The organism is Micromonospora sp. WMMD956 (genome assembly GCF_029626125.1).
GTDB lineage: Bacteria > Actinomycetota > Actinomycetes > Mycobacteriales > Micromonosporaceae > Micromonospora > Micromonospora carbonacea.
This window is the reverse complement of sequence record NZ_JARUBI010000005.1, coordinates 4,991,007-5,048,080: the sequence shown is the minus strand read 5'-3', so window position 1 is coordinate 5,048,080 and position 57,074 is coordinate 4,991,007. Positions and strand designations below refer to the sequence as shown.

At 71.8% G+C, this 57,074-nt stretch carries 50 protein-coding genes and 1 pseudogene (2 of these 51 cut by a window edge); 14 read left to right on the top strand and 37 right to left on the bottom strand.

Translation table 11 applies throughout. The features are described from left to right. Positions 1-16 carry the end of a class I mannose-6-phosphate isomerase gene (locus tag O7628_RS22825; protein WP_278133502.1) on the top strand. Its footprint begins 938 nt before the window's first position, so only the last 16 of its 954 coding nucleotides appear in the window; its start codon lies off the left edge, out of view; it ends in the stop codon at positions 14-16. A gap of 42 nt (positions 17-58) precedes the next feature. Here O7628_RS22825 and O7628_RS22820 read toward each other — a convergent pair whose 3' ends face one another. Together O7628_RS22820 and O7628_RS22815 are read right to left on the bottom strand one after the other, a co-directional pair. Further along, a complete protein-coding gene (locus O7628_RS22820; protein WP_077936960.1) occupies positions 59-313 on the bottom strand; it encodes a Txe/YoeB family addiction module toxin in 255 nt (84 codons plus the stop codon). After that, positions 310-594 (bottom strand): type II toxin-antitoxin system prevent-host-death family antitoxin, encoded by a 285-nt coding sequence (locus tag O7628_RS22815; protein ID WP_278133500.1) that lies wholly within the window; start codon positions 592-594, stop codon positions 310-312. The genes O7628_RS22820 and O7628_RS22815 overlap by 4 nt, the downstream gene beginning before the upstream one ends. A gap of 445 nt (positions 595-1,039) precedes the next feature. Between O7628_RS22815 and O7628_RS22810 the strand changes: the two genes are divergently transcribed. Continuing rightward, complete coding sequence (locus O7628_RS22810) at positions 1,040-2,590, top strand: TROVE domain-containing protein (protein WP_278133498.1); 1,551 nt, start codon at positions 1,040-1,042, stop codon at positions 2,588-2,590. A gap of 71 nt (positions 2,591-2,661) precedes the next feature. On the opposite strand, the gene katG is transcribed toward O7628_RS22810, so the two are convergent. The 12 genes from katG to O7628_RS22750 form a co-directional block, all read right to left on the bottom strand. Beyond that, positions 2,662-4,938, bottom strand: coding sequence for a catalase/peroxidase HPI (gene katG, locus O7628_RS22805; protein ID WP_278133496.1), 2,277 nt, complete (start codon positions 4,936-4,938; stop codon positions 2,662-2,664). Between the two features lie 23 nt (positions 4,939-4,961). Then, positions 4,962-5,411, bottom strand: coding sequence for a Fur family transcriptional regulator (locus O7628_RS22800; RefSeq protein ID WP_043962656.1), 450 nt, complete (start codon positions 5,409-5,411; stop codon positions 4,962-4,964). A 169-nt stretch (positions 5,412-5,580) separates the two neighbouring features. After that, positions 5,581-8,970, bottom strand: a complete 3,390-nt coding sequence (locus O7628_RS22795) for a CHAT domain-containing protein (RefSeq protein ID WP_278133493.1) — start codon at positions 8,968-8,970, stop codon at positions 5,581-5,583. Next, a complete protein-coding gene (locus O7628_RS22790) occupies positions 8,967-9,119 on the bottom strand; it encodes a hypothetical protein (protein ID WP_278133490.1) in 153 nt (50 codons plus the stop codon). Before O7628_RS22790 ends, O7628_RS22795 begins: the two co-directional genes overlap by 4 nt. Before the next feature lie 66 nt (positions 9,120-9,185). Beyond that, complete coding sequence (locus O7628_RS22785) at positions 9,186-10,814, bottom strand: hypothetical protein (protein WP_278133488.1); 1,629 nt, start codon at positions 10,812-10,814, stop codon at positions 9,186-9,188. A gap of 3 nt (positions 10,815-10,817) precedes the next feature. Then, entirely contained in the window at positions 10,818-13,262 is a 2,445-nt protein-coding gene (locus O7628_RS22780; RefSeq protein ID WP_278133487.1) for a GTPase-associated protein 1-related protein, read from the bottom strand. Further along, the gene (locus O7628_RS22775; RefSeq protein ID WP_278133485.1) at positions 13,259-14,473 is read right to left on the bottom strand and encodes a hypothetical protein; all 1,215 of its coding nucleotides are present in this window, start codon (positions 14,471-14,473) and stop codon (positions 13,259-13,261) included. The genes O7628_RS22780 and O7628_RS22775 overlap by 4 nt, the downstream gene beginning before the upstream one ends. Positions 14,474-14,477: 4 nt before the next feature. Continuing rightward, on the bottom strand, positions 14,478-17,174 hold the full coding sequence (locus O7628_RS22770) for a hypothetical protein (protein ID WP_278133483.1): 2,697 nt from the start codon (positions 17,172-17,174) through the stop codon (positions 14,478-14,480). 4 nt (positions 17,175-17,178) lie between these two features. Further along, on the bottom strand, positions 17,179-18,852 hold the full coding sequence (locus tag O7628_RS22765; RefSeq protein WP_278133480.1) for an Hsp70 family protein: 1,674 nt from the start codon (positions 18,850-18,852) through the stop codon (positions 17,179-17,181). 52 nt (positions 18,853-18,904) lie between these two features. Continuing rightward, on the bottom strand, positions 18,905-19,615 hold the full coding sequence (gene grpE, locus O7628_RS22760) for a nucleotide exchange factor GrpE (RefSeq protein ID WP_278133478.1): 711 nt from the start codon (positions 19,613-19,615) through the stop codon (positions 18,905-18,907). 62 nt (positions 19,616-19,677) lie between these two features. Further along, positions 19,678-21,255 carry a CATRA conflict system CASPASE/TPR repeat-associated protein gene (locus O7628_RS22755; protein ID WP_278133476.1) on the bottom strand — a complete coding sequence of 526 codons (1,578 nt, stop codon included), beginning with the start codon at positions 21,253-21,255 and terminating at the stop codon, positions 19,678-19,680. Continuing rightward, on the bottom strand, positions 21,233-21,583 hold the full coding sequence (locus O7628_RS22750) for a CATRA system-associated protein (RefSeq protein WP_278133475.1): 351 nt from the start codon (positions 21,581-21,583) through the stop codon (positions 21,233-21,235). Before O7628_RS22750 ends, O7628_RS22755 begins: the two co-directional genes overlap by 23 nt. Positions 21,584-21,766: 183 nt before the next feature. Here O7628_RS22750 and O7628_RS22745 point away from each other — a divergent pair, with 183 nt between their 5' ends. Next, positions 21,767-23,077 (top strand): macro domain-containing protein, encoded by a 1,311-nt coding sequence (locus tag O7628_RS22745; protein WP_278133473.1) that lies wholly within the window; start codon positions 21,767-21,769, stop codon positions 23,075-23,077. Between the two features lie 85 nt (positions 23,078-23,162). On the opposite strand, the gene O7628_RS22740 is transcribed toward O7628_RS22745, so the two are convergent. The 5 genes from O7628_RS22740 to O7628_RS22720 all read right to left on the bottom strand — a co-directional run bounded on the left by O7628_RS22740 (position 23,163) and on the right by O7628_RS22720 (position 29,136). Continuing rightward, complete coding sequence (locus O7628_RS22740) at positions 23,163-25,019, bottom strand: CATRA conflict system CASPASE/TPR repeat-associated protein (RefSeq protein WP_278133472.1); 1,857 nt, start codon at positions 25,017-25,019, stop codon at positions 23,163-23,165. Next, positions 24,997-25,362, bottom strand: a complete 366-nt coding sequence (locus tag O7628_RS22735) for a CATRA system-associated protein (RefSeq protein ID WP_278133470.1) — start codon at positions 25,360-25,362, stop codon at positions 24,997-24,999. The genes O7628_RS22740 and O7628_RS22735 overlap by 23 nt, the downstream gene beginning before the upstream one ends. A 193-nt stretch (positions 25,363-25,555) precedes the next feature. Next, the gene (locus tag O7628_RS22730; protein ID WP_178064037.1) at positions 25,556-26,671 is read right to left on the bottom strand and encodes a ricin-type beta-trefoil lectin domain protein; all 1,116 of its coding nucleotides are present in this window, start codon (positions 26,669-26,671) and stop codon (positions 25,556-25,558) included. Between the two features lie 58 nt (positions 26,672-26,729). Next, on the bottom strand, positions 26,730-27,944 hold the full coding sequence (locus tag O7628_RS22725) for a cellulose binding domain-containing protein (protein WP_278136387.1): 1,215 nt from the start codon (positions 27,942-27,944) through the stop codon (positions 26,730-26,732). Between the two features lie 325 nt (positions 27,945-28,269). After that, positions 28,270-29,136: a helix-turn-helix transcriptional regulator gene (locus O7628_RS22720; protein ID WP_278133468.1), complete on the bottom strand. Its 867-nt coding sequence runs from the start codon at positions 29,134-29,136 to the stop codon at positions 28,270-28,272. Positions 29,137-29,260: 124 nt separating this feature from the next. Here O7628_RS22720 and O7628_RS22715 point away from each other — a divergent pair, with 124 nt between their 5' ends. Next, the gene (locus O7628_RS22715) at positions 29,261-30,172 is read left to right on the top strand and encodes an oxidoreductase (RefSeq protein ID WP_278133466.1); all 912 of its coding nucleotides are present in this window, start codon (positions 29,261-29,263) and stop codon (positions 30,170-30,172) included. Here O7628_RS22715 and O7628_RS22710 read toward each other — a convergent pair. Beyond that, entirely contained in the window at positions 30,153-30,854 is a 702-nt protein-coding gene (locus O7628_RS22710; RefSeq protein WP_278133464.1) for a TetR/AcrR family transcriptional regulator C-terminal domain-containing protein, read from the bottom strand. The genes O7628_RS22715 and O7628_RS22710 overlap by 20 nt on opposite strands. A gap of 51 nt (positions 30,855-30,905) precedes the next feature. Here O7628_RS22710 and O7628_RS22705 point away from each other — a divergent pair, with 51 nt between their 5' ends. Beyond that, positions 30,906-32,030, top strand: a complete 1,125-nt coding sequence (locus O7628_RS22705; protein WP_278133462.1) for an NAD(P)/FAD-dependent oxidoreductase — start codon at positions 30,906-30,908, stop codon at positions 32,028-32,030. Between the two features lie 33 nt (positions 32,031-32,063). Here the strand turns inward: O7628_RS22705 and O7628_RS22700 are convergent, their stop codons facing one another. Next, a complete protein-coding gene (locus O7628_RS22700) occupies positions 32,064-33,224 on the bottom strand; it encodes a pyridoxamine 5'-phosphate oxidase family protein (protein WP_278133460.1) in 1,161 nt (386 codons plus the stop codon). A 184-nt stretch (positions 33,225-33,408) separates the two neighbouring features. Here O7628_RS22700 and O7628_RS22695 point away from each other — a divergent pair, with 184 nt between their 5' ends. Next, positions 33,409-34,035, top strand: a complete 627-nt coding sequence (locus tag O7628_RS22695; RefSeq protein WP_278133458.1) for a TetR/AcrR family transcriptional regulator — start codon at positions 33,409-33,411, stop codon at positions 34,033-34,035. A 44-nt stretch (positions 34,036-34,079) separates the two neighbouring features. Here the strand turns inward: O7628_RS22695 and O7628_RS22690 are convergent, their stop codons facing one another. After that, positions 34,080-34,949 carry an NAD(P)H-binding protein gene (locus tag O7628_RS22690; RefSeq protein ID WP_278133457.1) on the bottom strand — a complete coding sequence of 290 codons (870 nt, stop codon included), beginning with the start codon at positions 34,947-34,949 and terminating at the stop codon, positions 34,080-34,082. An 80-nt stretch (positions 34,950-35,029) separates the two neighbouring features. On the opposite strand from O7628_RS22690, the gene O7628_RS22685 reads away from it, so the two are divergent. Beyond that, a complete protein-coding gene (locus O7628_RS22685; protein WP_278133455.1) occupies positions 35,030-35,644 on the top strand; it encodes a TetR family transcriptional regulator in 615 nt (204 codons plus the stop codon). A 121-nt stretch (positions 35,645-35,765) separates the two neighbouring features. Here the strand turns inward: O7628_RS22685 and O7628_RS22680 are convergent, their stop codons facing one another. Then, the gene (locus tag O7628_RS22680) at positions 35,766-35,957 is read right to left on the bottom strand and encodes a hypothetical protein (RefSeq protein WP_278133452.1); all 192 of its coding nucleotides are present in this window, start codon (positions 35,955-35,957) and stop codon (positions 35,766-35,768) included. A gap of 179 nt (positions 35,958-36,136) precedes the next feature. Next, positions 36,137-36,514 (bottom strand): VOC family protein, encoded by a 378-nt coding sequence (locus O7628_RS22675; RefSeq protein ID WP_278133451.1) that lies wholly within the window; start codon positions 36,512-36,514, stop codon positions 36,137-36,139. A gap of 106 nt (positions 36,515-36,620) precedes the next feature. On the opposite strand from O7628_RS22675, the gene O7628_RS22670 reads away from it, so the two are divergent. Beyond that, positions 36,621-37,214 carry a TetR/AcrR family transcriptional regulator gene (locus tag O7628_RS22670; RefSeq protein ID WP_278133448.1) on the top strand — a complete coding sequence of 198 codons (594 nt, stop codon included), beginning with the start codon at positions 36,621-36,623 and terminating at the stop codon, positions 37,212-37,214. A gap of 25 nt (positions 37,215-37,239) precedes the next feature. On the opposite strand, the gene O7628_RS22665 is transcribed toward O7628_RS22670, so the two are convergent. From O7628_RS22665 to O7628_RS22620, 10 genes are all read right to left on the bottom strand, one after another. Continuing rightward, positions 37,240-37,488 (bottom strand): hypothetical protein, encoded by a 249-nt coding sequence (locus O7628_RS22665; RefSeq protein ID WP_278133446.1) that lies wholly within the window; start codon positions 37,486-37,488, stop codon positions 37,240-37,242. A gap of 2 nt (positions 37,489-37,490) precedes the next feature. Beyond that, on the bottom strand, positions 37,491-38,693 hold the full coding sequence (locus O7628_RS22660; RefSeq protein WP_278133444.1) for a helix-turn-helix domain-containing protein: 1,203 nt from the start codon (positions 38,691-38,693) through the stop codon (positions 37,491-37,493). Beyond that, positions 38,680-38,850: a hypothetical protein gene (locus tag O7628_RS22655; protein ID WP_278133442.1), complete on the bottom strand. Its 171-nt coding sequence runs from the start codon at positions 38,848-38,850 to the stop codon at positions 38,680-38,682. Before O7628_RS22655 ends, O7628_RS22660 begins: the two co-directional genes overlap by 14 nt. A 195-nt stretch (positions 38,851-39,045) precedes the next feature. Beyond that, positions 39,046-40,284, bottom strand: a complete 1,239-nt coding sequence (locus tag O7628_RS22650) for a helix-turn-helix transcriptional regulator (protein ID WP_278133440.1) — start codon at positions 40,282-40,284, stop codon at positions 39,046-39,048. Between the two features lie 288 nt (positions 40,285-40,572). After that, complete coding sequence (locus O7628_RS22645; RefSeq protein WP_278133439.1) at positions 40,573-41,223, bottom strand: class I SAM-dependent methyltransferase; 651 nt, start codon at positions 41,221-41,223, stop codon at positions 40,573-40,575. Between the two features lie 516 nt (positions 41,224-41,739). Continuing rightward, on the bottom strand, positions 41,740-42,822 hold the full coding sequence (locus tag O7628_RS22640) for a Gfo/Idh/MocA family oxidoreductase (RefSeq protein ID WP_278133437.1): 1,083 nt from the start codon (positions 42,820-42,822) through the stop codon (positions 41,740-41,742). Then, positions 42,819-44,000, bottom strand: a complete 1,182-nt coding sequence (locus O7628_RS22635) for a Gfo/Idh/MocA family oxidoreductase (protein WP_278133435.1) — start codon at positions 43,998-44,000, stop codon at positions 42,819-42,821. The genes O7628_RS22640 and O7628_RS22635 overlap by 4 nt, the downstream gene beginning before the upstream one ends. Before the next feature lie 60 nt (positions 44,001-44,060). Next, on the bottom strand, positions 44,061-45,365 hold the full coding sequence (locus tag O7628_RS22630) for an extracellular solute-binding protein (RefSeq protein WP_278133434.1): 1,305 nt from the start codon (positions 45,363-45,365) through the stop codon (positions 44,061-44,063). 66 nt (positions 45,366-45,431) lie between these two features. Then, complete coding sequence (locus O7628_RS22625; RefSeq protein WP_278133432.1) at positions 45,432-46,283, bottom strand: carbohydrate ABC transporter permease; 852 nt, start codon at positions 46,281-46,283, stop codon at positions 45,432-45,434. Beyond that, on the bottom strand, positions 46,276-47,214 hold the full coding sequence (locus O7628_RS22620; protein WP_278133430.1) for a sugar ABC transporter permease: 939 nt from the start codon (positions 47,212-47,214) through the stop codon (positions 46,276-46,278). Before O7628_RS22620 ends, O7628_RS22625 begins: the two co-directional genes overlap by 8 nt. A 317-nt stretch (positions 47,215-47,531) precedes the next feature. Here O7628_RS22620 and O7628_RS22615 point away from each other — a divergent pair, with 317 nt between their 5' ends. Beyond that, positions 47,532-48,527, top strand: a complete 996-nt coding sequence (locus O7628_RS22615) for a LacI family DNA-binding transcriptional regulator (RefSeq protein ID WP_278133428.1) — start codon at positions 47,532-47,534, stop codon at positions 48,525-48,527. A gap of 26 nt (positions 48,528-48,553) precedes the next feature. Next, positions 48,554-48,799 (top strand): annotated as a pseudogene (locus O7628_RS22610) (site-specific integrase); the annotation flags it as partial. Positions 48,800-49,215: 416 nt separating this feature from the next. Here the strand turns inward: O7628_RS22610 and O7628_RS22605 are convergent. Continuing rightward, the gene (locus O7628_RS22605) at positions 49,216-49,590 is read right to left on the bottom strand and encodes a hypothetical protein (RefSeq protein WP_278133426.1); all 375 of its coding nucleotides are present in this window, start codon (positions 49,588-49,590) and stop codon (positions 49,216-49,218) included. A 114-nt stretch (positions 49,591-49,704) separates the two neighbouring features. Between O7628_RS22605 and O7628_RS22600 the strand changes: the two genes are divergently transcribed. Next, the gene (locus tag O7628_RS22600; RefSeq protein ID WP_347405245.1) at positions 49,705-51,123 is read left to right on the top strand and encodes a helix-turn-helix domain-containing protein; all 1,419 of its coding nucleotides are present in this window, start codon (positions 49,705-49,707) and stop codon (positions 51,121-51,123) included. 3 nt (positions 51,124-51,126) lie between these two features. On the opposite strand, the gene O7628_RS22595 is transcribed toward O7628_RS22600, so the two are convergent. Together O7628_RS22595 and O7628_RS22590 are read right to left on the bottom strand one after the other, a co-directional pair. Next, a complete protein-coding gene (locus tag O7628_RS22595) occupies positions 51,127-51,693 on the bottom strand; it encodes an NUDIX hydrolase (RefSeq protein ID WP_278133424.1) in 567 nt (188 codons plus the stop codon). 428 nt (positions 51,694-52,121) lie between these two features. Then, positions 52,122-53,153 carry a hypothetical protein gene (locus O7628_RS22590; protein WP_278133422.1) on the bottom strand — a complete coding sequence of 344 codons (1,032 nt, stop codon included), beginning with the start codon at positions 53,151-53,153 and terminating at the stop codon, positions 52,122-52,124. Between the two features lie 1,131 nt (positions 53,154-54,284). Between O7628_RS22590 and O7628_RS22585 the strand changes: the two genes are divergently transcribed. The 3 genes in view from O7628_RS22585 to O7628_RS22575 are tightly spaced (each overlapping or abutting the next) and all read left to right on the top strand, a layout consistent with a single transcriptional unit that may run on beyond the window. Continuing rightward, positions 54,285-55,811: a replication initiator gene (locus tag O7628_RS22585; RefSeq protein WP_278133420.1), complete on the top strand. Its 1,527-nt coding sequence runs from the start codon at positions 54,285-54,287 to the stop codon at positions 55,809-55,811. Continuing rightward, entirely contained in the window at positions 55,808-56,005 is a 198-nt protein-coding gene (locus tag O7628_RS22580) for an excisionase family DNA-binding protein (protein ID WP_278133419.1), read from the top strand. The genes O7628_RS22585 and O7628_RS22580 overlap by 4 nt, the downstream gene beginning before the upstream one ends. Next, positions 56,005-57,074, top strand: the 5' portion of a protein-coding gene (locus O7628_RS22575; RefSeq protein WP_278133417.1) for a site-specific integrase. Its footprint extends 151 nt past the window's final position; the window shows 1,070 of its 1,221 coding nt (coding positions 1-1,070); it begins with the start codon at positions 56,005-56,007; its stop codon lies off the right edge, out of view. Before O7628_RS22580 ends, O7628_RS22575 begins: the two co-directional genes overlap by 1 nt.

Genomic DNA, 57,074 nt, shown 5'->3' with positions numbered 1-57,074 from the left:
GGCACCCGCCGCCTGAGCCGCGGCGCAGCAACGGCGATCTCGTCGACGACCGGCTGTTTCACTCGTAGTGGTAGCGGCACTGCGCGATCTGCACGGTGTCGTCGACGATCCGATACACCAGGCGGTGTTCCTGGTCGATGCGTCTCGACCAGAATCCCGACCAGTTGCCCCGGAGTTGCTCCGGCTTCCCGATGCCCTGGTGGCCGTTGCGCCGGATGTCCTCGATCAGGGTGTTCACCCGCTTGAGCATCGGGCGGTCCCGCTGCCAGGCCTGGTAGTCCTCCCACCCTCGGCTGGCGAACTGGACCTTCACGCTGCCGACGCCTCACCTGCACTGCCGTCGGGGTCGATCAGGTCGTGCATCTCCCCGCCCCCGTTGCGCAGCTCTTCGACGGCCTCGTTCAGGCGGCGCGCGTTGGCGGGGCTGGCCATCAGGTACGCCGTCTCCTTCAGCGACTCGTACTCACGCAGCGAGATGATGACGGCGGCCTCACGACCCGACCGGGTGACGACCACCTCCTCGGCGTCGTCCACCACATGGTCGAGCAGCTTGGCGAGGTTCTGCCGGACCTCCGAGTAGGGGACCATACGCATGATGCCTCCCTGGCGTGATGTACAAGAAATTGTACAACGAGGCGACGAGATCCAAACCGTTTGCCGGCCCCACCGGGCTCCCCTACTCTTTCCTCCGGCACCTCCCGGTGCGCAGGCAACGGCTACTTCCGCTTCCAACGGGGAGACGCGGGTTCGAATCCCGCCACCGCCTCTCGGCGGTGTCGACCAGCGGCCCAGGTCACCTTGGCCCGCGAGGGCCAGTCGCCGTCGCCGATTTGATCTCGGGAGGCGTCGGCACGCCGCACACCCGGTGCGCAGGCAACGGTTACTTCTCGGATCCGCGGGTTGGGGGTTCGAGTCCCCCGCACGCCCCGGCGTGCTAGCTCAACCGGACAGAGCAGCGGACACAAGTCCGTCGCCGACTTCGATCTCGGGTGTGCGGTGTGCCGGCGTCTCCCCGCCTTCGACCGACACGGGGGACGTGATGGCCAGGTTCAACCTCAAGCTGCGCCGGCACCGGCCCGGGGCCGACCGCCCGGCCACCGAGGCCATGACCGCCGAGGGCGCGCCGGGTTTCCTGCGCGGGCAGCGGGCCGAGCTGTTCCTGCTCGCGGTGTCCAACATGGTCGGCGCCGACACCTTCTACGAGGCCGCCGCCGACCGGGACGCCCGGTTCCGTGAGCTGGTCGCCGCCGTCGCGGTCGCCGACCCCGACTGGTTCGCGCGGTTCGTGCCGTGGCTGCGCACCGGCGCGCTGCTGCGCTCGGCGTCCGTGGTGGCCGCGCTGGAGGGCGCCCGGGCGCAGGTCGCGGCCGGGGTGCCCGGCTCCCGGGCGGTCGTGGGGGCGGCGTTGCAGCGCGCCGACGAGCCGGGCGAGGCGCTGGCGTACTGGCTGGGCCGCTACGGCCGGGCCCTGCCGAAGCCCGTCAAGCGGGGCGTCGCCGACGCCGTCGTGCGGCTCTACCACGAGCGCAGCCTGCTCAGGTACGACTCCGAGGGCGACGCCGTGCGGTTCGGCGACGTCATCGAGCTGACCCACCCGGTCGCGCGGGACGCCCGGCAGGGCGACCTGTTCCGGCACGCCATCGACCGGCGGCACAAGCGCGACAACCCGCTGCCGGAGTCGCTGACCGTGCTCGCGGCCCGGGCCGAGCTGATGGCCCTGCCCGTGCAGCGGCGACAGGAGGTCACCGACCCGGCGGTGCTCGGCGCGGCCGGCATGAGCTGGGAGGCGCTCGCCGGCTGGCGGCAGGCCCCCATGGACGCCGCCGCCTGGGAGGCCATCATCCCGACCATGGGCTACCTGGCGCTGCTGCGCAACCTGCGCAACTTCGACCAGGCCGGCGTCGGCGACGCGGCCGCCGAGGCGGTGGCGGCGAAGCTGACCGACCCGGGCGAGGTCGCGCGCTCGCGCGTGCTGCCGATGCGCTTCCTGTCGGCCTACAACGCCGCGCCGAGCCTGCGGTGGGCGTACCCGCTGGAGCGGGCGTTGCAGCAGGCGCTGGCGAACGTGCCCGCCCTGGACGGCCGCACCCTGATCCTGATCGACACGTCGGGGTCGATGAACAGCACGTTCAGCCGGGACGGCACGCTGCGCTGCTGGGACGCGGCGACCGTGTTCGGGCTCGCGCTGGCCGCCCGCGCCCGGGACGCGACGGTGGTGTCGTTCTCCCACGCCAGCCGGGTGTTCCCGGCCGTGGCGGGCGAGTCGGTGCTGGCGGCGGTGCGCCGGTTCCGCGAGGGCGGCTACTTCTACGGCGGCGGCACCCAGACCGAGCAGGCGATCCGGCGGCACTACGCCGGGCACGACCGGGTGGTCGTCCTCACCGACGAGCAGGCGCACTGGCACGGCGCGCCCGACGTCACGGGCGCGGTGCCGGCGCACGTGCCGACGTACACCTGGAATTTGGTCGGCTACCGGGTCGGGCACGCGCCGACGGGCGGCAACCGGCACACGTTCGGCGGCCTGTCCGACGCCGCGTTCGCGATGATCCCCCTCGTCGAGGCCGGGTCCCGCGACCGGTGGCCGTTCTGACGGCCCCGGCGACGGGCGGGCCCCGGTCGATCGTCAGCGATCGGCCGGGGCCCGTCGGTTGAAGCGGCGGATCAGGCCAGGTCGAACCGGTCGAGCTCCATGACCTTGGTCCAGGCCGCGACGAAGTCGGCGACGAACTTCTCGCGGGCGTCGTCGCTGGCGTAGACCTCGGCGAGGGCGCGGAGCTGGGAGTTGGAGCCGAAGATGAGGTCGACCGCCGTCGCGGTCCACTTCACCTGGTCGGTGGCCAGGTCCCGGATCTCGTAGACGTGCTCCTCGGACTCCGACGCCTTCCACCGGGTGCCCGGGGAGAGCAGGTTGGTGAAGAAGTCGTTGGTGAGCACGCCCGGCCGGTCGGTGAGCACGCCGTGCGCGGTGCCGCCGACGTTGTTGCCGAGGGCGCGCAGGCCGCCGACGAGGACGGTCATCTCCGGCGCGGTCAGGTCGAGCATGTAGGCGCGGTCGACGAGCAGCACCTCCGGCTGGGTCTTCTCGCCCGGGCGCAGGTAGTTGCGGAAGCCGTCGGCGCGCGGCTCCATGACCCGGAACGACTCGACGTCGGTCTGCTCCTGCGAGGCGTCGGTGCGGCCCGGCCGGAACGGCACGGTCACCTCGACCCCGGCGTCGCGCGCCGCCTTCTCGACGGCGGCCGAGCCGGCCAGCACGATCAGGTCGGCCAGCGAGATTTTCGCGCCGCCGGCCGAGTTGAACTCCTGCTGGATGCCCTCCAGGGTCGCCAGGACCGTCGCGAGCTGCTCGGGCTGGTTGACCTCCCAGCCGCGCTGCGGCTCCAGGCGGATCCGCGCGCCGTTCGCGCCGCCGCGCTTGTCGGTGGAGCGGAAGCTCGCGGCCGACGCCCAGGCGGTGGAGACGAGCTGGGCGGTGGTGAGGCCGGAGGCCAGGACCTTGGCCTTGAGGGCGGCCACGTCGGCGTCACCCACGAGGTCGTGGTCGACGGCCGGCACCGGGTCCTGCCAGAGCTGGGCCTCGGGCACCCACGGGCCGAGGAAGCGGCTGACCGGGCCCATGTCGCGGTGGAGCAGCTTGTACCACGCCTTGGCGAAGGCCAGCGCGAACTCGTCGGGGTGCTCCAGGAAGCGGCGCGAGATCTTCTCGTACGCCGGGTCGACGCGCAGCGACAGGTCGGTCGTCAGCATCGTCGGCTTGTGCTTCTTCGCCGGGTCGTGGGCGTCCGGGATGATCGCCTCGGCGTCCTTCGCGACCCACTGCTTCGCCCCGCCGGGGCTGGTGGTCAGCTCCCACTCGTAGCCGAAGAGGATCTCGAAGAACCGGTTGCTCCACTGCGTCGGCTTGTCGGTCCACGTCACCTCGAGGCCGCTGGTGATCGTGTCGCCACCCTTGCCGCTGCCGTGGGTGCTCAGCCAGCCCAGGCCCTGCGCCTCCAGCGGGGCGCCCTCGGGCTCGGGGCCCACGTGGTCGTCGGCGACGCCCGCGCCGTGCGTCTTGCCGAAGGTGTGGCCACCGGCGATGAGGGCGACGGTCTCCTCGTCGTCCATCGCCATCCGGCGGAACGTCTCGCGGATGAAGTGCGCCGCCGCGGCCGGGTCGGCGTTGCCGCGCGGGCCCTCCGGGTTGACGTAGATGAGGCCCATCTCGGTCGCGCCGACGCCGGGCGTCATCTCCTTCTCGGAGGCGTAGCGCTCGTCGCCGAGCCAGGTGTCCTCCGGGCCCCAGAAGATCTCCTCGGGCTCCCAGACGTCCTCGCGGCCGAAGCCGAAGCCGAAGGTCTTGAAGCCCATCGACTCCAGGGCCACGTTGCCGGCGAGCACGAGCAGGTCGGCCCACGAGATCTTCTGGCCGTACTTCTGCTTGACCGGCCAGAGCAGCCGGCGGGCCTTGTCGAGGTTGGCGTTGTCCGGCCAACTGTTGAGCGGGGCGAACCGCTGGCCGCCGTCGCCGGCGCCGCCGCGGCCGTCCTCGATGCGGTAGGTGCCCGCCGCGTGCCAGCTCATCCGGATCATCAGGCCGCCGTAGTGGCCGAAGTCGGCCGGCCACCAGTCCTGCGACGTGGTGAGAACGTCGACGATGTCCCGCTTGAGCGCCTCGACGTCGAGCTTGGCGAACTCCTGGGCGTAGCTGAAGTCGGCCCCCAGCGGGTTGCCCTTGGGCGACTGGGCGTGCAGGACCGACAGGTCGAGCTGGTTGGGCCACCAGTCCCGGTTGGTGCGGGGACGCCCGCCCGTCTTCGGCGTCGGCGAGTCGATCGCCGGGTTCTCGCTCTCGCTGCCCTGCGCGGTGACGGAGTCGTGCGCGACCGGGCAGCCGGCCGCCTCCTTCTTGTCCACGCCCTGGGCGCTGACGGGCGCGTTGTCCTGGGTGTCGCTCATCGGTTTCCTTCCGGACTGGCTGGTCACTGGGCGGTGCGTTGGGTTGGCTGGGCGGTGCGTGCGGTCGCGCAACCGGGGCAGGTGCCCCAGTAGACGACCTCTGCCTCGTCGACGTCGAAACCGTGATCGTCGGAGGCGGTGAGGCAGGGTGCATGGCCGACGGCGCAGTCGACGTCGGCGATCGCGCCGCAGGAGCGGCACACGACGTGGTGGTGGTTGTCCCCCACCCGGCACTCGTAGCGGGCGGTCGCCCCGGCGGGCTGGATGCGCCGCACCAGGCCGGCGTCGGTGAGCGCCCGGAGCACGTCGTAGACCGCCTGGTGGGAGACCGTGGGCTGGTCGGCCCGGACCAGGGCGATCACCGTGTCGGTGTCGACGTGCGGGTGGTCGCGCAGCGCGGCGAGCACCGCCAACCGGGGCCGGGTCACGCGCAACGAGACCGCCCGGAGCTGGGTCTCGAAGTCGGGCGTCACCCCCCGAACCTAGCCCACTGTTCTGGAATCAATCAAGTTTTCTGCCGACCCAACCCGCGTATTTCGCCGCAGATCCATCCGCTGGCCACCCATCCCGCCTCGACGCCCCGCAGCGTCGCCGCCACGGGAGCCACCGCCCCCGGCCGCCACCGGGTCCGGTGCTGCCGGCTCAGCCCGACGTCGCCCCCAGGTGGATGAAGCCCGACCAGGCGAACGGCTTGGCCCAGCGCGGTCGCATGCTCAGCTCGCGCAGCTTCGGGGGCATGGTGCTGGGGGCGAGACGGTCAGGGTCCAGCATCCACAGCTGGGTGGCCCGCAGCGCGGCGGCCGGGGGCAGCCCCCGGTCGCGGAGAAAGTGATGGATCATGAACATGGCGAGCGAGGTGGCGTCGTCGTAGACGGCCCAGAGGCTACCGACCACCGACCGCGCGCCGGCCACCAGGAAGGCGGTGGCCAGGCTGAACACCTCGTCGTAGTCGGCGCCGGTGAGGCCGGTCTCGCAGGCGGCGAGCAGCACCAGGTCGACCAGCGCCGCCCGGTCCCGGCCCAGATCGAGCAGTTGCCCCGCGGTGAGGTGCTCGCCACCGGCCAGCTGGAGCCGCGACTCCCACGGCCGTTCCACCTCGACCGTGCCGTGACAGCCCAGGTGCAGCAGACGGAGCCGCCCGCCCGCCGGTTGGACCAGCCAGTCCCGCAGGCGGGCGACGGAGGCGTCCGGCCCCACGTTCAGCGGCAGACCCGGGTAGAAGGCGTCCCGGACCGCCCTCGCCTCCCGGCCGACACGTTCGTCCCCACCCGGTTCCCCGATCATCAGGGCATCGGTGACCCTACGGTGGTGACCACCGGCGACCGGCTCCGCGCCCTGACACAGCAGGCGGGCCGACGGGACGTAGGAGATCTCCAGATCCTGCACCGCGTAGCGGGGCACGCCCCGTTCGAAGCAGCGGGCGGCGTGCCAGGGCACCACCCCGAGCGGGCCCATCGGCACCAGACCGATCCGGGGCACCGGTCCGCCCCGCTGCCGGCGCAGGTGTCGCATCAGTGGGTCCATGGCGACCCGCCACGCCCAGTCGCAGAGCGAATCCAGATGGTCCCGCCAACGGACGGCCGCCTCGGCGCTTCGCTCCTCCGGCGCGCTCTGACGTTCCCGGAGCGCCCGCAGATAGTCCCGCAGTTCCCCGGCCCCGCTGCGCAGTTCCGCGCTGCGCAGCACCGCAACCGCACCCTCGGCCGGCACCAGCACCAGCAGCCCGCCCTGCCGGCCCGGTCCGGGGACGAGGTAGGCCAGCAGGTCGAGCCGCTGCGCACGCAGCGCGGTGCGGATCTCCGCCACGGACGGCGGATCGAGCAGGGCCACGGCGGCACCGGTCGGGACACCCGGCCGGCGGGACCTGGCCACGGCCTCACTCCCCGCCGGCTGCCGATCCGGCTCGATCCCGGTCAACGCCCGCAGCACCTGGTGCCGCAGGGCGTCCGGAACGATCCCCGCGTCCGGCGCGTCCGCACCCACGACAGCGGCCGCCGCGTCGGCCGCCCGGTCCGCCTCGCCCCATCGCCGGGCCAGGTCGCTCCGGCCGGCCGCCCGCAGCATCGCCGGCACCGACCGCGCGGCGGTGCTGGCGTAGAGCACCAGACCCCGCCCGGCGTCCAGGGCCCGGACCGCGTCGTCGAGGGCGCCGTCGTGGACGCACTGCACCGCCGTGTACACCGCCTCCGCGGCGGCCCGCGCCGCTGCGGTGACGGCGTGCTCGGTACGCGACTGCAACAGGGTCTGCCAGGCGTACCCGCGCAGCACGGCCAGTCCCAGCTCCCGGGACCGACGGTGGTCCGCGCCGAGACCCCCGGAACGCAGGCGCAGCGCCTCGGCCAGCCGCCGGACGGCACCGGGCCATCGGGCGGCGTAGGGCCCGCCGACGACGGCGAGCGCCCGCTCGCCCTGGCGCACCGCCTCGGCGGCGTCGGCGCGGCGTCGGGTGAGCCGGGCGAGGTCCAGCCGTATCTCGGCGAGCAGCTCCACGGCCGGCTCGATCACCAGGGTGCCGGCGGCGGGATCGTCGAGCAGCCGCTCCACCTCGACGGCCGCCTGCCGCAACACGGCGGGATCGCCCCGGTTGGCCCGCCAGCGGCCGGCCACCGATGACAGGACCATCATCTGGCCGAGAGCCGGCACGTCGAGCGTCGGGCCCGGGCCGGTGGCCGCCGCAGGTCCGGCCGGCCGGGTCGCGCCGCGATGGGCCGCCGGCCCGCCCGGTCCCGGCGCGGGGCGGGCCGGCGCGCCCCGGACCCCGAGGAACGACTCCATCATGTCAACCAGCAGCCGGCTCTGCTCGTCGCCGGGATCCTGCTCGGCCATCCGCCGGGCTTCGTCCAGGAGCCGGCGTTCCAGTTCGGGGCTCTGGCCGGCCCGGCGCAGGTCCGTCATCATGGCGCCGAGTCGACCGACGAACGGGTCGGCGCTGGCGGCCAGCGCCGCCTCGGCCCGGTGCAGGGCCGCCAGGTCACCGGAGCGGTGGGCGTCCAGCAGGACCAGAACCGGCAGCAGCTTCCCGGCCAGGCGGGAGACGTCCCGACCGAGTTCGCCGGATTCGTCGGTGACGCCCGCCTTAAGCAGCCGGTCCAGATCGTCCGCGCCGGCGTACGGGTCAGGCTCGCCCGGGACGACGCCCGAAGCGTCGAGCAACCGCTGCACCACCGCCAGGCCGAGCCGGACGGTCGCCGGCAGGTCCTTCGCCCGCCGGCCATGCTCGTGCAGCTGCCGCCACACCGACGGCGGGAACAGTGGACGCCGCTGCAACCAGAACGGGAGGGCCGCCAGCGCCAGCACGGCGGCCAGCCAGTCGCGCGGATCGGACGACTCGGCCGCCCGCCACGCCTGGTACGCCTCGGTGACCGCGGCCGGCCGGGACCCCACCACCGTCTGCCAGTCGGGGCCCGAGAGCATCAGAGTCAACCGCCGGAAGTGCAGCTCCAGGCCGACCTGCGGGTCGGCCCCGGCGGCCTCGGCCAGCCCGGCGTCGGCCAGCCGGATGCCGGCCTCCCGCAGCTCCGGCCGGCCAGCCTTGCTGTACAGCTCGCCGCAGAGCCGGGCCAGTGCCCCGGCGAACCACGACCGTTCGGCCGGCTCGATCAGCGTCATCGCCCGGTCGACCGCGGCCACCAGCGTGGGGCCCTGCGGCGGAGCGCCGGTCAGCACCAGCGCCCAGGCCAGCCGCGCGGCGCCGAGGGCGACCACCGGCTCCGGGGGCAGGGACCAGACCGGGCCGGCCAGCAGCTCCACCGCCGAGCGCAGGTCCTCCGGCTGGTCACCGTCGGCCAGGACGAGCCCGAGGTGGAGGGCGACCATGTCCCGCTCGGGTCCGGCGGGCAGCGCGGCGCAGGCGCTGCGGTGCCCGAGCAGCTCCGCGCGGAGTTCTGCGGCCTCGGCGTCGTCGTCGGCCAGGGCGACGTAGCGGTGGAACAGCTCGACCACGTCGGCCAGGAGAGTGGGCCCGGCCTGGGCCGGGCCGGTCGCGCCCGGCCCGGTGGTGCCCAGCGGGACGCCGGGGTCGTATCCGGTCACGGCGTGCCGGCCGACGTGTCGGCGGACTGCACCACCTCGGCGGCGAGCCAGACCGTGAGCGCCACCAGGGCGAGCAGGGTGAGGATCTGGACGACGATGAGCACGGCCCGGCCGCCGCGGTAGCCGGGTGGGATCGGTTCGGTGGACATGTCAGCTCCTTCAGTCGGTGCGGGCCGGGCCCTTGGTCGACGGGGGCCGGCCCGCGAGGGTCTCCGTCAGGTCAGCGCGATCCGTTCCCGGCGCAGCAGCCAGCCGATCGGGGCCAGGGCTCCCTGCCGGCCGGTGTCCTTCGCGTTGATGCAGAAGTAGCGGACCTCGGCGAAGTCGCGTTCGGCGGTGAGCAGCAGGTTCTCCATCTGCCGGTCGACCAGCCAGCAGCGCACCGCGGCCGGGTCGTCGTGGCCCGGCTCGATGCCGACGCCGACCGGCAGCTTGGCCAACAGGTCGCCCTTGGTCAGCACGAACGCGATCCGCTGCCGCTCGGTAGCCACCCCGTAACGACGCAGCCGGTTGACCGTGCCGTTGTAGGAGTCCTCGGCGTCGTGCCGGGACGCGTTGGCCTGCCGCTCGATCTCCGGGAACGAGGACAGCTGCTCGCCGACCTCCGGGATGGCGAACGGGTCGAGGACGAAGACCAGCGTGCGGGCGAAGTCCAGGTATCCGTACCCGGCGTTCTTGTTCGGGTCGGTCAGGTTCTCGCCCGCCGCGTCGAAGAGGTGCAGCAGAGCATCGCGTCCCCGGTGCCGCAGGAGCAGGGTGGTGGCGAAGGGCACCCAGTCGGTGCTGGTCTTGTGCACTGCGGCGGTCCCGTCGACGATCTGGACGCTCTGCCGGTAGGTCCGCTCGCTGTCGCGGTCGGCCAGTTCGACCACGGTGTCCCGGGTGCCGGAGAGCGCGGTGAGCCCGACCAGGGCGCTCGTCAACAGTTGGGTCTTGCCCGAGGAGGTCGCGCCGAAGACCGGGATCCGGACGTCGGTGATCGCCGCCGCCCCCCGGTGCAGCGGATGGCCGCAGAGCTGGCACAGGGCCGTCAACTGCTGGCTGGCCCGTCCCCGGGTGACCGGCAGCGCGGTGCCGCAGGCGCAGGTGCGCCGGAGCAGGCCGAGCCGGCCGGGGCGCAGCGCCCGGTGCAGGTCGCCGCCCTGCGGGTGCGTGCCGGGGCAGCGGTAGGCCGGCAGCCGGGAGACGTGGTAGCAGGCCGGGCAACTGGCGGCGGCGCGCAGCCGAAGCTGCCGGAGCCGCTCGTAGAGCCGCAGCAGCCCGGTGGTCACCACGCCGAGCAGCAGCATCACCATGGTGGCGAGCAGGTTGGCCGCCACGGCCAGCACGACTCCGAGCGTCATGCCGACCCCGATCCCGATCGCGCCGAAGATGGCGAAGAGGGGCCAGAGCAGCAGCAGCTTCTTGCGGTTGCTGACGTCGAGGCGTCGCCCGGTGAAGCGCATCAGCGGCAGCAGGTCCCGCACGACCCAGCGGACCGCCTCCCACTGGTCGATGAACACCTGGCCGACCCAGTAGCTGGGCCAGGCCGGGTCGACGGTGAGGTAGGGCCTGCGCTGCCGACGCCGGGCGGAGCGGGCCGCCTCCCGGTCCGGGGTGAACAGCGGCACCGGGCGTCGTCCCGCGAGCAACATGATCGTGCGTATGATCGCCCAGCCGGCCCCGCCGGCCATCAGCACGGGCACGGCCACGGCGGTGAACTGGAACAGCGCGAGGAAGAGCAACGGGAGGCAGAAGAACAGGTAGACGCCGACCGCCGCGAGGACCAGCAGCCACTTGACGGTCTCCCCGTCGAGAAGCGGACGGCGGTAGAAGGGGTCGTAGGGGTCGTAGTAGTAGCCCATCGGTCACCCTTTCCGATGCCAGAGTCGAGACAGCAAACCCGGTTTGCGGGCGTCGACGACCAGCTGCTGCCACCAGGTGGTCAGCCGTTGGCGGCGCAGCCCCGTCACGAGTTCCTCGGCGGCAGCTACCGGTCGCTCCTCCGCCCTGCTCAGCCAGCGCCGGACGCCCTGGGCCAACTGACGCCGGAGGTCGGCCTCCAGCTCCGGCGGCGCGCTGGGGTCGGCAGCCAGGGCGAAGGCGACCGCCACGTGCCACGGCTCCCCGGGCCGGCGGACCAGGACGAGCAGGCGCTGCGCGTAGGCCGCCGCCAGCTCCGGCAGCGCCGTCAGGTGCTCCAGCACCCCGGCCGGGTGGCGGTTCACCAGCAGCGCGGAGAGCAGCTCGGTGTCGTGGGTGCGGACCACGGCGCGGGGCAACGCGGTCAGCCGGGAGCGCAACCGCGCGTCGGCTCCCCGTGCCCGGGTCAGGGCGGCCGCCAGTTCCTCGACGGCCTGGTCGGCCTTCAGCAGCCCGACCAGCTCCGGATCCGGCGGCAACAGCCGCTGGCGCAGCAGCCGCTGCCCCAGCGTCAGGTCCTCGGTCGGCAGCCGTTGGGCGGTCAGCAGGCTCTCGCGCAGCCCGGCGACCGCCTCGGTCGGCAGCACGGTGCCCGGCGGCGCCTTCCGGGCCAGCAGCCCCAGCTCGTGCGGGTCCGCCGTCGCTCGCCGGAACAGGATCCGGGCCAGCCGTTCGACGGTCTCCGGCCGCCCCCGCTGCGCCGCGCCGACGAGGAAGTGGTCGACCAGCTCGTGCCGCTGCGTAACCGGAAGGTGCCGGACGGCGGCGGCCACCACCGCCTCGTCCAGCCGGCTGTCGATCGCCGTCAGCCCGGGCTCCAGCACCCGCCACCAGGCGTCGGCGATCGCGTCGGCCTGGTCCGGGTCGCGCCGCACCCGCTCGCGCAACACGTCGTTGCGGAGGTCGACCAGGGCCTCCCCGTCCGGCCAGCCGCCCGGGTCGTACCCGTGTTCGGGGTGCTCGGCCCAGTCGACGGCGAAGGCGTGGGCCGCCAGGCGTACGGCCGGCAGGGGCACCGTGAGGCCGCAGCGGCGGGCGGCGCGCAACAGCGCCTCGAAGGCCGCCGGCTCGGCCCGGCCCAGCTCCTCGGTCAGCAGTCGCTGCGCCGTGTGCTGGTGCGCGCCGGTCCAGATCCGCGGCGGCAGCGGGTCGAGCTGGGCGCTGGGCACCTGCCCGGTGTCGACGGCCCGGCGCAGCTCGGCGGCGATCAGGGCCTGCCGGACGGCGGCGACCCGGTCGGCGGCCCACAACGGGCTGCCCGGGTCGGCCCGGTTGCCGGTGTGGGCGATCTCGTCGAGCAGGGCCAGCGCCTCCGCCGGCCAGCGGGTCACCTCGGCGACGAGGGTGTCCAGCACCGGGCCGCCGTAGTCGCGTACCTGCCGGGTCGGGCCGCCGCGCAGCCAGCGGACCAGCGCTTCGGCCTCCTGCGGGGTCGGCGGCTGTCCCAGCACCGCCACGGCGGCCACCGCGACGGCCTGCTCGGACGGCAGCCCGGAGTCGGCGGCGACCTCGACGGCGTCGACCACGTCGTACGGGTCCGCGGTGAGGAAGAGGTCGGCCCAGCGGCGGGCCGTCGGCGTCGCCTCGACCGGGGTACGGATGTCGCGGGTCAGGTCCACCACCACGAAGCCTTGGTCGTTGTCGACGGCGGGGTGGGGGGTCTCCCACTCCGGATGCACGGCGAGCACCGATTGGTTGGCGTGCATCGGCCGGGTGGTGAAGACCTTGAAGCCGATCGTCAGCGCCACCCGCTGCGGCAGCAGCAGGGTGGCGGCCGTGATCCAGCCCAGCACCAGCGCCGGGTCGGGGCAGACGAAGAGCACCCGGGCGGCGTCGGGTCGGTCGAGCCGGCTCAGCACGGTGACCAGGTCGGCGAGCAGGTCGCGCCCACCCGGGGTGGTGCGGACCAGGTCCCGGGCCCGGGCGACGTCCAGCGGCCCCGGCTCCCAGTCCTCGCCGGGCGGCGGGCAGCTCGTGGTGGGGGCCGGCTGCCGGGTCCAGCAGGAGGCGCCGAACAGTTGGGCGGGACGCACCGGCCCGTAGGCGTCCGGGTCGGTGGTGAGCAGGGCGTGGGTGAGCTGGTTGCCCTCCCGGTTCCCGTTGGCCTCCCGGCCGAGATAACACCCGGCCGCCGTGGCGTAACGGTGGCCGTCGTGCACGTGGGCCAGGGACGGCGGGTAGCGGTCGGCGGGGCGGCGCTCCCCCATCCAGTTCGTCGGGGCCTCGTAGAGCAGGTTCCGCTCGACCAGGGCCATGTCCTGCTGGTCGGCCCCGGGGGAGCGGGCCTGGAACTGGAATCCGGCGGTGCCCTGCAAGCCTTGGTCGGGACGGCAGTCGGTGTAGACGAGGGCCTCGAAGCCGCTCGCCGGCGGCGGTGGGTCGGGGGTCATCGACGCCTCGCCTCACCACGCACCACGCCGAAGCGGCTCAGCAGCCACAGCAGCGGCTCGGCCGCCCGGAAGGGGCGTACCCCGCCCGGGTCCACCTTCTGGTTGACGTAGTCCGGCGGGGCGCCCAGCGCCGAGACCACGAAGTAGCGGAAGTTGGTGTAGTTGGTGCTCAGGTGGCTGTCGATCTCGTCCCCGCCGAACTCGTGCAGCAGCGCCCGGACCTGTTCGTGCGTGTCCCGGCCGGCGGTCTCGTCGTAGTGGGCGGTGGACTCGTCCGGCGTCTCGAAGAGCGGGTTGTCGCTGCCGAGCGCGTCGAAGAACGCATCGATCTTGGCGAACGCCACCGCCACCGGCAGGCGGATCGGCTTGTCGCCGGGGATGCTCCGGCTCTCCCGCAGCGTGTCGGTCACGTTACCGAGCACGGTGATGGCCGGTTCCCGTGTCCCTTCTCCCTTGGGAACGGTGATCCGGTCTGCCGCCTGCGACAGGGTGAACGGGTCCAGGAGCACGATCAGCGCGTCGGCGGCGTCGAGGTACCTCAGGGTCCGGGAGCGGCCCTGGCTGCTGAGGTCCTCGCCGGCGGTGTCGTAGAAGGAGAGGTAGGTGGTGCGGAAGCGCAGCCCGGTCAGGGTCCGCCGGCCGGCCTGCCGCCACTCGAAGACCAACGCCTCCTGCCGGCCGGCGTCGCCCGCCGCGGCGGTCCCCCCGAACAACTTTCTCCGCTGATAGACCTGATTGATGTTCCGCTCCAGCCATTGCAACGGCGACCCGGCACCGCCCTGGGCGTCACCGGTGAACCGCACGTCGGCGTGGAAGCGACGGCGCAGCGTGGTGCGTAGCTCGTTGGCGAGCACGGTCAGGTACACCGTCTTTCCGGTGTTCTTCGCGCCGATCATGGCGATCAGCGGGCTGCGGGACCGGTCGAAGCCGACCGGGAGGGGGGTGTGGCAGCGGGGGCAGACCCGGATGCCGGTCAGCGATCCGCAATCCGGACAACCAGCCCGGCGGGGAAAGGCCGGCAGCACCCGGTACCAGCCGGGGCGGAAGGAGGGCCGGACGGTGCCCTTGAACCCGGTCCCGGTCTTCCGCGCTTCGTCAACGATGGGCCGACATCCGGTGCGGTTCACCGAGCCACGGCCGTTGCACTGGTACCAGAGCCGTTTGGCGGGGATCCGGTGGTAGCAGTAGGGGCAGGAGGTCTTCCGACGCATCACGTCACACCTTCAACTGGTCGACCGGCGGATCCCGCAGGACCGCGCCGGAGGGGGGATCGACGAAACACCTGATCCAGTACGGCCGGGGCAGCTCCCCGGGCAGGTCGAACTCGAACCGCCGGGTCTGCCCGGCCCCGAACTCCACGTCGGAGACGCGCAGCAGCTCGCGGCCCTGGTCGGGCCGCACCGGCAGCACCGGCCCGGCCCGCGCCACCACGACCAGGTGCGCGACGGCGCAGTCCCGCTCGGCGGTGACCGCGAGCGCCCGGCGCGGGGAGAACCGGTTGCGCAGCCCCGCGAGCCGCTCGACGGTGTACGCGAGGCGGCCGGGGCGGCCCGGCACGTCGCAGCAGACCGCCGGGGACCGGGCCCGGCCCGCCGGTCCGATCGCGATGCCGACCACGCTGACCCGCGCGGGCCGGTCGTCGGCGGTCAGCCGGCAACCCTTCTCGTGCAGGTAGCGGCTCCTGCTGACCTGGAAGACCTCGTCCGGGCAGCCGTCGCGGGCGTGGGTCACCTCGGCGAGGCTCACCGTGTCCGGCCACACCCAGGAGATGTCCACCTGGTCGCCGGCGCGCCGCGCGCGCAGCCGCTCCACCGGCGCGGCCGTGCCCTGGGTGACCGGCCGCCCGACGATCGTCCCCTCGCCGCCGACGGCAAGCGGCAGGTAGACGTGGAAGCCCTGGGGCACGTCGGCTTCGAGCACGCGCCGGCCGTCGGCGTCGGCGGGAGCCCCGGTGACCTCGACGCCGTATCCGTCGAGCGCCGGCTCGTGGATCGTGGCACCGACCGGCCACGGCGGTGGGGCGTCGGCCCGGCGGATGCGGACCCGGACGCCGGGCTGGGGCAGCCAGGAGAGCCGGACCCGGACCTGGTTCCCCACCGCCCGGACCGGTTCGACGGTGAGCGACTCCACCGGGCGGGCCGGGGGCCGGGGCGCGGCGGTGACCACCACCATCGCCGAGGTGACCTCCCGGCCGGCCGGGTCCCGGTAGACCGCGACCAGGCTGTAGTGGTAGTCGCGTCCCTGCTGGACCGTGGTGTCGGTCAGCCCGGTCGGCTCGGCGCGCAGCGGCACGCCGTCGTCGGGGGAGCCGGGCCGTCGGGACTCGGTCCGGCGCACCCGCACCGCGACCGTCGCCGGGTGGGGACGCCAGGCGAGGGTGACCTCGTGCGGGGTCGCCAGCACCGTCACCTCACCCACCGGCGGGGTGAGCAGGGCGGTCGCGGTCGCCGCCCGGGACCAGGCACCCGACTCGCCCGCGGCGAAGACCGCGTAGCCGCAGCGGGCGCCGACCGGCGGCTCCGGGTCCGCCGCCGTCGGCTCGGTGGTCTCGGCGACCAGCGTCCCCGCCTGCGGGGTGGCGGGCGGGTCCCCGTCGCCGCGGACCACCCGGTAGCGCAGGTCGGTGCGTTCGGTGGCCGGCCGCGCCCAGCTCAGCACCGTCGGCGCGCCGGGATGCACCCGCAGGTCCTGCGGCGGCGGGGGGCGCAGCCGGCGCAGCCGGGCGGCGAGGGCGTCGTCGTCGGCGGCGACGGCCAGCGCCTGCCGCAGGAGCTGCTCCGCCGCCTCCTCCCGGTCGGCGGCCAGCGCCTGGTCGACCTGGTCCAGCAGTGCGACGACCCGCTGCTCGGCGGCGGCGATCTCCCGCCGCAGCGTCTCCCGGTCGGCGTGCTCGGCCGGCACGGCGGCCAGCCGCTGCGCGGCGGTGCGCAGCTCGCCCTGGCCGAGCAGCTCCCGTACCTGGTCGGCCGGGCTGACCGTGGCGGATACGGTGACCGGCATGCTGAGCACCAGCAGCTCGGCGTCCTCCGGGGTCAGGCCGAGATCGACGGCGGTGCGGACCAGCAGCCGGTCCGCCAGCCCGGCGGCCCGGCCCTGCCGCACCTGCTCGGCCACCTGGAACAGCGCGATGCCGGCCAGCGCGACGCCACGGTCGGCGGCGGTACGCAGCGCGACCAGCGCCGCCTTGCGGGCCCGCACCGCGGGCGAGTCGGCGGCGGCGTTCTCGGCGGCGCTGCGCGCCCGCACCACCTCGGCGGTCAGCGTCAGTTCGGGTCGGCCGGGCACGGCGAAGCCGGCGCAGAGCCGGAACGGTTCCCGCAGGTCGGGATGGAGCAGGTGCACGATGGTCGACGCCCCGGCGATGCCCAGGTTCTCGGTGAGGGTGCGGTACGCGGTCCGCTCCATCCCGCTGTCGGCGGGCAGCTCCACCGGCTCGACCACGACCAGCTTGGCCTGGCGGACCGCCTGGTCGAGCTGGTCGTGGTCGAAGGTGGCCTGATGGTGGGCGACGATGGCGGCGAGCTGCCCCGGGGTGACCCGGCCCGAGCCGCCGTAGGAGTCGCGCAGGTCACGGACCAGCCCGTCGAGGGCGCCCCGGGCACGCTGGCGGTACGCCGTCGCCTGCTGTTCCCACCAGGCCGGGTCGAGCATGGCGCTGCCGGCGGTGCGCTTGAGCTCCTCGTCGGCGGCGAGCAGCCGCTTGCACACCCCGGTCGCCGCCTGCGCGGCCGGCCCGCTGGCCTTCTGGTTCCAGTAGGTACGCACCTTCCGCAGCCGCTGTTCGAGGGCCGCCCGGTCCATCCCGGGCTCGACGGCGTAGCGCACCCGGAGGTCACCGTCGGGCAGCCGGCCCCGCCGCCCGCGCAACGGGCCGATCACCTCCCGGTCGTACCGGGCCGGGTCGAATTTCATCGGCTCAGGACCTCACCGAGATCGCCGACACCTTCGCCCGCAGTTGGGGGATCTCCTCCTCGGACAGGACGCTGACCCGGACGGCGATGGTCAGGTCCTTGCCGGAGGTGGGTTCGACGGCGTGCACGGTGAGCAGGCCGTTGTCGTCCACGGTCATGCTGATGTTGATCGGGGAGCCCTGCGGCAACGGCGGCAACCCGGTGATGGTGCCCGCGCCACGGTCGACCGCCTTGTTGGCGAACAGCTCGGCGCTCTCCACCGTGCCGGCCTGTTCGTAGACCTCGATCCTCAGTTCCTGCTGGTTGTCCACCACGGTGCCGCCCACCAGGGGGTGCGGCCCGGAGGGCAGCGGGTCGTCGGCGTGCACCAGGTGCGCGACGTAGGAGGCGGCTTCGGTGTCCTCCGCCCAGCCGGGCTTGTCGGTGTCGACCAGCTTCACCCCGAACGCCTTGGGCAGCACGGTGGTGATCCGCTTGTGGGAGACCGCCGCGATGGACTCGGCGCTGAGCCCGGTCAGGTTGGCCAGTTCGTTGACCCGCTCGGCCCGCTCCTCGGCGGTCGGGGCGGACTCGGCCGTCGGGTCGGCCGCCTGCCAGACCGCCCGGCTGAGCGCGTAGCGGGCCGCGCCCTTGGCCACCGCCAGGTCCGGGTCGTGCAGTTGCGGACGCCAGCCGTACGCCTCGGCGAGCCGGGCCGTCACGGCGGGCATCTTGGTCGAGCCGCCGACCAGCAGCACCTCGTCGACGAGCTGTCGCGGATCGCCGCCGAGCTTGTCGCGGAGCTTGTCCAGCGTGCGGTCGGTGATGGCGATGGTGTTGTCCAGCAGGTCCCGGGTGATCTCCTCGAAGGTCTCCCGGGTGATGGTGATCATCGCCGAGGCGCCGGCGAAGCGCAGCGGGACGGTGCGCGAGGTGGCCTGGGAGAGCTGCCGCTTGACCTGCTCGGCGGTGAGATAGAGGTCCTGCATGAACTGGGCGTCCTCGGCCGGTTCCTCGGCCGGCGCGGCCGCGGCGACGAACTCCTGGAGCAGGTGCTGGGCCAGCCGGTCGTCCCAGTCGGCGCCGCCGAGCTCCTGGTCGCCGTCGGTGCAGATCACCTCCACGGCGTCCGGGCCGACCCGGATCACGGTGGTGTCGAAGGTGCCGCCGCCCAGGTCGTAGACGAGCACGGTCCGCTCGGCGGCCCCGTCCATCAGGTCGTACTGCAACGCGGCGGCCACCGGTTCCGGCACGATGCCGAGGACGTCCAGCCCGGCCAGGATCCCGGCGTTGCGGGTGGCGTCGCGTTCCAGCATCCCGAAGTACGCCGGCACGGTGATCACCACCTGCCGCACCTCGCCCTGGGTGTACTCCTGGGCGTACTCGACGAGCCGGCGCAGGATCAACGCGGAGATCGACTCGGGGGTGTGCGTCTCGCCGAAGAACTCCCACTGCCGTTCCCGGCCCATCTGACGCTTGACCCGTTCGACGACGTGCGCGGGGTCGACCCGGGCCATGTTGCGCGCGTTCGCCCCGACCATCACGTTGTCGGCGCTCTCGAAGTAGACCACCGAGGGCATGGTGTCGCTCTCGCTGATGAGGTCCCGGATCACGGTCGGGCGGCCCGTCTCGTCGATGTAGGAGATCGCCGAGTAGGTGGTGCCCAGGTCGATGCCGAAGTAGGTGAGCTGCTCAGTCATCTCTGTCCTCTTTGTCCTCGAAGCCGTCGTGTGGGTGATTCGCTGGTCGACGTCAGTGCGCCGGGGCGGCCGGGCCACCCGGGGCCGGCGGCGGGGTGCGCACCGGCGTCGGGGTGGCGGACCGGCGGCACACGACGACCGAGGCGGGCAGGAGCACGCGGTCGGAGACGACGTCCCGGTAGCCGTCGGCGAGCGGCTCGGCCACCGTGCCGTCCCGTGCCGGGTCGTCCGTGCAGACCACCCGGGCCACCCGGTGGGATCCCGGTTCGAAGGGGGTCCCGGCCGTCGCGCGCAGCACCTGGACGCCGGCGCGTTCCAGGGTCAGCTCGATGCTGTAGGCGAAGCTGCCGAGCAGCTCCGCCACGGTCGGCACCGTCACGGGGTCGCGCAGGGTCGCCGCCTGCCGCAGCAGGTCGTTGCGGAGGCTCTGCAGGTCGGTGACGAGCGGCCGGGTCACCGACCGGTACTCGCCGGAGCGGAGCCGCAGGTTCTCCTCGTGCAGCCGGTCGATGACCCGTTCCCGGGCCGCCGCCCGTTCGTTCTGCCGGGCGAGCTCGTGCTGGATCGCGGCGAGCGCCGCGCCGATCTCCCACAACCGGTCGGCGGCGGACTCGCCCGGTTCCCCGTCGGGCAGTTCCTCCTGCACCGACCAGGTCTCCTCGTGCACCGGCCAGGTCTGCTCGTCGGCGGTCAGCCGGGCGTCCGGCCCGCCGTCGGCCGGTCCGTCCGCCGGGTCGTTGCTGTCGTAGGGGGCTCGCGTCATGGTCTCCACATCCGTCTCGGAGGTCTCGAGGTGGCCGGGCTGGGCGGGCGGCGGGTCGTCGGTCACGCCGTCGCGGACCGACGGCCGGTTTCGGCCCGTCGGCGTCGGTGGGCGCGGCGGGTCGTCAGGGCGAGCCAGGTCGTCAGGAACGCGCCGGGCACCAGCACGGCGGCCCAAGCCCAGCCCGTCGGAACGAGGTCGGCGAGCCAGGCCAGCCCCGCCCACAGGACGGTGGCGACCAGCGCGGCCAGGGCCAGGTGCTCGACGGGGGAGGTGCCGCCCCGGCGCGCCGAGGCCAGCCGGATGACGGCCAGGGGCAGGTAGAAGGCGACCGCGCCGAGGCCGACGACCACCGCCGGCTGGACCCGCAGCGGCAGCGGCACCTGGTAGCGCAGGGCCTGGATCGCGGTCAGCACCATCAGGACCGCGCCGACGAGTGCGGTCTGCGCCAGGGTGTAGCGCTCCCGCCGGGCGGCCTCCCAACGCCGCACCGAACGGTCGAGCAGCACGCCGACGCTGGTGGTGCGCGCCAGCGTCGCCCGCAGGTAGGTGAGGTCGTCGTCGAGCTGCCGGTCGAACCAGGTGGTCAGCGCGTGGTCGTCGGCGAACGGGCCGTCCCGGTGCGCACCGGTCGGTGACGGCACGAGAGTGGCCATGTTGGTGGCGGCGATCTGCACCGTGCGACGCAGGCCGCTCAGCTCGGCGACCGCGTCCAGCAGTCCGGCCTCGTCCGCGACCAGCCGGCCGAGGCCACGGGCGTACCGGTCCCACTGCGCCGGGTCGGGCTGGTCATCCTCGGCGGCCTCGTCCAGCAGCGGCAGCAGCCGGGCCAGCCGGGCGTCGACCTCGTGGGGCAGCGACCGGGCCTGCCCGGCGGCCCAGACCCGCAGCTCGTAGCGGGCCATCGCCGCGTACAGCAGGTACCGGGTCAGCGTCGCCGGTTCGGCCCGGCCGCTGCTCCAGGCCCATTCGCTGAGCTGCTCCCCGGCGCCTTTCGGCGCGACGACCACGAGCCGACGCAGCCGGCGGTCGTCCGGCAGCCCCGACGCCTCCCAGACCACGAACCCGCCGGGTGTCACGGCCACCCCCGGCGACGGCCGGTCGGCTCCGGGCGGCAGCCGCCGGCCCGACGCGCCCTGCGCCGGCCCGGACGGCCGGTCGGGTCCGTCCAGTTCGGCGCGCAGCGCCGCGTACGCCTGGGCGGTCGCGCTCGCGGAGCCCCACCGGGAACGCCGGTGCAGGGCCAGCCGGAGCCGCACCTCGCCCAGCACCGCCGGGTGCTCGCCGCCCCGGGCGCGCGCCCAGTCGGCCTCCAGCGCCGGCCAGCTCGTCGTCTGCCCGGGGGCCAGCACGACCGACAGGCAGAGCATGTCGTGCCGGCGGTAGGCGAACATCTCGTGGACGCCGCCGCCGCTGCGCCGGGCCGCCGCGACCGGGCCGTCACGGGGAGGCAGGTCGTCGACGTCGCCCGGCAGGTCGGTCGGCAGGTCGAGCGGGGTGGGCTCCACGATGGCCAGCAGTTCCTGGCAGCGCCGCCACACCTGGGCGAGATGGGCGTGACCGTGCGGGTGGTGCGGTCCGGTGAGCGGAACGAAGACGTGCGCCACCAGTTCGCGGTCAGTCAGCGGTGCGGCGCTCATCGACCCGCCCCCCGTCGTCCTTGCCCCGGCCGCGCCACTGGTCCGCCCGGTGGATGAGGATGGCCACCCGTTCGCGCAGCTGGTACGGTGCGGGCTGGCTCGGCTGGGTGCCCAACGGGGTGGCCCGCACGGCGAATGACGCCTCGATGAGGGCGGACTGCCGAGCGAGTTCGACCAGATCACCGCGGGACAACGCCCGATCGGCAGCGATTACCAGCAACTCGATCCGCTGCCAACCGGCCATTGGCAGGAATTGCTCCAGCAGATCGGTCAGAACCCCCTGGAGTTCGCATAGAATGTGCTCCTCGTCGACCTCTCGACCCGCCACCACCACACACCTTTCCGACCTGCCAGAACAGCCTTTCTTCAGCCACCTCAGCTGATCAGCGGCATCGCTTCCGCAACAAGTCCCGTACTGCTGAAAGTCGGCTTACCGACCGCTTCCGGTTTGCTTCCGGTGAACGCCTTCTCTACCGTGGTGGCCTGTCGAAAATGGCCGGGGAGGGCGCGGATGGCAGTTTGGGTGCGACTATTCGGGCGCACGACCATCGAACTCGACGGCGTCATCACGCCGCTTCCACCCACCACCGCGACCGTATTGATCCGGCTGTTGCTGGCGGCCGGCGAGCCGTTGACGGTCGACGAGTTGTTTCGCGATGTCTGGGCGCCCCCGAGCGGGCCGGTCGAGAGGCCGGGAAAGATATTCGTCCAGAAACGGATCCTCGAACTACGGAAGCTCCTCGACCCGCTCCGCCCCGGCGAGCGGTCCGAGATCCTGCGCACGGAGCGTGGCCGGACGTCCGCCTACCGCCTGGTCCTCGACCCGGACCAGGTCGACGTCTTCCGGTTCCGCCGGCTCGTCCACGGCTCGCACCACGCCGACCCGGCGACCGCGATCGACACCCTCAGCGACGCGCTCGGGCTCTGGTCCGGACGCCCGCTCTTCGACGCGGAGAGCTTCCCCTTCGCGCGACGGACCATCGAGCAGCTCAGGGAGGCCAGGGAGGCCGCCGAACGCGCCCTGCTGCGCGCCTACCGCGACGTCGGGATGTGGGACCGGGCGTTCGAGTTCGGGCAGGGCCTGCTGGCCGAGCGGCCCGACGACGCCGCCCTCGCCGAGCTGATGGACCGCATCCGGCGCGAGGCCCAGGCGCTGCCCCGCAACGTCGTCCAGCGCGTCTTCACCTCGCCGCGCACCACCGTGCGGATCCTGACCGGCGACCTGTTCGGTCAGGAGGACGCGCATCTCGTGGTCGGTTTCAGCGACACCTTCGACACCTCGACCACGGGCGACATCGTGATCAACAGCGACAGCGTGCAGGGGCAGTTGCTGCGACGCGAATACGGTGGCGACCGCGCTTGGCTGGATCGGGAGCTTCGGCGGGCGCTCGCCGACGCGCCGAAGGTGGCCACGGAGTCCCGGGCGGCCAAACGCCGGGGCAAGCTGATCCGCTATCCCGTCGGGACGGTGGCCGTGCTCCGCCAGCCCCGCCGACGGATCTTCGGCGTCGCGTACAGCCGGATGGGCAACGACCTCGTCGCCGAGTCCAGCCTCGCGGAGCTGCGGGTCAGCCTGGACCGGGTGTGGGACGCCGCCGAGCGGCACGGGCAGCTCGGCGTCCTCGCCATGCCGCTGATCGGCTCGGGTCTGGCCCGGCTCCCACCGGTCGGCCGGGAGGAGCTAATCAAGATCATCATCCGGTCCTACCTCGACCGGTCCCGGCAGCGGTCGTTCTGCCCGGAGTTGCGGATCGTGCTCCGGCCGGCCGACGTCAGCCAGGTCGACATCCTGGACGTGGCGGCCTTCCTCCGCCAACTGTGAGCCCGTGCCGGGCCGGAACGCCGGCCGGGCACCGTCGCGCGCCTGCCCGGCACGGGCCGGGCGGGCCTGTGCCGGCCGGCCCGGGTCACGACCGGGCGTGCCGGTGGTACGCCTCCAGCCCGGCGAAGCGCCCAGGGGCCAGCCAGTCCGATCCCGTGTCGTCCACCGCGCAGCCCGCCTGCCGCAGCCTGGAGGCGATCTTGCGCTGGCAGTCGGGGCTGTCGGTGAGCCGAATGAAGTTGAGCCCCCCGAGATCGGCCACCGGCCGGGTCTCCCCCACCTGGATCACCAGGGTCCGATCCGGATAGGTCGCCAACGCCATGCCCAGTTCCAGCAACACGTTGGGACGGGCCTGCAGGCCGGGCTGGGCCTCGGCGCTGGTGTCGGCGGGCAGCCTCAGATCCGGATGGAGGCTCACCTGGTCCTCGGGGGTCAGCAACACGACCGCCGCCTGCGCGTGGGTGACCCCCCAGCCCACCACGTCCCGCAGGTAGGGTGCGGTGCTTCCGGTCGCGGTGACCAGCGGCTCCCACTCCATCGGACGCAGGTCCAGCGCGCGGAGAAAGTCGAACATCCGGTCGCGGACCTGGTTGTCGCGGCCGTGCACGACGAAGACGCGGCGGGCCACCTCGGGGCGGATGGCCGGGCCGCCCCTCGTCGCGGGGGCGGCCTCCCGGCCGGCGTCGGCGTGCCGACCGTGCGCGCCACTGCCCGCCTCCTCGGTTGCCACGGCCGGAGAGACGGGGGCCACGACGGCCGGTGGCGTCGGCGGCCCGGCTGCGGCCTGCAACGCGAGGCCGATCTCGCCGACCCGACGCGCCCGCTCGGCGTCCACGGTCAGGTAGGCGTCGTCGTCGGCGAGTTGCTCCACGAACCACTCCGCCAGCGCGAGATCGTCGGCGAACGGACCGGGCCCGTCGGCGCGTCCTGCGCCGAGCCCCGGCACCCTGGTCATGTTCGCCGTCGCCACCTCCACCGTCCGGCGCATCTGCCGCAGCGCGGTGCTGGTCGACACCGCCGCCAGCTCCTCGGACCGGACCGCCGCCAGGTCGGCGCGGGCCGGCGGGCCGATCGGTGCCGCGCCGACCGTCGTCTCCGCGGCACCCAGCATCCGCCGCAGCTCGCCGGCCGCAGCCGCCCCGCCCGCCCGGCCCTGCGGGTCACGGTCCCGCCGCCACACCCGGAGCTGATAGTGGATCTTGGATGCGTGCAGCAGGTAGCGGGCCAGCGGCGGGAGCCGCACCCCGCCGTCCGACCAGAGCCAGGCGCTGAGCGGACCCTGGTCCCGCTCTCCGCCGACGACCAGGAAGCGCCGCCGGACGCGCCCGTCCTGCCTCGGTGTCGTCTCCCAGACCACCAGCCCGTCGCCGACCGGGACGCCGCGCGACGGCCATCCGTCGTCCTCCTGCTCGGGGGGCAGGAACCGCGCCAACTGGCGGCCGAGCCGCTCGATGCCGACCCCGTCCACCGGGACGACGCCCGCGACGACCGCCACGCAGAGCACCGCCTCACCCAGGGCCGCCCCGGACCGGCCCGCGGTGGCCAGTTGCCAGCGCCGGTCCAGGTCGGCCCACCAGAGCGCCGGCTCACCCGCCGCCGGATCGACGACGGCCCGGCCATCGGCGTCGACCACCCGCGGGGCCAGCGCCACCGACAGGCCGAGCACGTCGTGGCAGCGCCGCAGGATCGCCTGGTATCCGCTGTCGGGCAGTTCCTGCGCGGCGAGGGCGGCCTCCTCGGGCCCGCCCCGCCCCGCGGCCAGCACCGCCAGCAGGTGGGCCGGCAGGTGGGTGCCGGGGATCGGGGCGGTCATCCCGAAGGAGCGTCGGCAGGCGGCCCACAGCTCGCGCAACTCCTCGCCGGCGGCCTCGGCCAGTGGGCCGTCGACCGGGAGGAAGCGGTGCACGACGAGCTGTTGCTCAACGACGGGATGGTCGGTCACCGGCGGCCCCTCCGGCGTGGCCGCCGGACGGCGGCGACAGCTGGTGCACGAGGCGATTGAGTCGATCACGAATCGGCGGCGGGACGGGTTGCGGCGTCGACGCCGCGCCTATCCGCGTGATGCGCACTTCCCCGGCCACTTCCAGGGTGTCGATCGACCGACGCAGAGCGGCGGCGTCCCCGCCGGCGAGGGCCTTCTCCGCGTCGTCGACCAGGCGGCCCACTTCCTGCCATTTCCCGTCGGTGAGCCGCCAACCCTGCGCTTCCCGCAGAATCGAGACCAGATCTCTGATCGTTCGTGGGTCGAGGCGCGCGGCGGACGCCTCCCGCTCTGGGCGATCCATCACAGCCTGATCCTAGTTCCGCTCCGCAGTGTCCAAGAAGGGCAGTGCGGATCGGGAAATCGAATCGATCGGCCCGGAGGAATTGCCGTTGGACCGACGCCTCGACGGACTCACCGGGCGAGCGACCGGACGACCGACGTCGTCCGGCCCGCCGGGCGGGCGGCCCTCCCCCGAAGGCCGCCCGGCCGTCACGCTATCGGCGGCTCCACTGCTGGTTGGTCTGGCCGGTGCACGTCCACAGCACGAGCTTCGTGCCGTTGGCGGTGCCCAGGTTGTACGGGTCCAGGCAGAGGCCGGACTGCACGCCGGTGATGGTGCCGTTGGAGTTGACGTTCCACTGCTGGTTCGCCCCGCCGTGGCAGTCGTAGATCGTGACCAGGGTGCCCGGCGAGGTGCCGTAGCCGGCCGCGTCGAGGCACTTGTTGCCGTAGACGGTCAGCGCCTTGCCGGACGTGTACGTCCACTGCTGGTTGGCGCCGCCGTGGCAGTCCCACAGCTGCACCTGAGTGCCGTTGGTGGTGGTGGAGCCGGGGACGTCGACGCACCGCCCGGACAGGGTGCCCACGAGCGCGGTGCCCTGGCCGCTGCCGGTGCCCGGGTCGCCGATGCTGCCGGGCACCGACTGCAAGGCGGCGTACCAACGGGCGGCCATCTTGTCGTAGCCGCCGGCGGTGGGGTGGACGCCGTCGATCAGGTCGGCGGTGGTGAGGGCGCTCTGCATGTCGACCAGGCGCACCCGCTTGCCGGCATTCACCTTGCTCTGCACGATGCCGGGGATCGCCGCGTTGAAGGTGCGCGCGGCCGCCGCCTGGTTGCTGTTGGACAGCGTGATGATCTGCGCGACGAACACCTCGGCGGTGGGCACCGTGTTGGTGATCTTGTCGATCAGGCTGGAGAGCCGGTTCGGCGCGGTGCTCACGTTGTAGTTCTGGAGGATGTCGTTGGTGCCGATGTGCAGCAGGACGCTCTTCGGCCGCTGGGTGTTCAGCCAGCCGACGACGTTCGCGTCGATCTGGTCGATGCGCCAGCCGGGATGCCCCTGGTGGTCGTGGTCGCCCAGGCTCGCCGGCCCGTTGAACTGCGAGCCGACGAAGTCGACCGTGTAGCGGCCTGCGGCGAGGCGCTGCCAGAGGCCGATGCGGTAGCCGCCCGGCACCTGGGTGCCCTCGGTGATCGAGTCGCCCAGCGGCATCACCCGCACCCCGCCGTTGGACTCCGCGCTGGCCGGGCCAGCCGGGGCGGCCAGCACCCCGGCGACCGCCACCCCGAACGCGGCGAGCGCCGCGAGCCACCTTGCCCTCGTTCGCATGTGTTTCTCCCTGATCAAGACTTGTCGCTGGTCACGGGCTGGTGCAAGCTCGCCGCCGTCACGGGCTGGTGCAGGTCGGCGTCGGCGCGGGTGGTGCGCCGGAGCCGAGGAAGCCGAAGGTCGTCGAGCCGGCGGCGGCGAGCGACCCGTTGTAGGAGACGTTGCGGACGGTCGCGGTCGAACCGCTGGTGCTCAGGGTGCCGTTCCAGACCTGGCTGATGCTCTGCCCGCCGCTGAGGTCCAGGCGGACGGTCCACCCGTTGATGGCGGCGCTGCCGGCGGTCACGGTGACCTCGCCCTGGAAGCCGCCGGACCACGAGCCGACGGTGCGGTAGGTCGCCGTGCAGGCGCCGCCCGCGGGCGGCGGGGTGGTCGTCGGCGGCGGGCTCGTCGGCGGGCCCGTGGGCGGCGGCGTGGTGGTGGGCGGGGTGGTGGGCGGCGACGTCGGCAGGCCCGGCGGCACCAGCGGGCAGGTGGAGTTGTAGCGCGAGACGCCGGTGCTGTCGGCCAGCGGGCAGAGGAACTGCGTGTACCGCGTGTCGTTGTCCAGGAAGATCTTGAGCCAGGGGATCAGGATCCGCATCTCGGTGGGGTTCGGCCGGGTGAACGAGAGGTGGTCGTTGCCGGCCAGCTCCGCCCAGGCGTGCTCCACGGAGGCGGGCAGCGTGTTGTAGATGCCCTGCACGTACGACGGCGTGACCGTGCCGTCGTTCTGCCCGGAGATGAGCATCGTGGGCACCTTGGTGGTGGACATGTTCAGGCTGTTGCCGGGCGCGCCGGGCGCGAGGCCGACGGCGGTCTTCAGCGAGGGCCGGCGCAGCGCCGCCATGAGCGTCCCGGCCCCGCCCGCGGAGTGGCCCATGACGCTCAGCCGGTTGGGGTCGACCCGGTTGCGCACGGGGCTGGACTGGGTGAGGTAGTCCAGCGCCGCGAGCAGCTGGGTGGCGCGGGCGTCGGCCCCGTCGTTGCGGCTGTTGGTCTCGATGCCGAGCACCACGAACCCGAAGGACGCCAGCCAGGGCCCCATCCAGGCTTCCTCGTTGGCGAACAGCGCGGAATAGCCGGGGACGATCGCCACCGCGCCCCAGGTGCCGAGGCTGGTGTCGGTCGGGTAGTAGACGTACCCGCCGTTGAAGCCGTTGCCCGGCGGGACGGTCGCCTGCGTCGTGGCGAACGGGCCCCGGCTGGCGGCCACGCTGGCCAGGGTCGGGTCCGGCCCCCGCTGGTACGGGTTGTCGGCGGCCGACGCCGCGCGCGGCGCGGTCATCGCCATCGTCAGGCCGAGGACCAGCGCGAGCGCGGCCGTCAGCCACGGGACGATGCGCAGCCGGGGCGCGGATGGCGCGCGTCCCCTGACTTCCGGCAGCGAGGGCGCGTCTGCTGGCAGCTCCACTGGTTCCTCCTTCGATCAGGCAAGGCCCGGACCAGGTGGAGGGCGTGCCCGTCCAGGCCGCCCCTGGGACGATCTCCGGGTACGGGCATGGACCGCAGCCCCGTCCGACGTGTCGGGCGAGCTCGCGATGTTATCGCTCACATTACGTCCGTGATTCATGTCGGTCAATTAATCCGCACGGTTTCGGCCGCTCGGGCCCCTGCCGTCAACGCGGCGACGGCTCCGGGTGGGTCGCGCGCAGCGACGCCAGCAGCCGCAGCCGGTCCGCGTCGGCGCTGCCCGGCTCGGCGGTGAAGACCAGCATGACCGGGCCGGGGTGGCCCGGCAGCGGGTACGTGTCCCAGTCCAGCACGATGTCGCCGACCTCCGGCACGCGGAAGGTCTTGCTGCCGCTGACCGATTCGCGCACGTCGTGCCGGGCCCACAGCCGGCGGAACTCGGCGCTGCGGATGCTCAGCTCGCCGACGACGGCGGTGGCGCGCGGATGGGTCGGGTCGGCGGCGACGGCGACCCGCATCATGCCGATGTAGTCGAGGGCCTGGCGCTCCCAGTCGGGGCAGCTCCGTTGCCCGGTCAGCGCGTCGTCGAACATCAGCAGCAGCATGTTGAGCCGCTCGGGCGGGTAGCCGTCCGGGTCGCCGAGCAGCGCGCGGGCCATCGGGTTCCAGGCGAGCAGGTCGAGGTGCCGGCCCAGCACGACCGCCGGGGTGTCCAGCACCCGCAGCAGCCGCCGGGTGCCCTCCGGCACCCGCTCCGGGCCGTGGTCGCCGCGGGCGGGCACCGGCCGGCGGGCGGCGCGGGCCAGGGTGAACAGGTGCCGGCGTTCCTTCTCGTCGAGGCCGAGCGCGCCGGCGATCGCGGCCAGCACGTCGTCGGACGGGCGCACCTCGCGGCCCTGCTCCATCCGCTGGTAGTAGTCGGTGCTCAGCCCCGCCAGCAGGGCCACCTCCTCGCGGCGCAGCCCGGCCACCTTGCGCCGGCCGCCCGGCTCCAGGCCGACGTCGCGCGGGCGCAGCCGGCCGCGCCGGGCGCGCAGGAAGTCGCCCAGCTCCCGGGCGTACGGATGGCTCATGCTGCCAGTGTGGCGCGGCCCGGACCGCCGAGGGTAGGTCCGGCGAACCTAGGCAACCGGGAACGCCGGAGCCGGCCCGCGCCGCGCCTAGCGTCTGCCGCACCGACGCTTCGAGGAGCCGCAGATGACCGCATGGACCGCCGACCACATCCCCGACCAGCACGGCCGGGTCGCCGTCGTGACCGGCGCGAACTCGGGCCTCGGCCTGGTCACCGCCACCGAGCTGGCCCGCCACGGCGCGCGCGTCGTGCTCGCCGTCCGCGACACCGCCGCCGGCCGGGAGGCAGCCCGCCGCATCGGCGGCGAGACCGAGGTACGCGAGCTGGACCTGGCCTCCCTCGCCTCCGTACGCGCCTTCGCGGCGAAGCTGGTCGCCGACCACCCGCGCCTCGACCTGCTGGTCAACAACGCCGGAGCGGTGCTGCTCGGCCCCCGCCGCACCTCCGCCGACGGCTTCGAGCTGCACCTGGCCACCAACCTGCTGGGCCACTTCGCGCTGACCGGGCTGCTGCTGGACAGCCTGGCGGCGGCGCGGCAGGCCCGGGTGGTGAGCCTCAGCTCGCTCACCCACCGCACCGCGCGCCTCGACTTCGCCGACCTGATGTACGAGCACGACTACCGGGGCTCCGCCGCCTACGGCCGGTCCAAGCTCGCCACCACGATCTTCGGCGTCGAGCTGGACCGGCGGCTGCGCGCCGCCGGGTCGCCGGTCGTCAGCGCGCTGGCCCACCCCGGGCTCAGCCGCACCAACCTGACCCCGCGCGCCTGGGAGCACCGGGGCCGGGCGGGGCGGGTGATCGCGCGGCTCGGCCTGCTGACGACCCAGTCGGTGGAGCAGGGCGCGCTGCCGCAGTTGCACGCGGCGACGGCGCCCGGCGTGCGGGGCGGCCAGTTCTTCGGGCCGTCCCGGCTGCGGGAGACATGGGGGCCGGTCGCCGAGGCCCGGCTCAGCCCCGAGGCCGCCGACCCGGCGGCCGGCAGACGGCTCTGGGCGGCGGCCGAGGAGCTGACCGGCGTCAGCTACCCGGGGCGGTGATGCCGTCCAGGATGGCGGCCAGGTTGCGGTGGAAGGTCTCCTCGGCGTCGAGGTGCGCCCCGTCGACGACGAGCCGGGCGACGGTGGGATAGCGGCCGGTGGCCAGCATCCGGGTCAGGTAGGGCCCGTGGGCCGCCTGCCAGGCGGACACGTCGGTGCCGGTCGAGCGGGCGGTGCGGCGCTCGGTGATCTCCCGGCGGAGCGCCCCGACGAGGAACGCGTTGAGGACGCCCAGGGCCCGTTGGAGGTCGTCGACGCCGCGCACGCCGGGGGCCCGGCTGAGCGCCGCCGCGTTCGCCTCGCCCACGGCGAGCGCGTGCGGGCCCAGGTGCGGTCGCGCGCCGAGCAGGTCGACGAACCACTCGTGCTCCAGGGCGGCGGCGCGGGTCCGGTGCGCGACGGCCAGCACCGTGTCGCGCCACCCGGGGTGCTGGCCGACCTCGGCGATCCGGGCATACACGGTGTCGACCATCACGTCGAGCAGCTCGGATCTGTTGATCACGTAGTCGTAGAGGCGCATCGGGCCGACGCCGAGCTCCTTGGCGATCTTGCGGACCGACAGCCCGTCCAGGCCGTCCGCGTCGGCGATCCGGATCGCCGCAGCGGCGATCTTCGCCCGGCTCAGCGCCACCGAGGCCGCCCGGGGCTGCGGCTCGGGCCGTTCCCAAACGGGCAACGGCACGCTACCGTACGGTGTATCCATACAATACAGCGTACGGTAATGGGGCTGGCGATGCGAGTGGCGATAGTCGGTGGCGGCATGGGCGGCCTGACGTTGGCCCGGATCCTGCACCGGCACGGCATCGACGCGACGGTCCACGAACGCGACGCCGGCCGATCCGCGCGGGCCCAGGGCGGATCGCTCGACCTGCATCCGGAGTCCGGGCAACGGGCGCTGGCCGACGCGGGTCTCGCCGGGGGCTTCCGGGCGGTGGCGCGGCCGGAGGGCGAGGAACACCGCATCCTCGACCCGGCCGGGCGCACCCTCGTCCACCACCGGCCGTCGCCCGGCTCGTTCTCCGGACGCCCCGAGATCGACCGCAGCGTCCTGCGTGACCTGCTGCTCGACTCGCTCCCCGGCGACACGGTGGCCTGGCGACGCCAACTCGTCGCGGCGACGCCCCGACCCGCCGGAGGGTTCGACCTGGCCTTCGCCGACGGCCACCGCGCCGACTGCGACGTCCTCGTCGGCGCGGACGGCGCACGCTCGGTCGTGCGGCCGCTGCTGACCGACGCGCGGCTGTCCCACGTGGCCACCGTCGTGGAGCTGGGCATCAGCGACGCCGAGCGCCGCCACCCCGGCATCGCCGAGCTGGTCGGCCCGGGAAACCTCTGGTGCGTCGGCGCGAACCGGGTCCTGTCGGCACAGCGCCTCGGGGACGGCAGCATCCGGGTCGGCGTCTCCCTGCGCGCGGACGACCGCCCCCTGGCCCACTACCGCAGCAGGCGCACGCTGCTGGAGCTCTTCGACGGCTGGAACCCCCGGCTCACCGCGCTCATCGAGGCGAGCGACGGCCCACCGCTCCCGCGCCGCATCGAGACGATGCCCGCCGACGCCCGCTGGGCCCACCGGCCGGGCGTCACCCTCGTCGGCGACGCCGCGCACCTCATGCCACCGGTCGGTGAGGGCGCCAACCAGGCCATGCTGGACGCGGCCGAACTCGCCGCCGCGCTCGCCGCCGACCCCGCCGACCCCCACCGGGCGATCCGGGCGTACGAGGAGGCGATGTTCGCCAGGATCCGGCCGATCGCCGAGATGTCCGCGCGGGTCCAGGCGATGATGCTGTCGCCCACGGCGGCCGACGACCTCGTCCGCTTCTTCACCCCACGACGCACCGAGCCGGCACCCGCCAGCTGACCCGCACATCCTGGCCTGCGGGCGAGCCGCTCCTCACCGAGGCCTGTCGTCGCCGGGCGGGACGTCGTCGTAGCCCTCCCTGCGCAACCCCGAGCGGTAGGCACGATCCAGCGCCAGCCGCATCAGCCGCGTCGCCCCCGGGATCGCCCCGACCGCCTTCAACAGGAACGCGGGCGGGCCGCCCCGGGAGGTGGCCGCGTTGGCGGTCAGGTGTCCGCCCGCCAGCGCCATCAGGTCCGGCACCGTGCCACGCGCGACGTGCGTGTCGCCGGCCCACATCCGGGAGCGGGCGATCGGGTCGCTGCCGGTCACCTCGGCGTGCTCGACGTCGACGACCAACGCCGCGTGTGGGGGCGTCCCACGCAGCGCCATCGTCTCCAGCAGGGCCGGATCGTCGGTGATCGCGCCCCGGCCGCGCACGTGCAGCACGCCGTTGCGGCCGGGGACGAGCGCGGCGAGCGAAAGCCGGTCGTCCTCCAGCAGGTTGTGGAGCGCGTCGGCGCGTCTGTTGCCCCTGCGGTCCGGGATGACGAGCGTGCGGCCGTCCAGGATGCGCGCCACCGCCTGCCGGTCTCCCCGCGGGCTCGTGTCGCTCCCGCCCCGGGCGTCCCAGGTGGACAGGGCGAGGAACCGCGCGGCGGCCAGGAACCCGGCGACGCCGGGCTGGCACAGGGGCCCGTCCCCGGCGACCACGACGGCCGGCTCTGCCACGACGGGCGACTCGGCCGGGGTAGGCGGCTCGGCCGGGCCGGGCGGCTGCCACAGCCGGGACCGGAGGATGGCCTGCGCGCAGTGGACCCAGACCTCCTTGACGTCGACGGTCGTCGCCGCGCTCCTGCGGGCAGCCACCGCGCCGTTGACGCGCAGGACCTCCCCGACGCCCGGCAGCAGGAAGAAGAACGAGACGGGGCCGCGCGGTTCGCCCGGCTCCGGCAGGAAGAACGAGACCCGCGTGGGCGAGTGGACGCGGACGAACCCCGGCGTGCCGCCGACGAAGGTCGTCCGGCTGACGCCGTGGGCGTCCCGGTAGCCGAAGGCCGCGATCGGGCACCTGGCGAGGAGGGCGCGGCAGCCCTCGTCGAGGGCGTCGACCTGCTTGAGCATGACCATCGCCGCCGGGCGGCCGACGACCGCCTCCACCTCGTCCGCCGTCGTCAGCCGGTGGGGGGTGACAGCATCGTCTGTCCCTCGCATGGGAAGGTCCTCTCGGGCGGGGGTGGAGTGGCCCGGATGCCGGGGCAGCCGTCGGATCAAGGCTCGTCTCCGAACGGCCGACCCGCCATGGTCAAGGGCTGCCGTTTTCGCAGCTCATGACACTATTGTGAGCAACAACTCAGGTCTTGGCTACTCGCTTTTCCGTCCCGGAAGGAGCCTGCGGATGGCCGCCGCCGACCGTCGTCTTCAGCCACGTCGCACGCCCCGGCAGGTGCGCGCCGAGCTCACCCGCAAGCGGATCCTCGCCGCCGCTGCTCACATTTTCGCCGAGCACGGCTACGCCGCCGGCACCACCAACCGCATCGCCGAGCACGCCCGCGTCTCCATCGGCTCGCTCTACCAGTACTTCCCGAACAAGGACGCCATCCTCGCCGCGCTGCTGGTGCAGCACATCGACCGCGGCGTCTGGACGCAGGCCGACCAGCTCGACCTGTCCGCCGGGAGCCTGAAGGCGCTGGTGCGGGCGCTGGTCCGCGACGCGATCGACCACCACCACGACGACCCCCAGTTGCTCCGCATCATGATCGAAGAGGCGCCCGCGTCGAAGGAGCTACGCGACGCGATCGACCGGCACGGACGGACCCGCGTCGCCCAGGTGCGCGACCTCCTCGCCCGGCACCCGGACGTCACGGTCCGGAACCTCGACACCGCCGCCGAGCTGGTCACCTTCACCGTGGAGATCAACACCCACCGGCTCATGGCCGGCCCCCGGGCCACCCCGGTCGAGACGCTCGAAACCGAGCTGGTCGACATGATCACTCGCTATCTCCGCGGCGACCGACAGCCGTAGCTGCGCCGGCACGGCTCTGTGCGGCGGCCGGGAGCCGACCGGCGTCACCCGCCGGTGAACTCCGGGGCGTGGTCGGTGGCCCACTGGCGGAAGGCGCGCGCCGGCCTGCCGAGCAGGTCGGCCACGGTGGAGGTGACGTACGCCGGGCGTCCCGTCGCGGCCCGCCACGCGGCCAGGAGCATGTCCACGGCCGGGCGCGCGGCCTCCGGGGCGGCGCGCCGGAACTCGTCGGGTGGCATCTCCTCGAACGTGAGCCGGCGGCCCAGCGCTTCGCCGACGATGCGCACCTGGTCGGCCTGGGTGAGCGACTCGGGGCCGGTCAGGACGTGGTCGCCGCCGACGTGCCCGTCGTCGCGCAGGATCCGCGCGACGACCTCGGCCACGTCGCGGTCGTCGACGGGGGCGGTCTCGGCCGCGCCGTACGGCCACCGGACCACGCCGTCGCCCCGGATCGCGGCGGCCCACCACGACAGGGCGTTCGACGCGAACATGCCCGGCCGGACGATCGTCGCGTCGAGCCCGGCGGCTGCGATGAGCTGCTCGTTCCCGGCGTGCAGCGCCGCCATCGGGTTGGGCTGCTGGAAGAACGGGTGCGGGGTCCGGTGCGGCGCGGACAGGTAGACGACCCGTGGCGCGTGGGCGGCCAGCCGTTCGACGACGGCCGGTGCGGTCTGCGGCGGGGCGGTCCAGACCAGGAAGACCGCGCCGACGCCGGGCAGCGCGGCGTCGAGCGACCCGGGCACGGTGAGGTCGCCGGTGACGACCTCGACGCCGGCGGGCAGCGTCGCCGCCGCGTCCGCCCGCCGCACGAGGGCGCGGACCGGCACGCCCGCCCCGGTCAGCAGGTCGACCACGGCGCGGCCGATGCGCCCGGTCGCCCCGGTGACCAGCACCGGCGGCCCTGCGGTTGTCACGGTGTCAGCTTGTCCCATGACGCCATCCAATCGTTACCGGGTTACGAAAGCAACCTGGTAACAAAGGTTACGCTGGCGCGGTGAGCGAGCCGGTCGGGCTGCGGGCCCGCAAGAAGGCACGAACCCGGGACGCGATCGCCGACGCGGCGATCTCGCTGTTCCTGGCGCGCGGGTTCGACCAGGTGTCCGTGTCCGACATCGCCGCGGCGGCCGAGGTGTCGAAACCCACCCTGTTCCGCTACTTCCCCACCAAGGAAGACCTCGTCCTGCACCGCTTCGCCGACCACAACGGCGAGGCCGCGCGCGTCGTCCGCGCCCGCCGCCCCGGCACCGCGCCGATCGCGGCCCTGCACCAGCACTTCCGCGCCGGCCTCGACCGCTTCGATCCCGTCACCGGCCTCAACGACCACCCCGAGGTGGTGGCGTTCCACCGGCTGGTGTTCGGCACCCCGAGCCTCGCGGGGCGGCTCCTGCAATACCTGCGCGACGACGAGGACGCCCTGGCCGCCGCCCTCGACCCCGGCGTCCGGGGCCGACTGCTGGCCGCCCAGGTGATCGCCGTGCAACGCGTGCTCGCCCGCGCCAACTGGCAGAAGATCGCCGCCGGGCGCACCGCACGCGACGTACACCCGGAGGCGGCCACCGACACGGACCTGGCCTTCGCCCAGTTGGCCCGCGCCACAAACCACCTCTAACCACCCCCCTCCCCGCCCTCCCCCGCACCGCCCACCCCCTCGCCGCGTCGATCTTGCACTTTCGGCCCCCCAGAAACCCGCTTCACCCCTTTTGCCGGGGCCACAACTGCAAGATCGCCGGTCAGTCAGCGTCGTCGGGGCGGGGCGGGGCGGGGCGGTCGGGTTCCGGGGCAGCCAGGAATGCGGGGTCGAGCGGGCTCTCGGGTTGCATGCTGCCGGCCATGGCGACGAGTCCGTTGAGGTCGGGGTGCCGGTCGAACACCTCATCTGCCGCGGCGGCGGGGGAGGCCGGGTTGGTCGTGTCGGTGACCACGCTGTCGATGTCCGGGCGCTCGGCGCGGATGTCGGCGAGCCGGTCGACACGGCGGCCGCCGATGATGCCGGTGGCACCCCGCTACCGCAGCCGCACGGCGAGGCCGAGTCCGATGCCGGAGGTGGCGCCGGCGACGAAGATGGTGGTGGTGCCGCTGATTCTCCTCCGCCCGGCGCCGTTCAGTGTCCGGTGGAGTAGAGGTTGATGAGGTTGCCGTCGGGGTCGCGCAGCAGCATCGATCGGTAGCCCCACGGTTGGGTGGTGGGTTCCTGGACCCAGTCGGTGACCTGCTCGCTCAGGCGAACGCGTTCGGCGTCCACGTCGTCGACCTCGAATTCCAGGATCGCGGATCGGTTGGCGGCGGCTTCGGCCGCGAAGTTGTTGTGACGTTTGACCGCCGCGCTGGCGGCCAGCGCGATGACGCTGCCGTCGGTGTGCAGTTCGGCGTAGTCGTCGGGTCCGAAGGGGGTCACCGGCGCGGTGTTGGTGAGTGCGGAGTAGAAAGCGGTCAGGGCGGGCAGGTCGTCGGTGATGAGGCGGACCGAGGCGAGCTTCATGGCGTTCTCCTGGCTGCTTCCGGCGGGCCGGACCATCCGGCCCCGAGAAACACTACGCTACGGTAGCGTAGCGTTTCTCAGGTGCAGAGATTAGGGAGATCACCACGTGGACCGATCCGGGGACGCCGTCGATGTCCGAGTCCAGCGGTCCAAGGCGGCGGTGCTGGCCAAGACGTACGAGTTGCTGACGTCCGGCGGTATCGGCGGTGTCAGCATCGACGAGGTGTCGCGCCGCTCGGGGGTGGCCAAGACCACGATCTATCGCCACTGGCCATCGCGGGCCGCGCTGCTGGTCGAGGCATGCTCGACCATCGGGTCGGCGCCTCCGGTTCCCGACACCGGCAGCTTCGGCGCCGATCTCGCCGCGCTGACCGAGGAGCTGGCCGAGCAGCTACGCAGCGCCCGCTGGGCGGCGGTCCTGCCCTCCATCGTAGATGCCGCCGAGCGTGAGCCGGAGCTGGCCGGGCTCCACGCGGATCTGCACGCCCGCTTGATGGCTCCATTCGGTGCGGTGACCGAACGCGCGCGAGCCCGGGGCGAACTCGCCGCAGACAGGGAACCGGCCGACGTCACCGCCGCCGTCGCCGGCCCGCTGTTCTACCGCCGCTGGTTCTCCCGCGAACCACTCGACGCCGCATTCGTCCAGCGCCTCGTCGAGGACGCCCTCGGCCACCTCAGCGTCCGGCCCCACTCGACCTGAAAGGGCACAACTGCAAGATCGCCGGTCAGCCAGCGCCGTCGGCCCGGCGCGGGGCGTCCCCGTCGGGTCCCGGGGGCTGGGCTGTCGGGTGCCACAGGTGCACCTGCGTGGCGGCGCGGAGAATGTCGCGGGCGGCGGCGGCCGGCGGGCAGTCCGCCGTGTGGCAGGTCGGGCAGCGGCCGTCGGGGGCGGGTCGGTGCTCGCGCAGGACCCAGCGGGCGGTGAGGATGAGCCGGTTGCGGATCTGTGCCAGGGACAGGAACGGCGCGGTCATCCTCAGGTCACCCCGAGGGCGGCGGCGAGCCGGACGACCGTGGCGGGGGCGTGCGGGTCGCGGGCGACCTGGGCGACGATGTCGCGGGCGGCGGGGCGGTGGCGCACCTCCGCCGGTGCGACGCGGTCGGCCTCGACCAGCGTGCGGGCGGCGCTGGCCGGGTCGTCGGCGTGCAGGTAGGCGCGGGCGGCGTCGAGCAGGTGCGCCGCCCGGTGCTCGGCGGGCAGCCACCGCCACCCGTCCCGCGCGATGCTCTTCTCGTGCCAGGTGACGGCGTCGTGGGCGTGGCCGAGGTCGAGGGCGGCGGCCACCCGGGCCAGGTCCACGGCGGTCGGCCCGAACGCGGTGCGATGGTGGTCGTGGCCGTCGCCGACGCGGGCGGCCATGCCGGCGGCCTCGTCGAGCAGGTCGGCGACCGTGCGGTCGTCGCCGTGCCGGGCCGCCGCGAGGGCCCCCTGCACCAGCAACGCCCCGCACAACGACAACTCCGCCGGTGCCGCGTTGTCGGGGTCCGGCGAGGCGATCCGGTACGCGGCGGCCAGCGCCGTCGACAACGCCGCCCGCACCCGACCCGAGGCGCGCAACACCTGACCGAGCTGCACCGTGGCGGCAGCCACCAACACCGGATCGCCGGCCGCGGTGAGCATCGCCCGGTCGGCGGCCAGCCAGGCAAGCTCCGGCTCACCCAGCTTCACCAGCAGCGACGCGGTCAGCCGATACGCCTCCACCACCGCCGCCCGACCCCGCCCCGGATCGTCGGCGTGGGCGCGCTGCGCCCCGGCCAGCAGCTCCGGCAGCAGCTCGGCCACCCGCGGATACCGGGCGTACTGGAAGGTGATCCAGGCATGCCCGACATCCCGCGCCACCCGGTCCGCCGGCACCCCCGGGCGGTCGGCCACCGGGCGTCCCACCGCGATGTCGTACGTCGACAGCGCCTCCCGGATCCCCTCCACGCCCTCGATCCGCCCCGTCACCTCGGCAGGCCGGGCATCCCGGCCCAGCAGCACCGCCGCCTCGATCCGCAACACGGCGGCGATGTCGTGCAGGGTCGACACCCTGTCCAGGGAGCGCACACCCCGCTCGACCTTGTCCACCCAGCTCTTCGACTTGCCCAGCCGATCGGCGAACACCTGCTGCGACAACCTCCGCCGCCCCCGCCAGTACGCCACCCGCCGGCCCACCGGCAGCGACTCAAGGCTGTCCACGACGCCACCGCCGGTCCGGCACCGCCTTGGTGGTCTCCTCGGCCGGTATCCGCTCCGCCTCGGCCTGCGCGAGGAGCCGTTGCTTGGCAGCCTCGTGCTCGGCCGCCTGGATCTGCTCACCCCGACTCTGCGCCGGCCTGTCGTCCTGATCCCGCATCCCCACCTCCGTTGGTAGAGGCGCAGCGGCAAGCTCTTGGAAGGACCATCGCCGCCTCGCCCGGCGTCGGTGACAGCCATCAAGGAACAGCTGGTCACCTTGCCGTCACAGAGTGGCGTTTCCGGTGGTGGGCACACAGGTGCGGTTGGTGCGAGCCGGAGATCGCGAACTACCGACTCGGACGCGGTGTACCAGTCAGCGCGCGCAGCCCATCAGGTCGAGCAGGTTCGTCAACTCGTCCGTCATCGCCCGACGGCGACCCGCTGCGACCGACTCCACGATGTCCCGGGCGTACCGCTGTTGCCGTAGCCACGTGGGCGCTGTGCCGCGCAACTGCGTCAGCACCGTTGTCGCCTTCCCGTACCGTCGCAGCTCCGCATACGCCCAGGCCAGGTCCAGCCGATGCCGCCGCCACGCCGACTTGCTGATGGTCGGCACGGGCGGAACCAGCGCGGACAACTCCAACACCCGCCCCGCATCACCGGCCACGGCCGCCGCCTCCGCCCGCTGCATCTGCACCTTGGCGGTGTCGAACCCACCCACCAGCATCAACTGCTTCTCCGCTGGCACCCGCTCGCCGATCCGAACCGCAGCGGCGGAGGCGACGCTGATGAGGTCGGCCGCCTCTTCCGGTCGGTTGTCCCTCGACCGCGCTGCAGCGGCACTCAGCAGCAGCCACCCCCACGCGGCCAGGTCAGCCGGAGTCGCCCGGGACAGTCGGGGCTCCACCTTGTCAGCGGTGACCACCGCCAACTCTGCGGCCTCACGGATACGGCCCTGACGCATCAACAGCCAACACATGGTCCGGATGACGGTGGCTGCCACCACCCGATCCCCCGACCGCTGCGCGGCGTCAAGCGCTTCCGACAACGCAGTCTGCGCCAAGTCGTCGGAGCGCAGTTGGATCAGCAGACCTCCCGCCAGATGCTGGGCACGAGCGAGCAGGTCGTACGCCTCAGCCCGCCTCTCATCACCAGCGAGATCGACTGCAGCGCGCATGTTCACCAACAATGGCGGCACGACCCGCAACGCAGCGGCATAGTCACCAGCGTTGTAGACCCGGTCGGCGGCGTGCAGGTTCCCCCGCAGCGTGCCAAGGCCGGGCGGGTCACCTGCCGGCACCATGAGCGGAGCACCATCGATCCCCCGCACAGGCGTGATCACCCGGCGAATCTCCGCCAACGACAACTGCCGATGACCCGGCTCCCCCTGGGCAGCAGCCTGCGATGCATCGCCCAGCAGCGCGGACGTCGCCACCCCGAGGGCACGAGCGAGCGCATGCAGGGTGTCGAGTCGAGCAGTACCTCGGCTACCCTGCTCCAGCTTCCGGATCACCTCGACGCTGACGCCGGACCGCTCGGCGAGCTGCTCCTGCGTCAGCCGCGACTCTCGGCGAATCTCCGCGAGGCGATCCCCGACGGTTGGTCCGCTCATAGCATCTCCCGCTAGCGCCTCCAGCAACCGCCCATCGGCATCACCCCGACGAGCTCCCACATCGGACGGTACACCCGACCCAGATGACAGAGAGTTTCCCACCGCCCACGCAGCGATCATTTCGACGCGGACCCCTTACCGCAGTCCAGCCGCCTGCGAGACCCTCGGATGCCCGTCGGTCGGGAGCCGACTCGGCCGACGGCCGCTGCTCCCGACCGGTCAACCCGCACACCCACGGGTCAGACAGCCGGGTCGTGGCTGGCGACCTCGGCATGCCGGGCGGTGATCTCAGATGGTCACTTCCCAGGTGGCGGTCAGGGGGCCCAGAAAGGGTTGAGTGATCCAATCTTCGTGCAGGTGGTGCGAGGTTTGGCGTTGCCAGGCCGCCCACCAGGAACCGCGAGAGAGGAGGTTCCAGCGCGGGTCGGCTTGGAGGAAGTCGAGAAGGCCCAGGCGCACCGATGGGGCGTTGAGATTGTCCAGCACCACTATCCCGCCGGCTCGGAGCCGTTGAGAGGTGTAGAACCAGTCGATTATCGGAACGGGAAAGCCGTGGCAGCCGTCTATGAAGACCAGGTCCAACGGAGTGCGGTTCAGGGTCGGCAGGACGAACTGGGAGAGGCCCAGCTCTATCCGGAGGCTCGAAGCGTCTATGCCGCGGGACTCCAGGTAGGTGGATAGGTGTTCCTTCTCCTGCGGAGATGGCGTGATGCAGGTGTGGTCGCACTGCCATAGGGCGAAGAGTGCCGTGGATACGCCCAGACCCGTTTCCAGGGTTCGGGTTCCTGGCGGGCAGTGCTGGGCCATGAACTCGTAGCACGCCTGCTCGGTGCGCCAGACGCCGTCCGGTAGGTCGCCGGGATTCCCGGCGGTGGTGGGGTGGACCGAGGGTGGGTCCGCGAGGATCCGGGTCACTTGGCCAAAGGCGTCGTCGAGCATGGCGGCTCCGCAGGCGAGTGGCGATTTCGGGTCACCGTCATTCAAGCGGGTGGAAAGGCAATTTTGAGAGGGCTTCCGGGCTGTCTAGGGAGTTTCCTAGATCCGCCTACGGGCGATTGCCTCAGGGCGAGCAGTCGCGGTAGAGATATCGACGGCAAGGCCGCAACGCCACTGTGGAGCGCCATGTCCGGCTATCAATTCCATACCGGCAGGAATCCCAAAATCCGACTATCGCATGTGCTGGATGTGACGATACGCGACTAAGGTCTCGTTGTAGCCAACGGGAGCGTCGAGGGCCGAGAACGGCGGCCGACTGATCGATCATTCGGACTTGTACGGACAGGACGAGGCGACAGGTCAGCGAGCGCGGAGCGCTACCAGGACGAACTGTGAGCCACCCCCGTTTTCCTGGCACCTCTTCGTGAAACTCGGGGAACATCACCCCGGACAACGCCCACCGGCCAGGCAGAGAACTCAGGTTCGGCACCTGCCTGACCAGCCTGGCGTCGGCGGCAGTCAGCGCGAGGTCGACAGATCGGTCGCCTGGTTCTGGGCCTGGATGGCCAGCTCGATGACCTTGAACGCGTGGGCCTGAGTCATGGCGTTCTCGGTCCTGTCGAGGCAGTCGAGGATGAGCCGGCCGAAGTACGGGTAGCCGACCTTACCGGTGACCCGGAAGTGCGTCTCGCCGTCGTCGTTCGCGAGGAAGAGGTGGCCGGGGCCGTCCGCGGTACCGAGGTTCATGTACTTGCGCTGCTCGATGAAACCGTTGGTGCCCAGGATGAAGGTCCGACCATCGCCCCACGTCTGCAGGCCGTTCGGCGTGAACCAGTCGCACCGCAGGTAGCCGGTCGCGCCGGTGTTCGTGACCAGATTCGCGTCACCGAAGTCGTCGAGGCCGGGATGGTCCGGGTGCGCGTAGTTGGCGATCTGGCTGTTGACCACCTTGGCGTCGGTGGACCCGGTGTAGTGCAGGATCTGGTCGACGTTGTGACTGCCGATGTCCGTCAGGATGCCCCCGTACCTGTCCTTCTCGAAGAACCAACCGGGCCGGCTGCCCGCGTTCAGGCGGTGCGGACCGAACCCGACGACCTGCAACACGCGGCCGATCGCACCCTGCTGGATGAGCTGCTCGGCGAAGACCGCCGTCTCGACGTGGATGCGCTCCGAGTAGTACACGGCGTACTTCAGCCCGGTGCGCTCCACCGCAGCCCGAGCGGCGGCAAGCTGCTCGAGCGTGGTCAGCGGAGCCTTGTCGGTGAAGTAGTCCTTGCCTGAGTCGATGACCCGCAGGCCCAGGGCACACCGCTCGCTCGTGATGGCCGCACCGGCGACCAGCCGGACCCTCGGGTCGTCAAGTATCTCGGCTTCGACACGCGCGACGCGGACGGAAGGGAAGCGCTCGCGGAATTGCGCGACTCGCCTCTCATCGGTGTCGTACACCCACTTGAGGGTGGCACCGGCACCGATCAGCCCCTCGCACATGCCATAGATGTGACCATGGTCGAGGCCCATGGCTGCGAACACGAATCCACCCGCCTCGACGACGGGAGCGGGCAAAGGTGGCGGCGCGTACGTCGCGCCATCGCCAGCGCTCATCGGAGCCCTGCGGCGACATCGTCGGCCCGCTCGCCCGGAACACTGATCGATCCGGACTGGTGCCGGACCGCGGCCGCCTTCGCAAAGAACCGCGGGGCACGCTCGGCGACCGTACCGCTCTGGCAGTAGGGATCATCGGCCGGCAAGGGCAGGTCGACGGTCTGCTGCTCGATTCCCGCCTTGTAGATGGCGGTGATGACCTCGATGGTGAGTCGCCCGTCGCGACCGTCGATGGCGGGTCGCCTGCCTTCCTCGATGGCGCTGAGCACGTCGTCGATCTGGCCCTGGTGCCCCGTGTGGGACAGCGGCGCGCAATCGGACATCAGCGTACGCAGACCATCGACCAACGCCGTGTTGCCCGCCGGCTCGGGGAACCCGTTGAGCTGGGAGATTTCGGCGCTCACGTCGCCCGCGAGGCTCACACTGGCAGCGCGCCCGTGCACCAGGATCCGCTGGTGCTCACCGTGGTCGACCACCGAACTGGAGACCGTGGCCAGCGCCCGTTCGTACTGCAACACGGCGACCGACAGGTCCTCGACCTCGGCGTTCTCGTGGGCAGCGTTCGTGAGCACGGCGGTGACCGCGGCCGGCGCTCCCAGCAGCCACAGCAACAGATCGATGTGGTGCACCGCGTGGTTGAGCGTCGGGCCACCCCCCTCCTTCGCCCATGTGCCACGCCACCACATGTCGTAGTACGGCAGGCCGCGCCACCAGGCAGAGTCGACCTGCACATGGGTGATCCTGCCGAGCAGCCCCGAGTCCACGGCGGTCTTCAGCCGGACAACGTCGTTGCGGAAACGGTTCTGTGCGACCGAGCTGAAGGTCGCTCCGCTGGCGGACTCCGCACGGAGGATGGCATCGCATGCCGCGAGCGAGGGCGCCATGGGCTTCTCGCACAGAACGTTCACCCTCGCGGACAGGCAGTCGACAGAGATCCGCTCGTGTGTGTCCGGTGGGGTACAGACACTGACGAGATCGAGCTTCTCGTGTGCGAGCAATTCCTCATGCGTACGGTAGACGCGAGCATCACGTGGGCCGAGTTCGCGGCGCTTCGCCTCTCCGACGTCGGGTGACGGGTCGACGAATGCCGTGATGCGGCAGCGATCGGGGAAAGCGTTGTAGGCGTTGATGTGGGAACTGGAGATCCCGCCTGCGCCGATGATGGCAACCTTGATCAAGTCGAGCTCCTGCCTGGCGTTCTCTGGTGGGAGCGGGGAGTCCTGCGGGGTGTGACCGGGTCAGGAGGCGGCGTCGATGGCACCCTGGACGGTGTCGATGAAGCCCTTGGCCGCGTCGGCGGTGGACATCTGTCCCAGCAGCGCCTGCTCGTTGTAGCGGCCGATGACCGTCTGCACGTCGCTGGCGCCGTTCGGGGTGACGGGCGAGCCGGGACCGGACTGCTCGCCCATCTGGGCGCTGAAGTCGACCACCAGCTGGTTGGACGCATCGAGCGAATTCTCGAGGACCTTCGTGAACGCGGGGTTCACCGGGACGCCGCGCTCGACCCCGAAGAGCTTGGCGACCCGCTCGTCGCTGGCGAGAAAGTTGATGAGCAGGCCGGCTTCGGCCAGATGCGTGCTCTGCGAGGACGCCGTCCAGTACATCGAGGGTTTGAGGTACTGGAACCCTTTCTTGGCCGAGCCATCCGTCGGCCAGTTCCCGATCGTGTACTCGAAGTCGGGCGCGGCCGCCTGGTAGGAGGGGAACGAACCGGCCGCGATGAACATCATGCCGACGCCGCCGGTGACGATCGAGCTCTGGTCGAGCGGGACCCCGTTGGTCTCCGCCCACTCGGCCGCCGACGTCGACGCGCCGGAGGCGATCCAGCTGCGCTCGAGGTCGAAATATGCCTGGACCGTCTGTGGAGAGATGGAGACGCTGCCGTCCGTGCTGAAGAGTTCCTCGCCGTGCTGCCGTGCCCAGATGCGGAGGCTGAACGTGTCAGCGCCGAAGAGGTTGACGCCTCGGACCTTGCCGCCGGACGCCTTCGACAGAGCCAGGGCGGTCGCGTTGAACTCGTCCCAGGTCCACGATGTCGTGTCCGGAAGCGGGACGCCGTACTTCTCGAACAGCGTCTTGTTGATGATGACGCCGTTCGGTGCGGCGCCGATGGGCAGGCCCAGCAGCTTGCCGCCGACTCGTCCGGAGTCGAGCACCGAGGCGTGGAGGGTGTCCGTCTTGAGGAACCTGGACAGCGAGCCGAGGTCCGCCAGAGCGCCCTTGGCGCCGTAGGAGGCGAGGTAGACCTCGTCGAACTGCATGACGTCCGGGGCGTCTCCGCCTGCGGTGGTGGTCGCCAGACGGTCCCAGTAGCCGCTCCAGTCCGCGAACTGCGGCTCCACCGCGATGTCGGGGTGATCCTGCTCGAAGAGCTTGATCGCTTCCAGCGTCGCCTGGGTCCGGGCATCACCGCCCCACCAGGTCATCGAGATGGTCACGTCGCCGTCCGAGCGTTCGACGTCGCTGGTGTTGGCAGCGGTTCCGCAGGCGTAAAGGAACATGCTGGCGGCTGCGGTGGCCGCGATCGCGCCGAGGGCGCGCATTCGTCGCATTGGGTTCAGCCTTTCCGGTGGGGGCGGACGGATCGGGCGTGGTTCATCGACGCGGCGTCACTTCCTGCCGGTCGTCGCGATCCCTCGCGTAAGGAACCTCTGCCCGAAGAGGAAGACGAGGAACACCGGGACGAGCGACACGACACTCATGGCGAACAGGGCACCGAAATCGGATTGCGACTGGGCGTCGATCAGGGACCGAAGTGCAACGGGCACGGTGTACCGGTCTGGTTTCGTGAGGAAGATGAGTTGCGAGAAGAAATCGTTCCACGTCCAGATGAAGGTGAAGATCGCAGTGGTAGCGAGGGCCGGCACCATCAGCGGCAGCATGATCTGCAAATAGATGCGCACATGTCCGGCGCCGTCGAGACGCGCCGCCTCGTCGAGCTCGCGAGGAATTCCTCGAATGAACTGCACCATCAAGAAGATGAAGAAGGCATCCGTGGCGAGGAACTTCGGGACGACGAGCGGGAGGAACGTGTTGATCCAGCCGAGCTGCGCGAAGAGCACGTACTGAGGGATGATCAGCACATGAACCGGCAGCATGATCGTCACAAGCATGATGACGAATCCGACCGACCTCCACCTGAATTTCAAGCGGGCAAACGCATAGGCCGCCATCGAGCAGGAGATGAGGTTGCCCACCACCGCGCCGGCGACGACCGCGGCAGAATTACCGAGGTACGCGCTGAACGGGCGTTGCAGCGCGTTCCACCCGTCGGGATAGTGCGAGAAGTCGAACGTGTCGACGAAGATCGCGGACGTTGTGAAGATCTCGCTGTTGGGACGGACGGAGCTGGCGAACATCCACAGAAGCGGATACAACATGAGCAACACGACAACCACGAGAGCCGCGTGAGTCACCAGGTTCGAGAACGAGAAGCGCGCTCCTACTTTTTTGTCAGTCATTGTAGAAGACCCAGTACCTTGAGAGCCGGAAGTTGATAGCGGTGAACGCTCCAATGATAATCAACAAGAGCCAGGCAAGCGCCGACGCATAGCCCATCCGCAGGCCGGTGAATCCCTCCTGGTAGAGATAGAGGGAGAAGAACAGGGTCGAGTCGGCCGGGCCACCGCTCCCGTTCGAGATGATGAACGCCTGGGTGAACGCCTGGAATGACCCTATGATCCCGAGCACCAGGTTGAAGAAGATGATGGGGCTCAGCAGCGGCACCGTGATCGACCGGAACCGGTGCCACCTGTCCGCCCCATCGACCTGGGCTGCCTCGTGCAGTTCCTGAGGGATCTGCCGCAGACCGGCAAGAAAAATCACCATGGGCGATCCGAACGTCCACACATGAAGGACGATGATCGTGCTCAACGCAGTACCGGGTTCCGCGATCCAGGCAGGTCCCTGAATGCCGAAGATACCCAGAAACGAGTTGAGCAGCCCTTCGGCACCGAAGACGAGCCGCCAGAGCACGGCGATCGCGACGCTCCCGCCCAGGAGGGAGGGAAGGTAGAGAACCGACCGGTAGAGCGGGAGCGCGCGCAGGCCACGATCCAGGATCACGGCGATTCCAAGCGCCACCGCGAGCTGAATAGGCACGGAGACGATCACATAGGTGAACGTGACGCCGAGCGACTTGGCGAGGCGCTGGTCGCCGAGCATGCGATTGATGTTGTCCAGGCCGGTGAAGACTGGGTCCTGCAGAAGGTTGTAGTTGGTGAACGCAAGGTACAGCGACACCAGGACGGGGCCCAGCGTGATTCCGACCAAGCCGACCAGCCAGGGTGCGAGGAACCCGAACGCCGCGAGGTTGTCTGATCCCGCGCTCTTGTCGTGGCCGCGACGCCCGCGGTTGGCGCGTAGCTGGTGCAGCTCGTCGAGCGCGCTCATCGGTGCGCTCCCGGCCGGCTCGGGCCGAGGATGGCACGAGTCATGCGCGAACCGTTCGTCCGCGATGCTCCACGTCGGTGACGAGCGGGAGGTGCGAGCTGGCCAGGTCGCCCGGCGCGGCGACGCGCAGCGGTGGAGCCCAAGGGAGTCCTCCTCCGTGAGGTCGCGGCCCGCGACGACTGCACTGACGGGCAAGTGATACGTATCAATAATGATTCGTATCACTACACTGAGGATCACAGTGGCTCGTGTCAAGAGACAGCGGTGAAATGAGGCGGCGGGATGGTGTGGCCAGACGAGACGAGGGAGAGACGCTCATGAGAGTTCGCACGACCAGCCGTGACGTCGCGCGACTCGCGGGTGTGGCGCAGTCGACGGTCTCCTACGTCTTGGCCGGGAAGGGGTCGATCTCGGCCGCGACCCGAAGGCGCGTGCTGGCCGCGGTCGAGGAGCTGGGATACCAACCCAACCTCGTGGCACGGGCGATGCGAACCCGACGCACCGGCCGGGTCGCCGTGGTGATGGGTGTCCCGATCTACAACCCGGTACGCATGCTGGCCGGCGCAGGATCGGCAGCCGAGGCGGCCGGCTACATGATGGAAGTCCACACCGTCGATGGCGACGTCGAGCGACGCAGTCAGCGGGTCCTCGAACTGGCAGGCTCAGGAGAGTTCGAGGGCGTCCTCTCGTTCGCCCCGATCGAACCCGACCTCGGCGACAAGGCACCCGAGGGCGTCCCTGTCGTTACCTCCGCTGACTTCGACAACGAGATGCACACCGTCGGCGAGCTGGCGGACGCCACACCCGTCAAGACCTTCATTGAGCGGCTCGCCGACCTGGGCCATACACGATTCCTGCACGTCGCCGGCCCGCAGAGCTTCGTGTCAGCACAGGACCGCGCTCGGACGTACGTCGGGACGATCGAACGGCTCGGCCTGGAGTCACTCGGTGTCGTCGGGTTCGACTGGACGGGCGAGGTCGGCGTGGAAGCGATGCGGTCGCTTCCCGACGACGCGGTGCCGCTGGCGGTCATCGCCGTCAACGACCTCGTCGCCGTCGGTGTGATGCGCGGCGCTCTCAAACGCGGCTGGTCCGTGCCTCACGACGTGAGCGTCACCGGCTGGGACAACTACGACGTCGGCCCGTTCCTCTCCCCCTCTCTGACGACTGTCGACAACGATCGCGCGGAGGCCGGCCGACGAGCGATGGTGCGTCTCATCGCAGCGCTCCGAGGTGAGGTTCCCCCCGGCGAGACCGCATCGCTGAACAAGGTCATCTGGCGCGAGTCAACCGCAGCACCTGGAACCGCCTGACCTCAAGAGACCTTCCCAGCTCTCGTCGACAGGGGTTCCGCCGAGTCGTCGCCCTGCCCGGCTTGGCCCCGGCCGTCTGGACGCCGCGCGAACTCCGGCACGGCTTCGTCGCACTGCGCTCCGGCAGCGGCGTCTCGTTGGAGGCCATCGCCGACCTGCGCGGCCACGCCGGCACGACCGTCACCGAGAAGGTGTTTCGGCATCAGCTACGTCCGGTGATTCTCGACGGAGCGGAAGCAACGAATGCGACCTTCGGGTCGAGGCACCCGTAGTCACTCAGTTGGTCATCCCGCCTATGCAGATAGACCCGGATCATCAATCCAATCCGGGTCTCTACCTGTCGTGGGCGATACTGGGATCGAACCAGTGACCTCTTCGGTGTGAACTCGCGGCAAGCCGGTCGGATCGGGTGTCATCCGAGGTCATCCGGTCTGGCGGGGTCGGCTCGGGTCGGGTTCGGTGGGTGGGGTTGCTGTACTTCGCTGCTGTACTGCTCGTCGACGAGGAACTGCCCAAAGTGGGCGCGTCGCTGTAGCCAGTGCTGGCGGTCGTCGCAGGGGTGGGGTCGGCCGCACCCGCATAGGCTCAGGGCCGATTCGGCGTGCTTGGTCAGCAGGATGTCCGCGTGGGCAACCTGTGCCCTGGCGTACTCGCGGAAGGCCGCCGAGGTGTAGAGGGCTCCCATCGGTCATCGCCTCGGCCTGGGGGTGTGGCGGCGGTGCCAGAGGGCTTCGGCGACGGCGTCCACGGGGTCGATGTCCCCGGCCGCCAGGCGCTCGCGGGTGACGGCGATCCAGGGTGGTGAGGCGGGGGTGGCTTGGCCGCAGGCGGTGCGCATTCCCTGCTGGGCGAGTTGGGCCAGGCGGCAGGGGTCGCGTTGGTTCTCGTGCCAGCAGCCGGCGACCACGCAGAAGCCGAAGCTGTCGGGTCGGTGGGCCTCCCAGAGGGCGCGGGCCAGCCGCCACAGCAGGCGGTGCTGGCAGTCGGCGGGTGGTTCCACGGGCGGGTTGTCGACATCGAAGGACATGCGCCGACCATCCCGGCCGGCGGCGGCCGGTTCCATGGCCAGCGGTCATGTCACGGTGACATGGGACGGCTCGACCAGCGCGAACGGTCGCCCTAGGCTGTCGACCCGAACACCTTGAGTAGTCGGAACGCGACGCTGGGAGCCGCCGTGCTGCTCGATCCGCTCGATCCCCTTCGGATTCCGGAGGATGCGTGGTCGCATGGCGAGGTGCTGACCGTGCTGGCCGCCCGCGACATCGGCGGGCTGTTCCGCTGGATCACGAGTCTCACCGGGGCGAGTCAGAGCCGGATCGGCGCCACCGTCGGGCTGGAACAGGGCTACGTCAGCCGGATCATGGCCGGACGCAAGGTCACCTCGATCGACGTCCTCGAACGGATCGCCGACGGCTGCCGGATGCCCGACCAGGCGCGTACCACGATGGGCCTGGCACCCCGGCAGGCCGCACCGCCAACCGACCCCGGTCGGCGCGTTCCCGGCGAGCCGCCGTTGCAGCGGACCTGGCGCGACGACGTACGTAGTGCGACAGAGCTTTGGCGAGGTGACGTGAACCGTCGAGACGTGCTCCAGCAGGTGGCCTTCAGCTCCGCCGGCTACACCCTGCCGGCGCTGCGCTGGTTCACCGCCCCCGACCCGGCCCCGGTCACCCAACCCGGCCGCAACACGGTCGGTCAACCCGAGATTGACACCATCCGGGCGATGACCACGACCTACCGCCAGCTCGACAACCAGTACGGCGGCGGGCACGCCCGCGACACCGTCGCCCGCTACCTCCACCAGGAGGTGACCCCATTGCTCACCGACGGCCGGTACGACCACGCCACCGGGCAACGGCTGCTCAGCGCCGCCGCCGAACTCGCCCAGCTCGCCGGCTGGCAGGCGTACGACACCGCCGAGCACGGCATCGCCCAGCGATACCTGACCCTCGCCCTGGACTTCGCCCACGCCGCCGGAGACGACGGCCTCGGCGCGGAGATCCTCGCCGCGATGAGCCACCAGGCCACCTACCTCGGCCACACCGCCACCGGCCTCGACCTCGCCCGCGCCGCGGGTCAGACCGCCCGCCGCGCCGGGGTCCCCGTCCTGACCGCCGAAGCCCACGTCATGGAAGCCCACGCCCTGGCCAAGGCCAACGACGAACGGGCCTGCGCCGCCGCCCTACACCAGGCCGAACAAGCCCTCGACCGGGCCGACCGCAGCAGCGACCCGCAGTGGCTCAGCTACTTCGACGAGGCGTACCTGTCGGCCAAGTTCGGCCACTGCTTCCACGCCCTTGGCCGCAACGCTCACGCCGAACGCTTCGCCGCCCGATCCCTGCGGATGGACAACCGATACGTACGCGGCAGAGCCTTCAACCTCGCCCTGCTCGCCAGCGTCCACGCCCAGCAGGGCGAACCGGAGCGGGCCTGCACCATCGGCGCGGAAGCCCTGACCCTGACCAACCAGCTCCGCTCGGCCAGAGCTGTCCGCTACCTCCGCGACCTGCAAGCGCAGCTTGCCCCGCACCGGCGGCTGCCCGCCGTCCGGCACTTCACCGGCCGCGTCGACGCCACCCTCGGCCTGCGGCGCTGACCATCACAGCTCCCCGCGTGCCCTCCGCGCGACCAACTCCAGCACCGCAATCACCGTGCCGGCACCGACGATCTCACCCCGGGACACCAGCTCGTACGCCTCGTCGAGCGGGATCCAGGCGACCTGCTCTGCCTCGTTCACGTCCACGGGTGCGCCGATGTGCTCGGCCTGCCGGGCCAGGAAGAGCATGTTCTCGGCGTCGGCAGTGCCGACCCACGGTTGGAAGGACAGCAACGGCTCGACCGCCTGGGGCCGCCAGCCGGTCTCCTCCTCGACCTCCCGCACCGCGCACTGCGCCGGCTGCTCCTGGTCGTCGACGTAGCCACCGGGCAACTCCCACACCCACCGGTCGAACACGAACCGGTGCCGCCGCATCAACAGCAGGCGCTGCTGATCGTCGAGTACGGCGACCATGGCCGACCGGGGAGCCCGGATCACGTACTGCTCAAACCGAACCCCGTCGGGCAACTCCACCTCGGCGATACTCAGCCGCGCCCGCCTGGTGTCGTCCACGACCCGCTCGCCGTGGATGGTCCACCGGGTCAACTCCGCCGCCTGCTTCTCCACCACCCCGCCAGTATCCGCGCCGAACCATCACCACGCGCCGCAGGCAACGCCTCCTGGCGCACTGCTCGGCCACCGCCTAGCCGACGAGGACCCCGACACCGACCCCCGTCGGGGGGATGCGGACCCAAGCTGCCGGCCGTTGCCGACTGGTAGCGGCCTTCCTCGATGAGCAGGTGCCAGGCGTCGTCGATTCATATTCCGCGTCGGCCTGTATCGGGGCTCGCGCTGCCTTCTTGCTGCCTCGCTGCCTGACGCTTCGCTTACGAGCTCTGCGCGCTCCGTCCAGACGCCTTCGTCTACGTCTCCGACGTCGAGCGCTGATCCGCAGCCCTCTCCGCATGGCCCTGCGCTCACCCCTGTCGCTGTGACCGTTGCTTTCGACAGCAGCATAGACGCCAGTCGCGCTTTAGACCCTGCACATCTCGATATATTCATCGACCACGAACCCAATCTTCATCTGGCTCATAATTGCTATAAGGGTCACTATTGGGATCAAGCTCAATCTCCATAGGGTAGTCCAACTCAGCCAGCTCCTCCTCTTCCAATTCAAGTTCGCAAACCGGACACTCGAAGAAGAACGGATAAGCCGTCCTCGGCGCAAAGGAATACTGAGTTCCATCGTCATCATATCCAATTTCTGGCTGCCCTTCGTCAACGTGACAGACCAGCCACCCTTGCTGCTTACAGGCAGGGCATTGGTAAGGCTCGTTATGGTCGGCAGTCGTGTATGGATCACGTCGGGATAAGGCAGAAAGAACAACTGCTCTGCCTGCCGCATCGAGGCCAGAAACCAGGCCGGCAAACCGCCTTTCGGCAACAGCAATCTTGGCTGCAACAATGCGGCGAACCTCGCTCTTGGCTACGTCAAGTATCTCGTCTACCACCCCAATCGCATGATCGCCCCAGTACTTATCACGTTCGAGCAACAGAGCCGCTAGCAATCCCTCCACGAGACGACACATCACCGCAACGGCTGCACGCAACTCGTCCGGCAAAACCATCCCCATATGGGCAGCCGAATTGCGAACCCGCAAGACCACCTGATCAGATTGGAGATTGAAGGAAAGAGATGGGTGCAGATGTTTGGCTATTTTCAAAGCCTCCAACGCACCGACTGTCTTCATCTCAGCAATTCGCGCAGAGGCCAAGTTTGCATTCCCCGAAAGAATGAGAATCGTATCCCGATCACCCTTTTCGGCCAGCAGTCCGGGCTCAACGCTGGCCAGAAATGCTTTGGCAAGCAACTCCACGGCGCAGCCCGCACTGACGGCGGCCTGAGTCAATCCGTCTTGGTCATCGGTAGCAAACAACTCGATTGCTTGTCTTGCGTGATGCCTCGCAGACAAAGCAAGCACTTGTTTTAAGCGACCATGCTCAACTACGTGCTTTCCTACCGGCCACCAGGTGCCCCCGGTCGCACCTGGCCCACCCCAATACGTCGTTCCCCAGCTCTCAACAGTCATCCAGGTCCATTTCCATGCCAGGCCTCCTAGGAACAGGGCAAGCGCGTCTTGGAACGCGCAAAGCTCCTATTGTGCGGTGCCATCCCGTCTGCCGTCGACCCGCACCCCTGTGGAGCGGGCCGCCGGCCGGCCCGCCACGTCAAGACGGCCTTGACGCCCGTACGGACGCTGGCGGGTCGGGCGGTGGTCTGCTCGGCTCGCCCGGGTCGACGGCGGGCGGGATGGCTCCCCACCGCCACCACCCACGGACCGCAAGTTGCCGACGGTCCTCGGCCATCCTGGAGCCGGAGCGCCCCCGCCGGAGGCGCAGTAACCGCAACCCCGCCACCGGCCCGCCGGCCGCCGACGGACCTGGCGTGCGCTCCCCCACGCCGCGCGGTGCTGGCCGCGCGGCCCGGCCGGCTGCCGGCCCACCACCCCAACGGGAAACGGCCTGCCGTCGGCCGGCGGCCCCCCGGGCTACCCGCCCTCCGCGCCAGCCGCCGGGCGTGTTGCGTGACCGGAGTCGGAGCGCCAGCGGAGCGACGGGCACGCGCCCTGGCGGCGGCGCGTGCGGCCCGTTCAGGGCCGCCTTGATAGACGTACAGAAAGTCCTCCCACACCGGCCGGCAGCCGGCCGTCCCGCTTCGGCGCTGCGAAGTCACGACGGGTTGACGTGTCGGTACCCGGTGCTACTCTGGCCCTCGTCGAGCTGTGCAGCGCGGCCTTCCCGCCGGATCGCTGAACTCGACCTCGGAGTTGCCGAGCGGCCTTCCTGCCGCTGACGTGGGGCACGTCCCGCCGGCTCTCGATCGCACCGGCCACTGCGCCGGTCCGGAATCCGGTGAGCGGCCCAGCACGGCCTTCCCTGCCGTCCACGATGGCCCTCGGATTCGCGCACCTCGACGGGTGGGGATCGCCTGCGGCAACCACCGGAAGCCGACGACCAGGCACCCCACCCGTCCCCGCCTCACCAAGATCTAGAAACCCAGCTCAACGGCGGCACGCGGCCCGATGGCCAGACCCCGCCCTCCGGCGTGAGCCGCCCTCTCCGGCGGTGCCAGGAGACACCACGAACACCACCGACGGACACCGTTCCGGCGTCCGGTGGCAGTTCGTCGCCCGTCCCCTGCCACCCCTTGAGGAGAACCCGTGTCCCGTGACGCCCAGGCCCTGCACCGCGCCGCCACCCCGGACTTCTTCGGCTGGCTGGAGCACACCCGCGCCGCCGGTGCCTGTACCCGCCCGATCCGCCTGACCGGCACCCTCACCACCGTCGAACCCGACACCGGCCGCCTCCTGGCCGAGCAGCACACCGACGAGCTGCCCGACCGGACGCTCTACAAGGCGTGCGCCAACCGCCGTGCCGCCCAGTGCCCCGACTGCGCCTGGGTCTACGCCGGTGACGCCTTCCAGGTCGTCCGCTGCGGCCTCACCGGCGGCAAAACCATCCCCGCCACCGTCAGCGCGCATCCGGTCGTCTTCGCCACCTTCACCGCACCGTCCTTCGGCCCGGTCCACCACCGGCACATCCCCCGACACACCTGCGCCGGCCGGCGGCGCTGCGACTGCCGGCCCGCACCCTGCCGCGCCCGGAGTATCGCCGGCACCTGCCCGCACGGGCGGCCCGCGGCCTGCTTCACCCGCCACGACGCCGACGATCCGCAGCTCGGCCGACCGCTCTGCCTGGACTGCTACGACCACGACCACCAGGCCGTCTGGAACTACTTCTCAGGCGAGCTGTGGCGGCGCACGAAACAGGCCATCGAACGCCACCTCACCGCCCTGTGCCGCCGACGCGGCATCCCCCACGTCCAGGTCGTCACCGACTCCGGCCGGGTCCGGCGGGTGCCTCCGGTGCGGGTGTCCCACGGCAAGGTCGCCGAGATGCAGCGCCGGGGCGCGGTGCACTTCCACGTCCTGTTGCGCCTCGACGGCGTCGACCCCCACGACCGGCGCGCCGTGGTCCCGCCGCCGGCCGGCGTCACCGTCGACGACCTCGACGCCGCCGTCCACGCCGCCGCCCGACAGATCACCGTCACCACCCCGCCGCACCCCGACCGCCCACATGGCTGGCCGATCGCCTGGGGCGAGCAGATCGACGTACGCCGCATCGGCACCAGCGACGGCGACGTGACCGACGCCAAGGTCGCCGCCTACCTCGCCAAGTACGCCACCAAGTCCACCGAGGTCACCGGCCACTGCTCCATCCGACTCACCCCGGACACCGTCGACGCCTACGCCGACCCGGAAGGCGACCACCTCGCCCGCCTCATCGACGCCTGCTGGCGACTCGGCCGCCCCACCCACGCTCCGAACAGCAGCACCGCCGACACGACCGGCAAGCGTCAAGCGGTCCTTGACACCGCACCGAACGAATACGCCGGGCTGCGCCGCTGGGCGCACATGCTCGGCTACGGCGGGCACTTCCTCACCAAGGCCCGCCGCTACTCGGTCACCTTCGGCCAGCTCCGCAACACCCGCGCCGCCTACCGCCGCACCGAGCACACCGACACCGCCGGCACGGTCACCGTCGGCACGCTGGCCTTCGTCGGCTCCGGCTGGCTGACCGAGGGCGACGCCCTGCTCGCCAACACCGCCGCCGCCCAACGCCGCGAACGCCACCGCATCGGCCGCGAAGAACTCGCCCACGAGGCGTGGTCGGGGGTGGCGGCATGACCCGACCCCTCACCCCACGGTGGTACTCCCCCGCCGAGGTCGCCGTCCTGCTCGGCTTCGGCCTGTCCAAGGTCAAGATGAAGATCGCCACCGGCGAGCTGCGTTCCATCAAGGACGGCAAGTACCGCCGGATCCTCCCCGAGTGGGTCGACGAGTACATCCGCGAACGGGTCGAACGGCAGGAGGCCGCCTGATGCCCGCCCGTGCCCGCGCCAACGGCGAAGGCTCCATCTTCCCCTACCGCAACGGCTTCGCCGCGTACGTCTGGGTCACCAAGCCCGACGGGAAACGCACCCGCAAGTACGTCTACGGCAAGACCCGGGAGGCCGTCCACGACAAGTGGATCAAGCTGCACCAGCAGGCGAAGCAGGGGCCGGTGGCGACCAGCGTCCCGACGGTCGGCAGCTTCCTCACCTACTGGCTGACCGAGATCGTCCAGCCGAACCGGGCACCACTGACCTTCGCCACCTACGAGACGTTCGTCCGGCGCTACATCGCCCCCGGCCTCGGGGGAAAGCGGCTCGACCGGCTCCAGCCCCGGGACGTGCAGACCTGGCTCAACCAGGTGGCCCGTACCTGCCAGTGCTGCGCCCAGGGCAAGGACGCCGCCCGCCGGCCGGAGAAGCGTCGGTGCTGCGCGGTGGGCCGCTGCTGCCAGGCCGCCCCGTCGCCCCGGACGGTCAGCGACATCCGGGCTGCGCTGCGGGCCGCCCTCACCCACGCCCAGGCCGAAGACCTCATCACCCGGAATCCGGCCGTGCCGGTCACCCTGGCCACGGTCCGCCGCCGACGGGGCAGGTCCTGGTCGAGCGACGAGGCCCGTCGGTTCCTCGAATCGGCCCGCGCCGACGAAGACCCCCTCTACGCCGCGTACGCCCTGGTCCTCGTCACCGGCCTGCGCAAGGGCGAAGCCCTCGGTCTGACCTGGTCGGACGTCGACCTCGACGCCGGTGAGCTGACCATCGGCCGGCAACTGCAACGGGTACGCGGACAGCTCCTGCACCGCGACACCAAGACCCAGGCGTCCGACGCCACGCTGCCCCTGCCCGACATCTGCGTGGCCGCACTGAAGCTGCGACGCGAACAACGCGACGAGGCACGGGCGACCGCCGGGAAGGCGTGGCACGAGAACGACCTCGCATTCACCACCCGCTACGGCACGCCCATCGAGCCGCGCAACTTCCAGCGTTCCTGGCAGACGCGGTGTGACCGGGCGGGCGTACGGCCGATCACCATTCACGACGCCCGCCGGACCTGTGCCAC

Bases quoted from the DNA above. Each gene is read 5' to 3' on its own strand.
- O7628_RS22815 (WP_278133500.1), bottom strand. From the start codon at position 594: ATGCGTATGGTCCCCTACTCGGAGGTCCGGCAGAACCTCGCCAAGCTG.
- O7628_RS22810 (WP_278133498.1), top strand. From the start codon at position 1,040: ATGGCCAGGTTCAACCTCAAGCTGCGCCGGCACCGGCCCGGGGCCGAC.
- katG (WP_278133496.1), bottom strand. From the start codon at position 4,938: ATGAGCGACACCCAGGACAACGCGCCCGTCAGCGCCCAGGGCGTGGAC.
- O7628_RS22790 (WP_278133490.1), bottom strand. From the start codon at position 9,119: ATGTCCACCGAACCGATCCCACCCGGCTACCGCGGCGGCCGGGCCGTG.
- O7628_RS22785 (WP_278133488.1), bottom strand. From the start codon at position 10,814: ATGGGCTACTACTACGACCCCTACGACCCCTTCTACCGCCGTCCGCTT.
- O7628_RS22780 (WP_278133487.1), bottom strand. From the start codon at position 13,262: ATGACCCCCGACCCACCGCCGCCGGCGAGCGGCTTCGAGGCCCTCGTC.
- O7628_RS22775 (WP_278133485.1), bottom strand. From the start codon at position 14,473: ATGCGTCGGAAGACCTCCTGCCCCTACTGCTACCACCGGATCCCCGCC.
- O7628_RS22770 (WP_278133483.1), bottom strand. From the start codon at position 17,174: ATGAAATTCGACCCGGCCCGGTACGACCGGGAGGTGATCGGCCCGTTG.
- O7628_RS22765 (WP_278133480.1), bottom strand. From the start codon at position 18,852: ATGACTGAGCAGCTCACCTACTTCGGCATCGACCTGGGCACCACCTAC.
- grpE (WP_278133478.1), bottom strand. From the start codon at position 19,615: ATGACGCGAGCCCCCTACGACAGCAACGACCCGGCGGACGGACCGGCC.
- O7628_RS22755 (WP_278133476.1), bottom strand. From the start codon at position 21,255: ATGAGCGCCGCACCGCTGACTGACCGCGAACTGGTGGCGCACGTCTTC.
- O7628_RS22745 (WP_278133473.1), top strand. From the start codon at position 21,767: ATGGCAGTTTGGGTGCGACTATTCGGGCGCACGACCATCGAACTCGAC.
- O7628_RS22735 (WP_278133470.1), bottom strand. From the start codon at position 25,362: ATGGATCGCCCAGAGCGGGAGGCGTCCGCCGCGCGCCTCGACCCACGA.
- O7628_RS22730 (WP_178064037.1), bottom strand. From the start codon at position 26,671: ATGCGAACGAGGGCAAGGTGGCTCGCGGCGCTCGCCGCGTTCGGGGTG.
- O7628_RS22725 (WP_278136387.1), bottom strand. From the start codon at position 27,944: ATGGCGATGACCGCGCCGCGCGCGGCGTCGGCCGCCGACAACCCGTAC.
- O7628_RS22720 (WP_278133468.1), bottom strand. From the start codon at position 29,136: ATGAGCCATCCGTACGCCCGGGAGCTGGGCGACTTCCTGCGCGCCCGG.
- O7628_RS22715 (WP_278133466.1), top strand. From the start codon at position 29,261: ATGACCGCATGGACCGCCGACCACATCCCCGACCAGCACGGCCGGGTC.
- O7628_RS22705 (WP_278133462.1), top strand. From the start codon at position 30,906: ATGCGAGTGGCGATAGTCGGTGGCGGCATGGGCGGCCTGACGTTGGCC.
- O7628_RS22700 (WP_278133460.1), bottom strand. From the start codon at position 33,224: ATGCGAGGGACAGACGATGCTGTCACCCCCCACCGGCTGACGACGGCG.
- O7628_RS22695 (WP_278133458.1), top strand. From the start codon at position 33,409: ATGGCCGCCGCCGACCGTCGTCTTCAGCCACGTCGCACGCCCCGGCAG.
- O7628_RS22675 (WP_278133451.1), bottom strand. From the start codon at position 36,514: ATGAAGCTCGCCTCGGTCCGCCTCATCACCGACGACCTGCCCGCCCTG.
- O7628_RS22665 (WP_278133446.1), bottom strand. From the start codon at position 37,488: ATGACCGCGCCGTTCCTGTCCCTGGCACAGATCCGCAACCGGCTCATC.
- O7628_RS22655 (WP_278133442.1), bottom strand. From the start codon at position 38,850: ATGCGGGATCAGGACGACAGGCCGGCGCAGAGTCGGGGTGAGCAGATC.
- O7628_RS22650 (WP_278133440.1), bottom strand. From the start codon at position 40,284: ATGAGCGGACCAACCGTCGGGGATCGCCTCGCGGAGATTCGCCGAGAG.
- O7628_RS22645 (WP_278133439.1), bottom strand. From the start codon at position 41,223: ATGCTCGACGACGCCTTTGGCCAAGTGACCCGGATCCTCGCGGACCCA.
- O7628_RS22640 (WP_278133437.1), bottom strand. From the start codon at position 42,822: ATGAGCGCTGGCGATGGCGCGACGTACGCGCCGCCACCTTTGCCCGCT.
- O7628_RS22630 (WP_278133434.1), bottom strand. From the start codon at position 45,365: ATGCGCGCCCTCGGCGCGATCGCGGCCACCGCAGCCGCCAGCATGTTC.
- O7628_RS22625 (WP_278133432.1), bottom strand. From the start codon at position 46,283: ATGACTGACAAAAAAGTAGGAGCGCGCTTCTCGTTCTCGAACCTGGTG.
- O7628_RS22620 (WP_278133430.1), bottom strand. From the start codon at position 47,214: ATGAGCGCGCTCGACGAGCTGCACCAGCTACGCGCCAACCGCGGGCGT.
- O7628_RS22615 (WP_278133428.1), top strand. From the start codon at position 47,532: ATGAGAGTTCGCACGACCAGCCGTGACGTCGCGCGACTCGCGGGTGTG.
- O7628_RS22605 (WP_278133426.1), bottom strand. From the start codon at position 49,590: ATGGAACCGGCCGCCGCCGGCCGGGATGGTCGGCGCATGTCCTTCGAT.
- O7628_RS22590 (WP_278133422.1), bottom strand. From the start codon at position 53,153: ATGACTGTTGAGAGCTGGGGAACGACGTATTGGGGTGGGCCAGGTGCG.
- O7628_RS22580 (WP_278133419.1), top strand. From the start codon at position 55,808: ATGACCCGACCCCTCACCCCACGGTGGTACTCCCCCGCCGAGGTCGCC.